This window comes from Bacillus sp. 5w2 (assembly GCF_054353775.1).
The window spans coordinates 57,672-115,342 of record NZ_JBTIWT010000013.1; the positions used below are offsets into that span (position 1 = coordinate 57,672).

Genomic DNA, 57,671 nt, shown 5'->3' on the forward strand with positions numbered 1-57,671 from the left:
AATCGTTCGTTCAATAAGTAAGTAGTAACTTAAAGTGAATTGTGCTGTAACAATAATACAAATATCACATATCATAAAAAGCTTTTCTAATAAATCTCGGTTATAAATGATCTCATATAGAAAGGCCAATGCAAAGCTAATTAAAAAAAGTAGGTAAAAAAAGTCGGACGAATCAACGAATGTATAGTAGTCCTTTAAAATTAAACGTTGATAGGCAACGACTATATCACCAATGAAATAAGATAGGGTTCCAACAGATAATATGGTCCAAAATAAACGAGGTAACCCTTCTTTCCTATTTGAAAAATAAAGTATATAACTACAAGCGATAATATCAATGAATAGGGTACTCATTCCAATTAATATTTGAAAAGGAAATGAGTATTCATACAGAAAAGGCATTGCCACGTAATGAATTGCTATAGACAACAATATAATACTTATAAGAATAGTTACATGTGTTTGTTTTTTCATTTATCTCACCCACTGTATATACATATAAATTCCTCTTTTTATTTTTTATAGTTTCTTGAAACATATATATAATTTCTATACTTATTTTGCACAGGTATAGCGAGTTGTAAAAATAGATTTTAATAATTCTCGTTTCTGTCCCCAACATATCGACATAGGAATTTGAAGTTTGTTATAATGATTAAAATAGTTGCATTATTTAGAAAAATTTAAAAATAATAATTGCTGCAACTAGGACATATTGTTTACTAAGTGAACTTGTTCTTAATTCAGGGGGGAGGGTTTCACAATGGCAAGTGTATATGAAAATAGTTATATGATCGTTTTGATTTTCTTGCTATTAGGCATATTGCTGCCGGTAGTGGCTCTTACATTAGGAAGGATGCTGCGCCCAAACAAACCAAGTGCAGCGAAAGCGACGACGTATGAGAGTGGGATTGAGCCTTTTCATGATGCGAATATTCGGTTTCATGCTCGTTATTATATTTTTGCTTTATTGTTTGTCATCTTTGATGTAGAAACTTTATTTTTATATCCATGGGCTGTTGCATATGACAAGCTCGGTTTATTTGCACTGATTGAAATGCTCATCTTTGTTGTAATGTTGCTAGTTGGATTAGCGTATGCTTGGAAAAAGAAGGTGTTACAATGGTTATAAATTTTGAGGAATTACATCCAAATGAGCGAGCGGAATTAGAACGAAATATCTTTTTTTCTACATTGGAGCAGTTAAAAGGATGGGCACGGAGCAATTCTTTATGGCCGATGACATTCGGACTAGCATGCTGTGCAATTGAAATGATGGGAGTAGGTTCATCACATTACGATTTGGATCGATTTGGGTCATTTTTTCGGACTTCACCAAGGCAATCGGACGTTATGATTGTGTCGGGAACGGTAACGAAGAAGATGGCTCCTATTGTTCGGCGTTTATACGATCAAATGCCCGAACCAAAATGGGTTATTGCGATGGGATCTTGTGCGACAGCAGGTGGCCCATATGTAAATTCATACGCTGTTGTGAAAGGTGTGGATCAAATTGTACCAGTTGATGTGTATATCCCTGGTTGCCCACCAAATCCCGCTGCTTTAATTTATGGAATTAATAAATTGAAAGAAAAAATTCGTTACGAGGCAAAGACGGGAAAGCAGGTGACGAATAAATGAGTGATCCAAACAAAGACTTAGAGGATTTGAAAAGAGAAGCAGCTAGGCGTGCGAAAGAAGAGGCGAGAAAGCGTCTTGTTGCGAAACATGATGCAGAAATAAGTAAACTTGAGGAAGAAAATCGGGAAAAAGAGAAAGCGCTACCAAAAAATGACGATATGACTGTAGAAGAAGCAAAACGACGTGCAGCCGCGGCCGCAAAAGCAAAAGCGGCAGCGCTAGCGAAGCAAAAAAGAGAAGGAATAGAAGAGATACCGGAAGAAGAAAAGGTCAAAGCGAAGGCGAAGGCAGCAGCGGCCGCAAAAGCGAAAGCCGCGGCGTTAGCGAAACAAAAAAGAGAAGGAACAGAAGAGGTACCGGAAGAAGAAAAGGCCAAAGCGAAGGCAAAGGCAGTGGCGGCTGCAAAAGCGAAAGCGGCGGCGTTAGCGAAGCAGAAGGCCTCGCAAGGTGATGGGGATTCGGGGGATGAAAAGGCGAAAGCAATTGCAGCAGCTAAGGCGAAGGCGGCTGCGGCGGCAAGGGCGAAGACAAAGGGCGCTGAAGGTAAGAAAGAAGAGGTGCCGAAGCAGGAAGAGCCATCTGTGAATCAACCGTATTTAAATCAGTATGTTGAGGTTATTAAGGGGGAAATAGGAGAGGATACATTAGTAGATTCCTATATTAATAAACTTTCAAAAGATGTGCCAACTCTTGTGGCGGAGCCCTCAAAATATTATGAAGTGATGGAATTACTGCGATTCCATGAGGGACTTGCTTTTGATTATATGTCAGAGTTACATGCGACGGATTTTGTGACACATATGGAAGTATATGTTCATTTATTTTCATATGGAAAGAAACAGTCAGTAGCGGTGAAGGTGAAGCTGGATAGGGAAGAGCCGCAAGTAGAATCGGTGACAGCGTTTTGGAAAGGCGCGGACTGGCCAGAGCGAGAAGCGTATGATTTGCTGGGCATTGTATTTAAGGGGCATCCGAATTTATCACGTATTTTAATGCCGGACGATTGGATAGGGCATCCGCTTAGGAAAGATTATGAACCGTATGATGTGGAGGTGTAGCTTATGATCCGTACGGAAGAAATGCTTTTGAATGTAGGTCCTCAGCATCCGAGTACGCATGGTGTGTTCAGGCTTGTTATTAAGATTGACGGAGAAATTATTAAAGAAGCTACACCGGTTATTGGATATTTGCATCGCGGGACTGAAAAGATTGCTGAGAGTTTACAGTATACGCAAATTATCCCTTATACAGATCGAATGGACTATTTATCAGCAATGACGAATAATTACGTCATTTGCCATGCTGTAGAGACGATGATGGGGCTTGAAATCCCTGAGCGGGCCGAATACTTGCGAGTACTTGCAATGGAGCTTGGGAGGATTGCGAGCCACCTCGTTTGGTGGGGGACAAATCTTCTTGATATAGGAGCGGTCAGCCCGTTTTTGTACGCGTTTCGTGAACGAGAGATGATTATAAATTTATTAAACGAATTATGCGGTGCTCGGCTTACTTTTAACTATATGAGAGTCGGGGGTGTAAAGTGGGATGCGCCGGACGGTTGGATTGAAAAAGTGGAAGAGTTTGTTCCGTATATGCGAGAGCAATTGGCAGGTTATCATGATCTCGTTAGCGGTAATGAGATTTTCTTAAATCGTGTAAAAGGCGTTGGTATATATAGCGCGGAAGAAGCGATTTCGTATTCTTTAAGCGGAGCGAATTTGCGGTGCACCGGAGTAAACTGGGATCTTCGCAAGGATGAACCGTACTCCATTTATGATCGTTTTGATTTCGATATTCCTGTTGGGAGTGTGGGAGATGCTTGGGATCGTTACGTTTGCCGCATGCAAGAGATTGAGGAGTCATTAAAAATTGTTGAGCAAGCTGTCCAGCAGTTCCCGAAAGACGGAGCCGTGCTGGCGAAAGTACCGAAAATCATTAAGGCGCCGAAAGGGGAAGCGTTCGTCCGTATAGAGTCGCCGCGCGGAGAGATTGGTTGCTATATTGCTAGTGACGGAAAGAAAGAGCCATACCGTTTGAAGTTTCGCAGGCCGTCTTTTTACAATTTGCAAATTTTACCGAAGTTATTAAAAGGTGAAAACATCGCCAATTTAATTACGATTTTAGGTGGAGTGGATATTGTGCTTGGGGAGGTTGATGGCTAATGATTGAGACGCTCTTACAATCACCTTCAAGCTGGACGAATTTCTTCATTTTTTTCGGATTAGCGGTGCTCCTATTATTTGCAGTCCTTGGCTTCGTTACATATGGTATTTTGGCAGAACGGAAAGTGATGGGATTTATGCAAGGGCGGATTGGACCCAATCAAGTTGGGGGCCGATTCGGTTTACTGCAAACGGTAGCTGATGTTTTAAAACTACTATTGAAGGAAGATAGTATTCCGAAAGCAGCAGATAAACCTTTGTTTATATTAGCTCCTGTCATTGCATTCGCGCCAGCGTTTATGGTGCTTGCAGTTATCCCGTTTACTGATAAATTTCAGTTTGCAGATATTGGCGTAGGCTTACTGTATTACATTGCTGTTTCTGGGATTACGACAATCGGCGTTGTAACTGGGGGATGGGCATCAAATAATAAATATTCCCTTTTAGGAGGGATGCGTGCGGCGGCGCAAATGATTTCTTATGAAATCCCACTCGTAATGAGTGTAATTGGCGTCGTTTTGTTAGCTGGTAGCCTAAATTTAAATGAAATTGTGGCAGCGCAGGAGAATGTTTGGTACATTTTCGTGCAGCCAATCGGTTTCGTCGTGTTTTTAATCGCAGCGGTAGCAGAGTTAAATAGGACGCCATTTGATTTACCAGAAGCGGAGTCGGAACTTGTTTCTGGATATCATACGGAATACTCAGGGTTTCGCTGGGCGTTTTTCATGCTTTCAGAGTACGTATATTTCTTTGGAATGGCATCTTTAATTACAGTGCTCTTTTTAGGTGGGTGGAATCCAGTAATGTTTCTTGGATTTATCCCAGGAGCTGTATGGTTTGCTTTGAAATTTAGCAGTGTAGTCTTTCTATTAATTTGGTTCCGCGTTACGTTTCCACGTATAAGAGGTGATCAGTTAATGGAGTTTGGCTGGAAAGTATTATTGCCAATTGCACTTGCAAATATTTTCTTAACGGCATTGATTAAGGAGTTATTCTTCTAATCTATGAGGGGGGTGCCAGTAAGAGATGAAAGGACTATTTAAAGGATTAAAATATACACTAAGTAATTTGAGTAAGAAGAAGGTGACGTATGATTATCCGAATCAACCGTTGCCGCTGCCAGACCGTTTTCGAGGGATTCAAAAGTTTTATCCAGAAAAGTGTATTGTTTGTAATCAGTGCTCCAATATTTGCCCGACAGACTGTATTCAGTTAACGGGGAAAAAACATCCGGATCCTACGAAAAAAGGAAAAATTATCGACACGTACGATATTAATTTTGAAATTTGTATTCTGTGTGATTTATGTACAGAAGTTTGTCCGACAGAGGCGATTGTCATGACAAATAACTTTGAACTCGCGGAATATTCACGTGATGATTTATTTAAAAATTTGCAGTGGCTTGACGAAAACGACGAAAACGTCAGGAAGGAGAATAAAGCATGAATGGCGAGTTTGTAGCATTCTTTATACTATCCTTGTCTGCAATTATTGGCGGCATTTTTATGCTGAACTTAACGAAAGTCATGCATATGATGCTAGCTCTCGTTCTGACATTTCTTAGTATCGCAGGTTTGTACTTTCTTTTATCAGCTGAATTTATAGGAGTTGCACAAATTTTACTTTACTCTGGTGCCATCACAATTATTATGATTTTTGGCATTATGTTAACGAAACATAATGCGGAGAATGAATCGCGTCTTACTCTTCGAAAATGGATTATCTTCTTTGCGGTTGTAGCATTTGGGGCGGTTATGTATTTCGCTGTTAACAATATTGATTTTGCAAATGAAAGCACACAAGGAAGTTTACCTCTCCATGAAAAAAACACACTTCAAATCGGTACACTTCTCTATTCAGAATATATTATTCCATTTGAGTTAACCTCAGTTATTTTACTTGTAGCACTTGTTGGCGCAATTATTCTTGCGAAGAAGGATGAGAAAGAGGAGGATTCCAATGAGTAGCGTTCCGGCTTCTGCGTATTTAACACTTGCGATTATTTTGTTTTGCATCGGTTTATTTGGAGCTTTAACGAAGCGAAATACAGTGATTGTATTAGTTTGTATTGAATTAATGCTTAACGCAGCCAATTTAAATTTAGTAGCGTTTAGTAAATTAGGGTTGTTCCCAAATTTAACAGGACAAATTTTTTCTTTGTTTACGATGGCTGTAGCAGCAGCGGAGGCGGCGGTAGGACTCGCTATTTTGATTGCTTTGTATCGTAATCGCACGACAGTTCATGTAGATGAAATGGATACGCTCAAAGGATAACATTGTGACCGAAAAGGGGGAAGGAAACAATGATCGATTATGCATGGCTCATACCGCTTTTCCCGCTTGTTTCGTTTTTGTTACTTATTATATTCGGGAAGAAAATTAGAGAAGGAAGCAGTGTACTTAGTATTTTCTTCGTCTTTCTCTCCTTTATATTTGCGGTACTTGTATTAATAGAACGGTTTTCGAAAGTACCAGTGAAGCATAAGTGGGTATGGCTTAGAGCTGGAGATATTGATATATCATTTGGTTTTGAAGTGACTGCATTAGGGGCTTTAATGCTGTTTATTGTTACACTTGTGAGTTTACTTGTACATGTGTATTCGAAAGGTTATATGAAAGGTGATGAAAGACTACCAACCTTTTATGCCTATTTAGGGCTCTTTACATTTGCGATGCTCGGGCTTGTTATATCGCCGAATTTATTACAGCTTTATATATTTTGGGAGTTAGTAGGACTCGGTTCATTTCTACTCATCGGTTTTTACTTCTTTAAAGAAGAAGCGAAGGCTGCTGCGAAAAAGGCTTTTATTATGACCCGTATTGGAGATGTTGGTTTATTTATTGGGATGATCTTAATTTTCTGGCATGCAGGTAGTTTTGAATATGACGCAATTTTTAGAGCGATTCATACAGGTGATCTTACCCCTACGATGATTACAATAACGGCGATATTAATTTTTATCGGGGCGATGGGAAAATCAGGTCAGTTCCCGCTTCATACGTGGTTACCAGATGCAATGGAAGGACCGACGCCTGTGTCGGCACTTATTCATGCGGCGACGATGGTAGCAGCTGGCGTATATTTAGTAGCGACGATGTTCCCGCTATTTTCAGCAAGTGCGGTAGCCATGCAAACTGTTGCGATCGTTGGAGCCTTTACCGCGATTTTTGCGGCTTCTATCGGTCTCGTACAAACGGATATAAAGAGAGTGCTTGCGTATTCTACAGTTAGCCAGCTCGGGTATATGATGCTTGCATTAGGATCTGCCGGTTATGTAGCAGGTGTTTTTCATTTAACGACACACGCCTTTTTTAAAGCGCTACTATTTTTGGCGGCAGGAAGTGTCATTCATGCAGTGCATACGCAAAACATTAATAAAATGGGCGGTTTACAGAAGAAGATGAAAGTAACTGCTGCGCTATTTTTAATCGGTACACTTGCAATTAGCGGGGTACCACTCCTTTCTGGGTTCTTTAGTAAAGATGAAATTTTAGCGGCGACCTGGATGGATGGCAATTACTTTTTATTCATATTAGCAGTAATTGCGGCGTTTTTAACAGCGTTCTACATGTTCCGGCTATATTTCCTTGTCTTTACTGGGGAAGCGAAGACGAAGGAAGATGTGCAGGAATCGCCCCGCATTATGACATATCCGATGATTGTCCTTGGCGTCCTTGCAGTCGTGGCAGGCTATATAAATACACCGTGGTTTGGAACGTTTCTCGGGGATTGGCTTACGAAAGATGTAGCTTTTAAAGTGGAAGAGGCACACGGACCAGTTTGGATTATGATTGTTGCGACGCTTGTTTCATTTGCAGGGATTGTCCTCGCATATTTCATATATGGAAAGAAATCTATTTCTAGAGATTGGGCTGGGGGTGAGGGAACACCTCTTTATAACCTTATGAAAGAAAAATATTATGTGGATGAACTATACAATATGACGGTGCTTCCTATTACGAAAGGAATCGCTCATGTGCTTCGCTTATTTGAGATGTATGTAGTCGAAGGAATTGCTGTTTTAATAGGGAGTCTAGTTAAAGGAATAAGCGGACTCGGGTCTAGACTTCAAAACGGAAATGTACAAGTGTACGGAACTGTAACAGCTGTTTCGCTTGCGGTACTCGTCATTATTTTGCTCTATACGGGAGGGGATTTACGATGAATGATTTGTTATTAACGTTCTTCATTTTTTCCCCGCTTTTAGGAATTCTCTTACTTGTATTAACACCAAAAAAAGAATCGCGTACAGTGCGAGCGCTTGGTTTATTTGGAACGGCGCTTCCATTTGGAATCGCTATTGTCCTCGCTTGTACATATGCTTCTGGACAGAGTTTGTCCCTATTTGATGAAAAAGTGAAATGGATTAAATTTGGGGATTTTGCAGCGGTGGATAAAAGATGGTTCTCCATTTATTACGAACTTGGTATTGATGGTTTATCGCTCGTTATGATGGTGCTGACGGCCCTTCTAGCGACGCTTGCAGCAATTGCAGCCTTTTCTATTAAAAAGAATTTGAAAGCATTTTATATGCTGCTACTCATGCTAGAGATAGGGATGCTAGGTGTCTTCGCTGCTCAAAATTTAATGTTGTTCTTTATCTTCTTTGAAATTACGTTGCCACCAATGTTCTTATTAATTGGGAAGTGGGGGAAATTGTCGAGTGAAAAGGCTGCTTATAGTTATTTAATATATAACGGTATTGGTTCAGCAATTTTGCTCATCGTTTTTTCGGTTTTATTTGCGAAAACAGGTACAACAAATATTACAGAGCTTAAAGAAATATTAACGAGTGTAGGTGCTGGTGGAGGAATGGCTGTCTCAAGTAGCTTACAGTTCGGTTTGTTTCTTGCCATAATGATTGCTTTTGCAATTAAACTACCCGTTTTCCCGTTACATCGCTGGATGGTCAATGTACATATCGAAGCACATCCGGCTGTAGTTATGCTTCATGCGGGTGTTTTACTGAAGATTGGAGCATACGGTATGATTCGCTTCGGACAGGGGCTATTCCCGGAATACTTTCGTGAGTTTGCAACGCTAATTGCGATTTTAGGAGTTATTAATTTATTGTACGGAGCCTTCTTAGCGCTCATCCAAACGGACTTTCGGAAAGTACTTGCTTACTCTAGTATTTCGCATATGGGCATTGTATTAATGGGCCTTGCGGCGTTAAATGCACCAGGTACACAAGGAGCACTATTCCAAGTTGTGTCTCACGGTCTAATCGCAGCCTTACTCTTCTTCTTACTCGGCGTTATAGAACAGCGTTTTGGAACGTCGGATATTACAGCGCTTGGCGGACTTGCAAAAAGTGTACCAGTACTTAGTGGATTCTTCTTAGCGGGAGGAATGGCATCGCTTGGATTGCCAGGAATGTCTGGGTTTGTTAGCGAGTTTCTTGCTTTTCTCGGTTTATTCCAAGGAGAGCCAGTCATTGCAGCGGTCGGTGTACTTGGCATCATTTTAACCGCTGTATACGTATTAAGAGCAACACTTCAAATAACATTTGGTAAGAAAGAGTGGGAAGCGAAAGCTGATATACACGGGTGGGAGTATGTTCCTATTTTGCTGCTTATCTTCTGCATTATTGCAATTGGAGTAATGCCAGAAATACTAGGGGATCCGCTTCAAAATACATTGAAAACATTGGGGGTGAAGTAGGATGGATATGAATACGTTACTTAGCTTATCGTGGCATCTCATGGTGCCAGAATTCATTATTCTCGGAGCTGCCATCCTCCTTTCCATATGTGATTTGTTTTTTAAGCTGAACCATAAATATGTAGCACTTAGTGCAATCGCAGCCGTCATATTAGCAATCGTGTCATTAATCACGCTATACGGTGAACCAGCGGGAGATATTTTAAACGGATCGTTTGTGTTAGATGGGTTTTCAAAAGGGTTTAAAACGTTGTTGTTAGGCGGAGCGGCTCTCATTTTATGCACCGCAATGAGCGATGATAAGAAGAATCCAATTGAGGATAAGGGAGAATATTATTACTTATTTTTAATGGCACTTCTTGGGGCTATGTTTATGGCTTCTAGTGTCGACTTCATTACACTTTTCGTCGGTTTAGAATTACTTTCACTTTCTTCTTATATTTTAGTAGGAATACGAAAAAAGAACCGTGCATCAAATGAGGCGGCAATGAAATATGTCATTAATGGAGGAATTGGAACGGCAATTACGCTCTTTGGAATGAGTTATTTATATGGCATTACGGGGTCGACCAATATCGTGGATATGCAAAAAGTATTTGCTGGGGAACTGGCTAGTGGTATTCAATTATTGTTAGCTCTCGCATTTCTACTATTACTCATTGGGCTCTCATTCAAAATTGCAACAGTGCCGTTTCATATGTGGGCACCTGATGTATATGAAGGGGCTGCTACACCTGTTACTGCTTTTCTCGGGACGATTTCTAAAATTGCAGGGTTCCTATTAATTACTCGGTTGTTCCTCATGGTTTTTGCAAGTATATCGGTGCAAGGAGACATGCAATCTTTATACGGACGTATGAGCATATACATTGCTGTACTAGCTAGTATTACGATGATTATCGGAAACGTAGTAGCATTAAAACAATATAATGTAAAACGTCTATTTGCCTATTCGGGAATCGCACATGCGGGATATTTACTCGTGCCACTTGTAGCATTATCACCATTTACGATGGATAGCATGTGGTTTTACATGCTTGCGTATATGCTGATGAATATAGGCGCGTTTGCAATTATCCACGGCTTAATCTTACAAAGCGACAAAGAAAATATCACCATTTTCACCGGATTATATAAACGGTCGCCATTTACAGCGATCGTGATGACCATTTTTATTTTATCGTTGGCCGGGATACCAGGAACGGCTGGTTTCATCGGGAAAATTAACATCTTTTTAGGTGCACTTCATGTAGAGCCGGCTCATTACGTACTAGCTTCTATTATGATGGGGACGACAGTCATCTCATTCGTATATTATTTCCGTATTTTACAGCAAATGTTTTTCCGGACGGGAGAAGCGGAAGAGAAAATACATTTGCCATTCAATATAAAGGTTGTTATGAGCCTTTGCGCAATTTCGATTGTAATACTAGGGATTATGCCGATGATTGGATACAATTTCTTTTATGAATATTTTCCATTAATGAAAGATTTCTTCTTCTTAGGGAACGTGGTACAATAGTGAAAATAAAAGGTGTGGAGTCCTTACTCTGCGCTTTTTATTTTGTGTGAACTACAATTGAAAATGCATATAGGTATACGTTTTTAAAGAGAAAATTACGATGTGAAATGTAAGATGCTTATTTGTATTTGAAAAAGTGTGGCTCCTACTTATTATGGTATCGTTTTTATAATATTCCGTAAGTAGTAGCTGGGTAAAAAGGGGTCGGTTTTTTGGCACATCTTTTAGGGCAACAAGCACTGATTGCCATTGTTTCGCATTTATTGTTTATTACCATTACGTGGTGGGCCTTACAAGGTATTCACATTGAGCGTTTAATGAAGCCTGGAAAGGTGATGCAGACGCGAGTATTACTCATCCTAATTACAATTGCAATTGGGACATCTGTAAGTAACTTTTTCCTTGATTATTTAGGCTATTCAAAGAGTTTAACGTATTTAGTAAAGTAAGTGTATAGAACCTCATATCTCCGTTAACAATGGGGGTAGGAGGGGATGAAATTGAAGCTTAAAGCCATTCTTATTGTTGCATTGAGTGTTGTTTTATTTTTGGTTGGATATAGAGAGATGAAACCAATCAGCGATGAAAAGAAAATGGAGAGCATGATCGCATCCTTAGAGAAAAATGATGCTAAAGTAGAGAAATGGTCATGGTTAGCGCGAGAAACAAAAACAATTTCTAATATACATACGTTTCAAAAGTTGTTAAACGATGTGAAGGACAAGGCGAATATTCAAAAGTGGGAATTAGAGCAATCTCCAGATGGATATAAAGCTACATCCTATAAAAAGTTTTCTTCTTATGAAGAACGAGTAGTAGTAACTTGGAGTAAGGAAAATACTAAAGAAAACACTTTCATTATTTTTGAAGTGAGTGGGGCGAAATGGGACCCGAAGTACATTCAGAAAACAAATAAAATTTTTAGTGAAAAACCTATAATTTACACTTGTGTTCAAGGTGTACTGAATGATAAGATTGAAGGTGTTTTGCAAAATAAAACCAATCAGGTTTTGAAAGATCTTTCAGCAAGAGCGATCGAACAGATAGAAGAAAGAGCATTTGTGTCAGTCTCCGCATACAATAAAAAGTGGGATGACGCTCTTTCAACAAATAGAGAGAAAATAAATGTGCAAATAGCAATACGTTCTACAGACAACAAAGATACAATTGTGGTTGGCACACCGATCATAACTTCTGAGTATTGAGTGAATAGATACTGAAAAAAGGACACGGAGGGGAATAATTTGGAAAAGATCATCGTCCGTGGCGGAAAGCGGTTAAACGGCACAGTGCGTGTTGAGGGCGCAAAAAATGCTGTATTACCTATAATCGCTGCAGCCCTATTAGCGAGTGATGGAAAGAATGTACTATCTGAAGTACCAGTTTTGTCTGATGTATACACAATTAATGAGGTATTACGTCATTTAAATGCTGAAGTCGTATTTGAAAATAACCAAGTAACAATCGATGCTTCTAAAGAACTAAACATTGAAGCACCATTTGAATATGTACGTAAAATGCGTGCATCTGTTCAAGTAATGGGACCATTACTTGCACGTAACGGTCGTGCTCGTATTGCACTTCCTGGTGGATGTGCAATTGGTTCACGTCCAATTGACCAACATTTAAAAGGCTTCGAAGCAATGGGAGCAAAAGTACAGGTTGGTAATGGTTTTGTTGAGGCATACGTTGAGGGAGAACTAAAAGGAGCTAAAATTTATTTAGACTTCCCAAGCGTGGGCGCGACAGAAAACATTATGTCTGCTGCTACATTAGCAAAAGGGACAACAATCCTTGAAAACGCAGCGAAAGAACCAGAAATCGTTGACTTAGCTAACTTCTTAAATGCGATGGGAGCGAAAGTACGCGGAGCTGGAACTGGAACGATTCGTATCGAAGGCGTTGATAAATTATATGGTGGAAACCACTCTATTATTCCTGACCGTATTGAAGCGGGAACATTCATGGTTGCAGCGGCAATTACTGGTGGAGACATCTTAATTGAAAATGCTGTACCTGAACATTTACGCTCAATTACAGCGAAAATGGAAGAAATGGGTGTTAAAGTTATTGAGGAAAATGAAGGTGTACGTGTTATCGGCCCAGATAAGTTAAAAGCGGTTGATATTAAAACTATGCCTCACCCAGGTTTCCCAACAGACATGCAATCACAAATGATGGCATTATTACTACAAGCTGATGGAACAAGTATGATTACAGAAACGGTATTCGAAAACCGCTTTATGCACGTTGAAGAATTCCGTCGTATGAATGCTGATATTAAAATCGAAGGTCGTTCTGTTATTATGAACGGTCCAAACAGCTTACAAGGTGCTGAAGTAGGCGCAACTGACTTACGTGCTGCTGCTGCATTAATCTTAGCTGGTTTAGTATCTGAAGGTTACACTCGTGTAACTGAGTTAAAGCATCTTGACCGTGGTTATGTAGATTTCCATAAGAAATTAGCTGCATTAGGTGCAACTATTGAACGTGTAAACGAAAAAGTAGAAGAAGTGAAAGAACAAGAAGTTTCTGATCTTCACGCTTAATTGAAATAGTCTCTATGTCTTTTGACGTAGAGGCTATTTTTTTTGGGTTATTACTGTTATAGTCAATAAATTCTATACTTATGCACGTACCAGTAAAAATATTTAGAAAATTTTTGTTTTATAGGGTTCCCCTTAAGTATGTTCTAAAAGAAAGAGTTGTTCCATAAGAATGAAGGGAGTAAAGCTTTTTGATATTGGGGGAAATAAGATGAAATTTTCAAAGCCACTTTTCATCATAGTAGCGCTTCTAATAGCGCTCGTTATCATTGTACCTGCTGCTCTTGTTATTCCGTTTGCGAAAGCAAAAGTAGGGGAAGAAGCAGCCTCTAAAACTCCTCCAGCGATAGAAAGTATACCAGCTCCAGGGAAAGTGGATACAGCGGTTCAAGTGGCTGTATATCGTGAGAAACCGAAAAAGGTAGAGACATTACCTATGGAGGAGTATGTGACCGGTGTCGTAGCTTCTGAGATGAATGCCAGTTTTGAAATAGAGGCGCTAAAAGCGCAGGCATTAGCAGCGAGAACATTTGTGGTGCAGCGTATGCTAAGCGGAGGAAAGAAAAACAATGCGGACGTGACAGATACGGTGAAAGATCAAGTGTACAAAAGCAAAGAAGAATTGAAGAAACAATGGGGCACTAACTACGAAACTAACTTGAAGAAAATTGAGGAAGCCGTTTCGAAAACCGCAGGACAAGTTTTAACGTATGATGGAAAACCAATCTCAGCATCCTTCTTCTCAACGAGTAATGGCCGGACAGAAAATGCGGCTGATTATTGGGGAAATGATTATCCGTACTTAAAGAGCGTAGATAGTCCGTGGGATCAAGCCTCTCCAAAATTTACGAGCGAGCAAACCTTTACAGTAGCTGACTTTCAAAAGCGTCTCGGTGTGAAAGTGCTAGCAGACGGAAAAGTCGGTGATATTAAAGAGCGCACAGAAGGAAAGCGTGTAAAAGATGTAGCGTTTCAAGGTAAAACATTAACCGGAAGAGATGTGCGTGACAAATTAGATTTACGCTCTTCTGACTTCACTTGGAAACAAGAGGGAGATAAGATCATTGTTACAACGAAAGGCTTCGGCCACGGCGTCGGCATGAGCCAATACGGAGCAAATGGCATGGCAGCGGAAGGTAAGAAATATACAGAAATCGTCGCCCATTATTACAAAGGCGTTGAAATAAAGACGATGAATGATTATGAAGGAAAGTTAATGGTGAAGAAGTAGGATGCAAAAGGAGCTAATTAAAATTAGCTCCTTTTGTCATTATTTGTAGAAGACAAATGAAAGTAATTGGACAAGACGGTGAAATTAAGTGGGATGGAGAAGAGATGGGAGAACTCTGTTTAAGGGGTCCATGGATTGCAGGTAGCTATTATAAAGATGAGCGTACAGAAGAATCAATGAAAGACGGTTGGCTCCATACAGGGGATATTGTGACGGTTGATTCGGAAGGATTTATTAAAATTGCTGATCGAACGAAAGACTTAATTAAAAGCGGAAGCGAATGAATTTCTTCCGTAGATTTAGAAAATGCTTTAATGTCACACGATAAAGTGTTAGAAGCATCTGTTGTGGCGGTGCCGCATGAAAAATGGCAAGAACGCCCTGTTGCTTGTGTTGTATTAAAAGAGGGACAAGCAGTAGGTAAGGAAGAGCTGTATGCTTTACTAGAAGCGGAATTTCCGAAAACATCTGTAGGGAAGTTTTTAAAGAGAGCGCTGCGTGATCAGCTTAAGACGTATATGGTAGAGCAGAAATAGAGAAGAAGGCTATCCTTTTATTTGGATAGCTTTCTTTTCATGATGCTTCATAAAATATCTAAATCTTCCATTAATTGTTTGGTATAATAAGATAAAAACATTTGGGGGAGACAGAATGGCGTTATTGGAGTTGAAACAGTTAGGGAAGACGAACCAGTTACCGGCAGTTGAACTGGAGGTTGAAAAAGGGCAATGTGTTGTTTTGCAATGTAATAACCATACAGCTAAAGTGTTGCACCGCATTATTATTGGTGAGGAAGAAGCTTCAACTGGCAACGTGCTATTTGAAGGAGGAGCAATTGGAAAGAGAAATTATTCTCGCATCGGCTTTTGTTTTTTGAAAGATGAAGCATACGAACGTTTGAAGGTAAAGGAATACTACAAGTTTTTATTAGGGCTGTATGAATCAAATATGAGTATAGAAGAAGTAGTACAATTTGTCGGCCTCTTAGATAAATTAAACGTTAAAATAGAAAAATTATCATTTTCAGAGAAACGTCGTCTTCATATCGGGCGAGTGATGATTCATAATCCGGATTTAGTTATTTTGGAAGAGCCGGAGCAAAATGTAGATACAGAGAGTACGATTATTATTCGAAAAGCGATTATGAAAATGAAAGAGCAAGGAAAGGCAATCTTTATTACGTCATCATTTCTATCGGATGCTCTTTCGTTAACAGAAGATGTATACATATTAAACAATGATGGTGTGAAAAAAGTAGAAATCGAACAAGAAGAAGTGGAAGAAATCGATGAAGAAAAAGTCGTTCAAATGATTCCGCAAATGAAGTTAGAAAGGATACCAGCGAAGGTGAATGATAAAATCATTTTACTTGATCCAATGGAGATCCATTTCATTGAAACGCAAAACGGAGTGACACATATTCATGTTCGTGAAGGGGATTTCGTATGCGTATTAACATTAAGTGAACTAGAAGCGAGATTAACAGGTTTTGGTTTCTTTAGATGTCATCGCTCGTACCTTGTAAATTTACAAAGAGTGCGAGAAGTGATTACTTGGACTCGTAACAGTTTTAGTTTAATTTTGGATGACGAAAGAAAAAGTTCAATCCCGCTTTCGAAAGGACGAATGGATGAATTAAAAGGCGTGATTGGGCTATAAAAAGTGCTCCAATAAGCTCAAAATACGATCCATTCATCGGTAAAAATACTCCTTTTATAGGTATTTTACTGCGCCTACCCTTTAATTTTCATATGATTGAGTCAAGAAAAGCGAAACAAACAAACGAAAAGCGCTAAAGCGACTTTCATCTATAAAAGAAAAAACAAAGGGGATGACGAGATGACATTAGCAATTGAAATGAAAGATGTAATGAAAAGTTTCAATGAAAAAACGGCACTTCGAAATGTAAACATTGAGGTGAAGCAAGGAGAAATTTTTGGATTCCTCGGACCGAGTGGATCTGGGAAAACAACAACAGTAAAAATTTTAACTTCTCAATTACTTCATAGTGTTGGAACGGTAAAAGTATTAGGTAAAGATATTACAGGGCCAAACAGCATCGATTACAAACGAATTGGTATTTTAACAGACAACAGCGGTTTATATGAGAGACTTAGCATTTATGATAACTTACTATTATTTTGTGACTTATACGATTGTAAAAAAGAACGAATTGATGAAGTGCTAGCGCAAGTGAATCTATTAGATGATAAAAAAACATTAGTAAAGAAACTATCAAAGGGAATGAAGCAGCGCGTTACATTAGCAAGAGCAATCCTTCATAAACCAGATATCCTCTTCTTAGATGAACCAACATCTGCACTCGATCCAATTAACGTACAAAACATTCATAAAATCTTAAAAGACTTAAATAAAGAAGGAACGACGATTTTCTTAACGACTCACAACATGGACGAAGCAGAAACGCTTTGTAACCGCATTGCTTTTCTATGTGGCGGAGAAATAGTAGCACTTGATACGCCAGAGAATCTGCGCTTACAATACGCTAAGGATCAAATAGAGGTCGTATTAAAAGATAAACAAAAAGAAGTCGTGCAAAAAGATGAATTAGGCGCAAAACGTATTTCAGAATGGATGAAAAAAGGCGAATTACTATCTATTCACTCACACGAACCAACGCTAGGCGATATCTTTATTGAAGTTACTGGGAGGGGACTATAATGACATTTTCAATGAGACGATTTTCTGCTATTTTTCGGAAAGAGGTACAGGATATTAAAGCAAATGCATCTGTGCTTGTAATGGCGGCAATGCCAATTGTATTTTCTTTTGTTTATCAACAGATGAATGGACCGAAAGAACATATAGCTAATATGGTAACTTTAATGGCTTTAACGATGATAGGCAGCTTTGTTCAAGCAGCTTTAATTGCGGAAGAAAAAGAAAAACAAACGCTACGTGTAATGATGTTATCGCCAGCATCATCGTTAGAAGTTTTACTAGGAAAAAGTGCATTAACAGGTCTTATTACATTCGTAATTTGTATTAGTAACTTTGCCATTTTAGGTGTGATTAAGGGGAATATGGTTTTAATCGTTCTATTTTTACTTGCTAGTATATTTTTCTTCCTTATGTTAGGTACGGCGATTGGGTTAATAGCTAAAACAACGGCGTCAACATCAGTAGTAGGTATGCCGATTCTATTTATTTTTCTTCTAGCTCCAATGTTAGGCGGATTTATTAAAAGTGAGTTTGTAAAAAAGGCAATCGATTTCCTTCCAACGAAACATCTTGCAGATGCAATGCCGAAACTATTGGCTGGAAAAGGTTTTTCAACTGTTAGTGGTGATTTAATAAATATTATAATTTGGTGCGTGCTTTCAATTATTCTTTGTATTGTAGTTTACAAAAAGAAACAAATGGACTAAAAACTGAGCTGAAACGCTCAGTTTTTTCTTTTTTCTATCATTTCCTCGGAAATTTTACAATTCCTATACATATTTTTACAGATTTTGTCGAAAAGTAATTAGTTATGCGTTGTATAGGATACGTGAATATTGTTCAAAATGATTGCTGAGGTGATGATGGAATGCGAGGAAGAAATAATAAAAAGTCGCAAAAGGTAGTACATTTATTTCAAAAAAGATGGGTGTTTCCGGCACTATACATTGCTTGTGCAGCGGTAATTTTAATGGTTGCGCTATGGTTCCAAGGAGCTAATCCGAAGAAGACTCCGAACCATGATCAAGCAACACCGTATACACAAACGGAAGATCCAGCAGTACCAGTAACGAAATCTTCAGAAGTAGTGAAAATGCCAGCAGCCGCGAGTGCGGAAGTAGTCGTACAGAAGAAATTCTATGAAGATGCAGCAACTGAGGCGGAACAAGAAAAAGCACTTGTCTTTTATAACAACACATATTCCCCAAATAAAGGAATTGACATTGCTGCGAAGAATGGAAAAGAATTCAATGTAGCTGCTGCTTTAAGCGGTACGGTAACGAAAGCTGAAAAAGATTCACTTCTTGGTTATGTTGTAACAGTTGATAGCGGAAATGGTGTAGCAGTTTCTTATCAAAGCTTAGGCAGTGTGAAAGTAGAAAAAGGTGCACGAGTTGCACAAGGTGAAGTATTAGGAAAATCCGGTCTAAGTGCAATGAATAAAGAAGCAGGTTCTCACGTTCACTTTGAAGTACGTAAAGACAACGTGGCTGTGAACCCTGAGCGCTACTTAAATAAGTCAGTAGCAGAAATTAAAGCTGATGCAGGTGCTGCAAAAGCAACGAATGCTTCTGGTAAAAAAGCTGATGACAAATCTCAAAAAGAAGAAAAGTCAACGAGCACGAAACCAGAAAGTAAAACAGAAGATAAGTCTCAAAAAGAAGAGAAATCAACAAGCGGTTCGACTACTGACAAAAAAGAAGAACCGAAGAAAGAAGAAAAATCAACAAATGGTTCTACAGAATCATCTAACAGTTCTTCTTCACAAGAATAAGAAAGTGAAAAAAATCAGTTCTCTAGGAGAGCTGATTTTTTTTACTTTTATATAAAAATACTCAATTTCGAGAAAAAAGTTGCAATAACAAGGAAAAATGACGAGATTCTCGAATATATATTACAAAAGGGAGGGGATACTGTGTCATTTTTATTTGTTCTGTCGACTGCTATTATTTTATTGTTTGTTTTATTTACTTTATATTATTATATTGCCGGTAAGAAAGAGGTTCCCCACCATCAATTGTTAAAAGAAGAATTGGAACGAGAAGAATGACACCTTATATACAAGGTGTCATTTTTTTCGTCAAAATAGTCACTGTTAACGTATTTCTCACAAAAAAACGTAATTTTTCTTAACTTAGTCCGCAAAAATAGTGAACATGTAGCATATATCAGTAGTGCGGGCAATACAATGGTATAAACCAAAGCAAAGAGAGTGTTTGAGGTGAGAAATCGTGAATCATTTCATTATAAATCCAAGAATGTTTAACGCTTACAAACAGCATTCACACTTACTTCTTAGTCGTATGCAGCGAGGCTCATTTCACACTTCTCACATCCAATTTAGGGAGGCGAGTGGTGTGCACGATTACATCAAAGAGAGAACTATCAAGATTGGTAAGTATATCGTGGAGACAAGAAAGACAGTGCGTGTCATTGCAAAAGAATTTGGGGTATCAAAGAGTACAGTCCATAAAGATTTAACGGAACGTCTACCAGAAATTAATCCAGAGCTCGCAAATGAAGTGAAAGAAATTCTTGATTATCATAAGTCTATTCGTCATTTAAGAGGCGGAGAAGCAACAAAGCAAAAGTATAGAAAAGAAGATGTAGAAAAGCCGGTACGTCAATAAATATGCGATTGCAAACATTCCGTTTGAATTCGGTAATATTTTTCAGAAGAATTCTTTTTGCGAATATTACGTTTCTGTTAAATTTATGATAAAATCAGAAATTAGGTGTAAAAGAATTCGGGTGTAACCTGATTTTGAATATCGAGGAGGAAAAAACGGGAATGTTTGCGCGAGATATCGGAATTGACCTAGGTACGGCTAATGTATTAATTCATGTTAAAGGTAAGGGTATTGTATTAAATGAGCCATCTGTTGTTGCTATTGATCGTAACACAGGTAAAGTATTAGCAGTAGGTGAAGAAGCAAGAAGTATGGTGGGGCGTACGCCTGGTAATATTGTAGCAATTCGTCCACTTAAAGATGGTGTAATCGCAGATTTCGAAATTACAGAAGCAATGTTAAAGTATTTCATTAACAAATTGGACGTAAAGAGCTTCTTTTCAAAACCTCGCATTTTAATTTGTTGTCCAACAAATATCACATCAGTAGAACAAAAAGCAATTCGTGAGGCTGCTGAACGTTCAGGTGGTAAAACAGTATTTTTAGAAGAAGAACCAAAAGTAGCCGCAGTTGGTGCTGGTATGGAAATCTTCCAACCAAGCGGTAACATGGTTGTTGATATTGGTGGAGGTACAACAGATATCGCTGTACTATCTATGGGTGATATTGTTACCTCTTCCTCTATCAAAATGGCTGGCGATAAGTTTGATATGGAGATCTTAAACTACGTTAAACGTAAGTATAAGCTATTAATTGGAGAACGTACTTCAGAAAATATTAAAATTAAAGTTGGTACAGTATTCCCAGGTGCACGTAGCGAAGAACTTGAAATTCGCGGACGTGACATGGTAACTGGTTTACCACGTACAATTACAGTATGCTCTGAAGAAATTACAGAAGCACTAAAAGAAGACGCAGCTGTCATTGTACAAGCTGCAAAAGGCGTACTAGAGCGCACACCACCAGAATTATCGGCGGACATCATCGACCGCGGTGTTATTCTAACAGGCGGTGGAGCTTTACTACACGGTATCGACATGCTTCTAGCAGAAGAACTAAAAGTACCAGTATTAATTGCTGAAAACCCAATGCACTGCGTTGCGGTTGGTACAGGTATTATGTTAGAGAATATCGATAAATTACCACGTCGCGCTTTGCGATAAAAAAGAATATATTATAAACAAAAAACCAGAGGGATACAATTCTTTTCTGGTTTTTTTTATTTAATAAACATAATGGAAAAATACTTACAAACCAGTAATGTTAACGCTTTCTTTATGTACGTATTACATAAAATGCATATTAATTGTAATAGTTGGTCAATAAAAAGTGTGTTATAATCGCTAGTGTGAATTTCGTGTGAACTTAATGTAAATAATTTGTAAATTAGAAGCAGATTTAAAGGGCTTTTGTTATTTTGATAATGATGCGAGAAAGGCCCTGTTAAAATTGAGCTATTTAATGATTTTGGGGGCTATTAAAATATGAGAAAAGTAATTACATATGGTACTTTCGATTTGCTACATTGGGGACATATTAATTTATTGAAGAGGGCAAAGGATTTAGGTGACTATTTAATTGTGGCGGTGTCTTCTGATGAATTTAACAAATTAAAAAATAAAAAATCCTATCATAGTTATGAGAACCGCAAAATGATTTTAGAAGCAATTCGTTATGTAGATGAGGTAATTCCAGAGTATGATTGGGAACAAAAAGTAAAAGATATTCAAGAAAACGATGTTGATGTATTTGTTATGGGGGATGATTGGAGAGGCAAGTTTGATTCTTTAAAAAACTACTGTGAGGTTGTTTACTTGCCAAGAACAATAGGTATTTCTACAAGTAAAATCAAACAAGAATTAATGCTAGTTGCTAGGTAAAATATGTTAAGGGAAATTATTGTAACACTATACCTAATTGTATTCAAAATTCTATTTAGCATAGCAAACATAGCTCCGCTTAAAAATAGGGTTACCTTTATTATGTCATATGGTGAAAACCTTATTTTTATTTATGAAGAAATGAAAAAACAAAACATAGATTGTGAGGTTGTTTTTCTATATAAATCAACTTGCAAGTATGAAGTGAAAAATTATCCAGATGTAAAGGCAGTTGCATTTGAAACGAAAAGTATTATACAAACGATTCAAGCAATATATCATTTAGCAACATCTCGGTATATTATTATTGATAATTATTTTGGATCATTATCTACGATTCGTTTTAAAAAAGATGTCCAATGTATTCAAATTTGGCATGCGGCAGGAGCATTTAAAAAGTTCGGATTGTTAGCGCCTGCCTTTAAAAAGAGAAATAAATATGCTCAACATAGATTTCTAAAGGTATATCAAAATTTCCATAAGGTTGTTGTAGGATCAGATGCGCTAGCAGAGATTTATATGCAAGCATTTGGTATGACAGAAAAAAATATCTTGAGGACAGGCATTCCACGTACTGATTTGTTTTTTAATGAAGAAAAAAAACAAAATCTTATCCCTTCATTTTGGCATAAAAATCCAGATTTAAAAAAGAAAAAAGTACTTTTATATGCCCCTACTTTTAGAGATAAGGAACTAAATGATTTTGAATTACATTTAGATATCGATGCTCTATATGAGGCTTTGAAAGACGAATATATCCTTATAATTAGGTTGCATCCTGCTATTAGGAATAATTTACAGTATAAGGAATCATATAAAGATTTTTTATATGATTATTCTTCGTATCCTAATATAAATGATTTGTTTTTAGTAACAGACATTTTAATAACAGATTACTCTTCTGTTCCATTTGAATTTTGTCTCTTAAATAAACCAATGATATTTTTTGCGTATGATTTAAAACAGTATGGAAAAAAGAGAGGTATTATTGGGGATTATATCTCAGATATCCCTGGTCCTGTTGCTTATGACTCAAGTGAGATTATTGCGGCGATACAAGGGGATGTATTGGATGCAAAAAAAATGGGGCAGTTTAAAAAGAAATGGAATCAGTATTCGCAGGGGAATTCGAGTAGGAATTTGGTAGATTATTTATTTCATCAGAAAGAAAAATGAAGTTTTTTCTAGGTTCAAAATATGTAATTAAATTTATCCCGTTCATTATCATTTTTAATTGATAGAGGGGCCATATTAAAGTATTAATTTTATAACCTTGTAGAGCGGATGAGCATAAATAGGGGGATAAATAATATGAGTATAATTAGAAGGTTAAGGAATCACAGAGTGGTAAAGCATGTGTGCAAGACAATGTCTGCTATTTGTAGTCATCTACCTTCTCGAAAAAAATTGGTCATATTTGAAAGTTTTTCTGGTAAACAATATAGTTGTAATCCGCGTGCAATATATGAGTATATGAAGCGGCAAAATTTAGATTTCCAGATGATTTGGAGTGTAAATAAAAAATATAAAGAATATTTCCAAGAGGCTAATATTCCGTATGTAAAACGTTTTTCAGTTCGCTGGTTTATTTTAATGGGGCGTGCAGAATACTGGGTTACAAATAGTCGTTTGCCATTGTGGATTTCCAAGCCTAAACATACAACGTATTTACAAACTTGGCATGGCACTCCCCTCAAGAAGTTAGCGCTGGATATGAAAGAGGTCCATATGCCTGGTACAACTACAGAAAAATACAAGAAAAATTTCATAGAAGAGGTTGAAAAGTGGGATTACTTATTGTCACCCAATGCATATTCAACAGATATTTTTGAAGGGGCATTTCGATTTCAAAAAAATGTGGTTGAAACAGGATATCCTCGGAATGATTTTTTACATGTAAGCAATAGCTTGAAAAAAAATGAGGAGCTAAGGAAAAAGTATAATTTACCTTTAAATAAAAAAATTATATTATATGCCCCAACGTGGAGAGATGATCAATTCTACAGAAAAGGCTGTTATAAACTAGATTTAAAGTTAGATTTAAGTCTTTTACAAGAAAAATTAGGTTCTAGTTATATTATTTTATTAAGAATGCATTATTTAGTGGCTGAGCAATTTGATTTGTCACCTTATAAAGGCTTTGTTCATGATTTTTCTGGACATATCGATATTAACGAATTATATGTATTGTCGGATTTGCTCATTACAGATTATTCTTCTGTCTTTTTTGATTATGCAAATTTGAAAAGGCCTATGATTTTTTATACATATGATATTGAGTCATATCGTGATATGTTAAGAGGATTTTATTTCGACCTAGAGAAGGAAGCACCTGGACCAGTGACTTTAACAACAGAAGGTGTAATAGCAGAAATTATAAGATGCGCAAATCTTGAATCGGAAGAATTGGAGAGAAAATACAATACTTTTTATCAGAAATATTGTTATTTAGAGGACGGTTTAGCCTCACAACGAGTGGTAGAAAAAGTATTTTGTAGAAAGGCACAGTAAAATGAAGGCAATTGTTACAGTATTGAAGGAACAGATAGATAATCTTTATTTGATTAAGCAGTTATCTATTTATCAGGTGAAAAGTACAAATAAAGATAATTATCTAGGCGTTATTTGGGAGTTATTAAATCCATTAATTCAAATGAGTATTTATTGGTTTGTGTTTGGATTCGCAATAAGAGGGGGAACAGGTGTTAATGGTATACCATTTGTATATTGGCTAGTATCTGGGATATCAGTATGGTTTTTTGTCAATCCTGCAACTATGCAAGCTTCTAAATCTATTTACACGAGAATAAATATGATTTCTAAGATGAACTTTCCAATGAGCATCATACCTAGTCATGTAATTATGGCTAATTTTTATCAGCATATAATATTGATAGGGATAATAACAATAATATTTTTATTATCAGGGAATGGGATTTCCATCCATTATCTCCAGCTAATATATTATATGTTTGCTACTTGGATGCTTGTTTTTTCATTTTCGTTAATTACTTCAACGCTAGCTACAATTGTTAGAGATGTACAAATGCTTGTACAGTCTTTAATGAGAATGTTGCTTTATTTGACACCTATTTTATGGACTCCAGATAGGTTACCATCTATGTTAAGAGAATTTATACTACTTAATCCACTTTGTTATGTTGTTAATGGATATCGGGATGCTTTTTTAGGTACAGGGTGGTTTTTTGAAAATATAACATATGGTTTTTATTTCTGGGGGATTGTCTTTGTTATGTTGTTAATTGGTACATCAGTACATGTGAAATTTAGAAAACATTTTGTAGATTATCTATAATGAGGTTTGTGAAAATGAATTATTCAATGAAGTTTCATAATGTAACAAAAAAATATAAAATGCACAGTAAAAGTTCGGATAAGCTAAAAGATATCTTATACCCAAAGGGGTTTGGGGAAGATTTTTATGCTTTAAGAAATTTAAGTTTTGAAGCGCAAAAAGGTGATGTAATAGGAATTATTGGTGTAAACGGGTCTGGTAAATCGACGATGTCAAATTTAATCGCAGGTATTACAGCACCTACGGCTGGAACTATTGAAACAAATGGTAAAGTAGCATTGATTGCAATAGCTGCTGGATTGAATAACAATTTGACAGGGCGGGAGAATATTGAGCTTAAATGTCTAATGATGGGGTTAAGAAAAAGTAAAATCAAGATGCTAATTCCAGAAATCATCGATTTTGCAGACATTGGTAAGTTTATTGATATGCCAGTTAAAAAGTATTCTAGTGGTATGAAATCGCGTTTGGGATTTGCAATTTCTGTGAATATAAATCCGGATATTTTAGTTATTGATGAAGCTTTGTCTGTCGGAGATCAAACATTTGCAGATAAATGTTTAAAGAGAATGAATGAATTTAAAGAACAAGGGAAAACGATTTTTTTTGTAAGCCATTCATTAGGACAGGTTAAGCAATTTTGTACAAAAGCATTGTGGCTAGAGTATGGTGAAATTAGAGATTACGGATTGATAGAAAACGTAATGCCTAAATATGAACAATTCATCAAAGAGCATAGAGCGATGAGTAAAGAGGAGCAGCATAAGTTTAAAGAAGAAGCTCAAAAAAAACAAGCTGGAGAACAACTAAAAAAGACAGAAAACGAAAAAATAGGGATTCAACTGCCGAGATATAAAAAAGTAAAATTAAATGGAACTCTAAATAAAAAAAAGAGGAAGTTAGGATTTGCATTAGTTAGTATGTTTTTATGTATGGGGATAGGAAGTACAGTTTATTTAAAAAAAGATGGCTTATTTCAATCAACCCAAATACAAGCTGTAGATAAGGCGGAAATAAAACCTAAGGAAAAAGGGAAAGAAGACAGGGAAAAATTAGATATACGATATGTAAAGGCTGCAAAGGCACGTATTAGAAGCATACCTAGCTTGGATGGCCTACAAGTAAGTACAATCGATTTTGGTACACCTTTCATTGTTAAGGATCAGAAAAAGGAAGAATTGAGTGGTATAAACTGGTTAGCTATTTTATATGAAGATGGATCAGAAGGTTGGATTAGTGAGGAAATAACGAGCAAGATTTCATTAAGTCGAACTTTACAGTACAAAGAAGTGTTAAATCAATTAAATAATGTGGCAAATGTTAATTCAAATCTAGAATTAGGTATATCTATATTAGGAGAAAAACAGCCAGATGTAGAGAATGTGTTAGGAAACCCTAATCATATAGAAAAGATTAGGGAAGGCGCGCGTAATAGTTATAAAAATATTGATATTTTGTATAACCAACAATTAAAGATGAAAGAAATAACAATTCAGAATATAAGCGTTTCTAAAACAGAACTGTTAGAGAAATTAGGACAAGCAAGTTTAGTGAGTGAAGATGAATCAATTTCTGTGTATCATACTGATAAATATGGTTTTAAATTTAAGAGTATAGATGGGATTCAATTTAATCAAGTAACAATATTTGCATACGTTTATTGAAAAATCCAAGTGAATTTTAGGATGTAAGATTATATAGTTCTGGATATCGTTCTCTATATGATTGTAGTGGATGAGTGAATATAGAATTAGGATATTTAAAATTCATTAGAATGTAAGAGAGTGTGTAGAGACAATGATAGATTTCCAAGGAAAATTAATTTTGAAAATGAGAATAAAATCATTTTTGAAAAAAAGAGGGAAATGGCAGTTTGTTATTAATGTTAAGCATACAGAAAAATGTGAGGTTCATAGTATAACTTTGAATAAGCGGCACGGAGAGAAATATTATTTAATCCCTCATACAAATAATAAACTAAATGCATTTGCAACAGATGTTTATTTTGAGATCGATTTAAATCAATTTGAATTAGAACCTTTTTTTTGGGATTTTTATATAAACATAGAACGTGAAGGAATAAAAAGCTATCGAATCAAGCATCCCAATTTTATTGTTGATAAAAAAATTAATAACCGATTACAACGTGATTATACAAAAAGAGGATACATAGTCTATCCGTATATAACTGTTAAAGGTGGATTAAGTTTACATTATCGAAAAAAGGGGGAATATGACCATATAAAATATGCATTTAAAGAAAAAATAGCTCTAATTATATTTTATATTTTTAAATCATATTGGAAACGAAAAAATATTGTATTAATTTATGAAAAATTCAGCAAAACTGCACAAGATAATTCATACTACTTTTTTAAACATTGCTATAGCAATGGAAAAATACCTAATATGTATTATGTAATTAATAAAGCATCTAATGATTATGATAATCTTATTCAATATGAAGACAGGGTTATAGAGTTTATGGGGATCAAGCATTTAATTTATCTTCTTGCTTGTCAATTTATGATTTCATCGGAATCAAAAGCACATTGTTATATATGGAAAGAAAACCGCGGGAGGTTTAAGCAAGTTATTCATTCTAAGAAACATGTTTTTTTACAACATGGAGTGTTGGGTTTGAAACGGGTAGATTCAATCTTTAAAAAGGGTAGCCCTAATGGAACAAATTTATTTTTTGTATCTTCCAATTATGAAAAGCACATTGTGAAACAACACTTTAATTATTCTGATGATGAAATTATTGTGAGTGGATTGGCAAGATGGGATTATTTGCAAAATAAAACTCAAGGAAACAAGTGTATTTTGATTGTGCCAACGTGGAGAGAGTCGTTGGATGAGGTTAATGAAGAACAATTTTTAAATAGTAATTTTTATAAGCAGTATGAAAGTATGTTAAATAACGAAAGGTTAATCGAATTGTTGGAAAAACATGGTATAACCTTGAAGTTTTGTATACATCCGAGGCTATGTAGTTTTAATTCTTATTTTAAATGTTCAAGTTCTAAAGTACAGTTTGTTACACAGAATGATGAAAAAATTAATGAGTTAATTATGCAATCTGTATTACTTGTAACGGATTATTCTAGTGTTTCTTGGGATATGTATTATTTAGAGAAGCCAATAATTTTTTTTCAATTTGATTTTATGAAAAACGGGTATCTCACGGATGAAAAAGAATTATTTGGAGATAAATGTATTAGTATAGATGAATTGATTCAGTATATTAATTTTTATGTAAGTAATGGATTTAAAGAAAAGGAAAAGTATAAAAAAATGAGGGAATATTTTTTCTCGTATGTAGATACAAATAATTCGAAAAGAATTGCAGATGGCATTCTTTCGAAAAATGATTATTTAAAAAACTGATACCCTTAAGCTTTTTAAGTGATTAATATTATATTTTATAACCTACTTTATGAATTCAAATACTTTGTTTTTGTGTGGGGAAATAGAAGCGTAATAGGAAACTGGCGCTAATAAATGAAAGGTGAGGCTAAATTGAAAGTAAAATTATTATTAGAGAATATGATAGTTAAGAAAAATAATAATGTAGAAATCGAAATTTCTGTTCAAACGGATAGAAATAAAGAAAATATTTGTGAGCAAGTGAAGGGATTATACATTCATAAAGGCAATGAAAAGGAACAATTAGTATTATCTGATATGAAAATTGAAGAAAATAAAATAATATGTATCTTACCTATTACGGAATTCTCGAAAATAATGAATTACGGGAAGTTAAAAGTCTCCTTACTATTAGATAGAGATACGATTCTTCTTCATGTATATAGTAATTTAAAACAAGATTTCTTTGTATGTCTAAAGGATAGTATTTTTCAAGTCAAGAAAAGTAATTCGTCTGAAAAACTTGCTGAGTTTAGTAGAAAAGATCATGTAAGTGTCGAGGTTACTGTAAGTAATATCTTGAAAAATAGTGATCAGGATTTTATTATAGAAGGCGATTTTTCAAAAGAATTTAAGCACAATGAAGTGTGTTTGAAGTCATTATTTTTGAAAAATAGTGTAACGAAAGAAATTAGAGGGTTAACAAAGTTAAAGACAAATATCCATGCAAATAGATATCAAGTAGTATTAAGTTTAAAAGAGAAGCCTTTATATGAAGGGGAATGGGAGCTATTTTGTGCCGGAACATTGAATGGTAATGATTTTCTGACAAAAGTGCGAAATAGACAAAAGACAGATGGATGTTATTTTTCATATAATAATCAAGTATACTATCATGTACTTTCGTATAATAATAAGCACGAGCTTGTTGCTAGTATCAAAAAAAATATAAAAAAAGTAGCATCTACAAAAATTGAAAATATTGATTTGCAGAGGAATACGTTTACTGTCGAGGGAATGGTACAGTTTAATAAGATTGTAGATCAAGGGGAATTAGTAGAACTATTATTTATCCATCGGGACACAAAGAGGGAACGATCATATCCACTTGTTATAAAAAATAATAGATTTAAAAAAAGTATTGTATTTGAAGAAGAGGATTTATCTGAAGAAAGTGGTATTTGGGATGCCTTTATTAGATTTAAGGTGCAGGGCATTAAAGATAAAATTAAACTGAATAAAGGCTATATTTTAAAGGATAAAGCAGATATTATAATTATGCCAAAGAACGTGCTTAGTAAGTCTGGTACTATAAGACGAGCGAGACCGTATGTAACGTTAGATAATAATTTAGCACTATTAATTAGGGATGAAGGTATATATTGTGATATTACTAAGGTTGACTATGAAGGCAGTAATTTAGTTATAAAAGGATATATGGATATTCCGGATGTTGATTACAACATAAAAAACATATATCTTTATGAAAAAATTTCAGGTTTAAAGATAGAATGTAAGAATAAATTTTTAAAGAGAAGAAATGGACAGTATTTTAGTACTGTATATGATTGGAATTTATTTAATACGATAAACATGGACGGAATGAACTTGAACTTTATAGTTCAAATAGAGATCGATAGTAAAATCATAGAATTTGAATTGAAGTCCAATTTAGATGATATAAAAAATAAATCAAAGATAATGATCTATCCAGCACTTAATAATAATATTAATGGATACCCAATACAAATTCAGCCGCATTATTCAAATCAGAACGAGCTATATGTTTCTGTAGGTAACTCTCTTAAAGCATGTTGCCACAAGATAGATATGAAGAAAAAACATATAGATTTAGTAATTCAACCGGTAATTCAGGAGAATTTTGTATTAAAAGATGTAAAAGTAGTATTAAGGAATAATCAGACGAATGTAGAAATCCAACAGCCCATGCAATTAAATGTTGATGGGGATTATACATGCTGTATAAATCGAGGGTTAATAAAAAGTTATGAGAATTGTAGATGGGACGTTTATTTCGCTGCTAGTGTAAATGGTAATATTGTTAAAACAAGAATAGTTGGCGAAGATTTAGAAATAGTTAATAAAAATAGTACTTTTAAATCAAATGCAGTAAAGGTAGAAAGGGATTTATACCTTTCTGTATTCTTTGATAAGAGAAGTAAGTTAATGTCACTCGAAACACGTAACCTGAGAGTAAATGAAAAAACAAGTGAAAAAGTTAAGTTTGTTTTAGCGAGAGGTATTGCTAAAATACTAAGTAAATTCAGAAAAAAACCTGTATGGCTTATTGGTGAAAATTTAGGTGAAGTGGCACAAGATAATGGATTTGCTTTTTTTGAAAACTGTATAAATAAAAATGTACCAGAAGATACTTATTATGTGAGTAAGAAAAGCAATAAAAATATGGATAATTTGTTACCGTATAAAAATAAGGTTTTAATATATGACAGTTTTAAACACCTCGTTTTATATTTTTTAAGTCAATATGTAATTGTAAGTCATGGTATTAGGGACGTTATACCGACCATTGCGCATAATAAGATGGCGAGTAATAATAAGAAGATTATTTACTTGCAACATGGGATTATTGCAATGAAAAAGTTACAATTCAATCGAAATTCTTATAATGGGATGATCAAAAAATTTGTTGTTTCTTCGGAACACGAAAAAAATATTATGATTAATGAAATGAATTTTAAAGAAAAACAAGTTATGGTTACAGGATTAGTCAGATTTGATTCATTAGTAGATAAAAGTAAAGAGAAAAAGACGAGAGAAATTCTTCTTATGCCTACGTGGAGAGAATGGGTAATTGGTTCAAGAGAAGGATTTTTAGAATCAGATTTCTTTGTTCATTATCATGGATTGCTACAAGATAAAAAATTACATGAGTTACTTGAAGCAAATAATTTAGTTCTTAAGTTTTTTCCCCATATTGAAATACAAAAAAAATATAAAGATGAATTTGAATCTTTAAATGAGAGAATAAAGATTGTTAAATTAGGTGAAGAAAGTGTAAAAGAATTAATGCAAAATAGTTCTTTAATGATTACGGATTACTCGAGTGTTGTGTTTGATTTTAATTATATGAAAAAACCTACAGTCTTTTATCATTTTGATGTAAATGAGTATTTGAAATATAGAGGATCCTATGTTGATTTAAGCAAAGACTTAGTGGGCGATATCGCTTACACAAAAAATGAAGTCATTCAGTATGTAAAAAAATATGTTGAAAATGATTTTACATATGAAATGAAATATAGTATTAATTCTAAGAAATATTATGCTCATAATGATAAACATAATTTTAATCGAATTTATAGAGAAATTAAAGAAATGAATAATTAAAGTAGAGTGAGGTGAGAGATAATGAAAATTACATTTCTTGTATATAATATTTATGGAATGGGCGGAACAGTAAGAACTGTTGCCAATACAGCTAACTATTTTGCTGCTCAAAATCATGAAGTAGAAATTATTAGTGTTAGAAGAACTAGTGCCAAGCCAATGTTTGATATTGATAAAACAATAAAAATTACACCAATTTTTGATGCGAGACGTGGGAAATTATTTGGTAGAAATACGCCTCTATATCAAAAGGTCATCAAAAAGGCTTTGATGAGAGTACCAAGTGTTTTTATAGACAAGAGTGAAGACTTGTATAAGATGTTTAATTTATTTGTTGATTTCAAGATTATTGCAGCATTGAGGAAAATTAACAAAGGGATTTTGATTACAACTATACCTTCTTTTAATATTTTAGCGACTAAGTTTGCGAGAAGGGATATAATTAAAATTGGCCAGGAACATTTATATTTCGCTGGTCATGCTCCAGAACTTCAAAAGAAAATTAAGAAACACTATAGAAAATTAGATGCTTTAACTTGTTTAACGGAATCAGAAATTAAGGATTATCAGAAGATATTAAAAGGCAGTAAAGTAGATTTATATAAGGTAGAAAATGCAACAGATATTCCGAATGAAATATCTAATTTGAATGAAAAAGTAGTTATTGCTGCTGGACGTTATGCGTATGAAAAGGGATTTGACCTTTTAATTCCAGCTTTTGCTAAGGTTATAAGAAAACACCCTGATTGGAAATTGAAAATCTTTGGATCGGGAGTAGAGGAAGATGCATTACGCCAAAAAATATTTGAAGAAAAAGCGTATAATAATATTTTTCTTATGCAGAAAACAAATAATATCATTGGAGAGATGAAAAATTCTTCCATATATGCATTAAGCTCTAGGTATGAATCATTTGGTATGGTAATTATTGAAGCAATGTCAGTTGGGGTACCATGTGTAGGATTTGAATGTACAGGCCCTAGAGAAGTTATTAAACATCAACAAGATGGTATTCTAGTAGAAGAAGGAAATATAGATAAATTAGCTAATTCATTGATGACACTAATTGAGTCTGAAACATTACGAAAAGAATATGGAAAAGCTGCAAGGAAAAATGTTGAAAAGTATACATTTAAGTTTGTTGGAAGGAAATGGGATAAAATTCTGAGGGAGCAAACAAAAAAAGAAGATACTGGTGTGGAAAGACCTATGCAACCAATCAGTTATAAAAGAGGGTAAATTTGAACGGTAATAATTAAGGGAATGTGTATTGAAAGCCTTAGGATATATAATTGTATCTGGAGAATGGCTAATTAAATTTACTGTTTGTTAAAAAAGATGGTTCTGATAGGATGCAGAACCATCTTTTTTTAGCGCTTAAGTTGTTGATCTGTATTAAATTTTTAAAAATTTAATACAGATCATGCCAAGCTACTCCATTATAACCTTGATGTTTTTTAATTTTGCTATTATACCTAATACTTCCTTCACGTGGATTTTGTACATCTCCATTACTATCTTCTAATAGGATAGAAGACACTTCTATTCCACCTGTTTTATCTGGATTTCCCATGGCTTTCACCCTTAGAAAATCAGAATCTCCGATACCTACAATAGCTGTTTTCTCGGTGTCAGTTAATTTAAACTCTTTGGAGTTATAATATGATGAACTATTAGTGAAGCTCATCCCGTTTTCAGATTTAATCGTAGATACTGCTAATTTAATTAAATTATTCAAGTTGAATTCATCAACAAACTTTACTTCATCTTTTGAATTAAACCTTAAACATGCTTTCCAGAAGGAACCATCATTTCGTGGGACAGAGAGCTGTAAAGCATAATTTCGTAGAAATGCTGTATAAACCATATTTATAGCCCTGATATTATTTTGTATAAATACTTCATGTTGTTCTAAGCCTGTTAGGTGTTCAATTTGTTTCCCAAAGCTTATTCCAGTACCACGTTCCCATTTTTTATTTACTGCAGAATAGAAAATAAAATAAGTATCATCTTTTTTCATAATACACGCACGATATATTCCACGGTTATCCCATGTGAATTCCTGTTCTGAGGGACTCAATATTTTTTTAGCTTTAGTATAGTTAATATTATTATTTGATACTGTATAGAAAAGGCTCATTGTATTTCTGTCCTGTCCTTTTGTAAAAGCAACTAATACCATTTCATATCCTTTATCTGTATGAATTACATCGAGGTGCCAGGGATACATGTTATTTTCAAATGGAATATGAATTTCTTGAAGTGGTTTCCAATTTACTCCTGACTCACTTTCGGTATAAAGAACTTTATAACCATTGCCGACAAACCATATTTTATATTTATTATCTTCAAAAATAATAGCAGGGCTTAAATAATCTTGATTCTTTCTATTATCATGAAATACCACTTCTTTTGGTGACCAATCGACACCATTGTTAGATAATTTTCTATAGATAGTAACAGTTTCAGCAGTATCGTCAACAAATCTCCAGAATACCTCAATTCTATTAAAGTGTGGATTATAAACGATATGTGTATCCGAATTATACTGTTTATCAGGAGTCCCATTTGGTTGAGGTTCTAATGGATTTTTATAGCCATTAGGTTCTACCCAGGTAATCAGATCATTACTAACTAGTAAATGCGGGTTTTCTTTAGCTTGATCTCCACCAGGATAAGGTGTGAATACCATCCAATAATAATAGCCGTTCCATTTAGACTTAAAGTGGATAACTTTTGGGTGATACGCATCAATATCACCATATGCACTTAACAGAGTTAATCTGAACTTTGCGTTAGCAGGACTTAATTTTGTTAATTCATGTTCATTAAAATCCATACGTTCTTTCAATTCTTTGAATGAATCCACTATTGTTGGAATTCTATCTTGATTCAGTTCTGGTAGAGTCGAGTTTTGTTCTATAAAGTTTGCATTTGATTCTAGAATTTTGTTCGCATTAATTATAGAAAAAATAGTTTTTTGGATACTTTTTTGACTTTCCTCGCTCAGACCTTTAAAGGCTTTTTCGATAGACTCCCAATTTTTATTTGTATTGACATCGTTATGTATCTCTACCCTATGTGACATTTATGTTGCTCCTTCTTTATATAGTGTTGGGAACTATTTAAAGTTCTATTAGTTTAGACACTATATCATAACATAAATAATTCTGAATCGATTCTATAGTTGAACTCAAGATAGTGAAATGTTTCTTTCTATTACTATAAATTTAATAAGAAAACTATAATATTTAGATTTAATTGTCAAATGAATATATATATAAATAAGGTGTATAATTGAAGTAGAATTTGAGATAAATAAAGGATGATTAATTGATGAAAACAGTAAAAAAAGCTATTATCCCAGCAGCTGGATTAGGAACTCGTTTCCTACCAGCAACTAAAGCAATGCCAAAGGAAATGTTACCAATTGTTGATAAACCAACAATTCAATACATTGTAGAAGAAGCGATTCAATCTGGAATTGAAGATATTATTATTGTAACTGGAAAAGGAAAGCGTGCTATCGAAGATCACTTTGATCATTCTTTTGAGTTGGAACAGAACTTACTAGAAAAGGGTAAGCATGAAATCCTTAAGAAGGTGCAAGAGTCTTCTAAAATTAATATCCACTATATTCGTCAAAAAGAACCGAAAGGTTTAGGTCATGCTGTATGGTGTGCTCGTAAGTTTATTGGTAATGAGCCATTCGCTGTTTTACTTGGTGATGATATTGTACAAGCTGAAACACCATGCTTACGTCAATTAATGGATCAATATGAGGCAACACAATCATCGGTAATTGGTGTTCAAACTGTTCCAGAGACGGAAACGCATCGCTATGGTATTATTGATCCACTAGCACAAAAAGGTCGTAGTTATCAAGTTAGTCAGTTTGTAGAAAAACCAGATCAAGGAACAGCACCATCTAACTTAGCAATTATGGGGCGCTATGTATTAACACCTGAGATTTTCACGTTCTTAGAGAATCAACAAACAGGAGCAGGTGGAGAGATTCAGTTGACGGATGCTATTCAGCGCTTAAATGAGATACAAAGAGTATTTGCTTATGATTTCGAAGGAAAGCGATACGACGTTGGAGAGAAGCTTGGATTCATTCAGACAACAATTGAAATGGCATTACAGCATGATGGATTAAAGAATGAATTATTAAGCTATATGGAGAAGTTATTACAAAAAGAAATGGTTAATAGTTAACTTTCAAAAAAACCATCTCGGAAATTTATTGTAAAATAAATTTCTGAGGTGGTTTTTTATAACTGTTCCATTAATTTATCTGCCACTTTTTTAGAAAGTTGCTTTGTCATTTTAGGAACAAATGGTTTTATGGCGCCGTTAAAAACAAAGGCTCCTTTACCAGTTGTTCGCAATTCTAACTGACTTGTTACTTTTGTGGTAGAAGGAGAGATTGATTCAGCATGAAAAGAGCCGCTACCAATTAATTTTTTTGTTGGAGAAGCCATCGTAAAGCTAATTTTATTTGGCATTTGCCACTCAATAATTTCAACATTTAGACTAACGTCTCGTTTAATAAATCCTAAATCACCGTGCAAACGCCAAGTCGAATGTTTGTCATCAATAACTTTATGTTTAACATAGCCTGTGACTAGTGGAGCCCAATTGTTTATATCGCTAATAAATTTCCAAATTTGATTTGGTGAAGCATTTAACTCGATAGTATGTATACCTTTTGCCATTTTTGGATTCCCTTCTAAAAATAAAGATATTTGAACGATTAGGTTAAAATCTTATATTCATTTTATTATAATATGGTTATGTAAATTCTGTTACAAGCGTTTTTTGCTTTTATTTTAATGATTTTTTATTAAAATTTATATTTCTAAATATCACATTTAAGAGAATGTAAGGAAAATAGAGAAATCCTGAGTAATATTAGGGAATTAATACGAAAAAGGTCGAAAATTAGGTTTTAATTTCTTATTTTTGTCATATATAATAAATCTTGAATACGACATTAAGGCTTAATATATTTGATATAATATGCCTTTCCCTAACTTGGGTATACACTCTTTTCAACCTCCGTGTCAGTAATAATACATATTGAAAAGAGTGTATACATTTTTTTATTTAGAAGAGAAATCTTGAAATCCTTTTTTATAATGACAAATAAGATTTAAAATGGGATAATGATAGTATAACTTCTGGTGGTATGACCAATCTTGTTTAAGGAGAGAAGTGTATGCTAGATATTCAACAAATTAAAGAAATAATTCCTCATCGCTATCCATTTCTACTAGTGGATAAAGTTTTAGAAGTAGAAGAAGGAAAGCGCGCTATTGGGATAAAGAATGTTACAGCTAATGAAGAATTTTTTAATGGGCATTTTCCAGATTATCCTGTAATGCCAGGTGTTTTAATTGTAGAGGCTTTAGCACAAGTTGGCGCTGTTGCTATGTTGAAGAAAGAAGAGAATCGTGGTCGCTTAGCATTCTTCGCAGGCATCGATAATTGCCGTTTTAAACGACAAGTCCGTCCAGGTGACCAACTTCGTTTAGAAGTTGAAATGACACGTGTACGTGGAGCGATTGGAAAAGGAAAAGCAATTGCTACTGTAGATGGTGAAATTGCTTGTGAGACAGAAATCACGTTTGCGCTTGGTGACAAAAAAGAATAAATATATTAAGATATGTGATAGACAAATAACAATACATAATTGTTGTTTGTCTATTTTTTATGATTTGTATAATAGGATTCATATGTATTGTAAGTTAGGCTTAAGAAAGAAGGTTACAATAATGAAAAAGAAAATTTTATTTTGGGTACTCGGTATTCTTGGGGTACTAATCATAGGTGGAGGAGTTTATGCCTATAATGTGTATTCTTCTGTATCTAATACATTAAAAGAAGTTCATAAACCTTTAAAACGTGATCAAAACAACAGTAACGTTGGAGAAAAAGTTAGCAAGAGTGAACCAGTGTCAATTTTATTACTAGGGGCAGACGAGCGTGGTAATGATAAAGGACGTTCAGACTCTTTAATGGTAATTACATTAAATCCTAAAAATAACTCTATGAAAACAGTAAGTATTCCTCGTGATACTTATACAGAAATTGTTGGAAAAGGTAAAAGCGATAAAATCAATCATGCTTATGCATTCGGCGGAGTGGATATGTCTGTAGCGACCGTAGAAAACTTCTTGAATGTTCCTATTAATTATTATATTGAAGTGAACATGGAAGGCTTTAAAGATATCGTTGATGCAGTCGGTGGGGTAGATGTAAATAATGATTTAGAGTTCTCTCTAGAAGGGAAGCACTTCCAAAAAGGGAATATTCATTTAACAGGTGACCAAGCTCTAGCATACACACGTATGCGTAAAGAAGACCCACGTGGTGACTTTGGACGTCAAATGCGTCAGCGTCAAGTGATGCAGGCTGTTATTAAGAAGGGTGCAAGCTTCTCTTCTTTAACAGGTTATGGAGATGTATTAGCAGCAATTCAAAAGAATGTGAAGACAAACTTAACGCAAGATCAAATGTTTGATATGCAAAAGAACTATAAAGATTGCTTGAAAAATAGTGAGGATATCCAAATCCCAGGTGATGGTCACAAGGCTGCTGACGGCATTTGGTATTACTATGTTCCAGATGCAGCAAAACAAGATTTAACGAATAAATTAAGAGCGCATCTTGAAGTAACTAAGTAATAAGTAATGACCAAACTCCTTTAGACAGAGTTCGGTTTCCCAAGTGCTAAAGGGCATGAAGTTTGGGCACAATATGTAACGGATTATTTCGTTGCTAAATAATAAAGGTACACAAAAGGTATACGAGCAATCGTATACCTTTTATAATAAGTAAGTGAGTAAGAAATCCTAATATATGTAGGAGGAAGACAATGAATTCAATTCTAATCTGCGGCGGAGCTGGTTATATCGGTTCTCACGCTGTGAAAAAATTAGTAGACGAAGGTTTATCAGTGGTAGTAGTAGATAACTTACAAACTGGTCATGAGGATGCAATTACGGAAGGTGCGAAGTTTTATAATGGAGACCTTCGTGATAAAGCATTTTTAAGAGATGTTTTTACACAAGAAAATATTGAGGCGGTTATGCATTTTGCAGCTGATTCTTTAGTTGGAGTTAGTATGGAGAAGCCTCTTCAATACTATAATAACAATGTGTACGGTGCACTTTGTTTATTAGAGGTAATGGATGAGTTTAAGGTAGATAAGTTTATTTTCTCTTCTACTGCGGCGACGTATGGTGAGGTGGATGTAGACCTTATTACTGAGGAGACGATGACAAATCCAACGAATACGTATGGAGAAACGAAGTTAGCAATCGAGAAGATGCTTCATTGGTATAGCCAAGCTTCTAATTTACGTTATAAGATTTTCAGATACTTTAACGTGGCTGGTGCAACTCCAAATGGTATTATTGGGGAAGATCACCGTCCAGAGACGCATTTAATTCCTCTTGTACTGCAAGTGGCGTTAGGTCAACGTGAGAAGATTATGATGTTTGGTGAGGATTATAATACACCAGATGGTACTTGTATCCGTGATTATATTCATGTTGAAGATTTAGTGGCAGCTCACTTCTTAGGACTTAAAGACCTACAGAACGGCGGAGAGAGTGATTTCTATAACTTAGGAAATGGTAATGGTTTCAGTGTAAAAGAAATCGTTGATGCAGTTCGTGAAGTTACAAATCATGAAATTCCAGCTGAAGTAGCACCGCGCCGTGCGGGAGATCCAGCACGTTTAGTTGCTTCTTCTCAGAAAGCGAAAGAAAAGTTAGGGTGGGATCCTCAGTATGTAAATGTGAAGACAATCATTGAGCATGCTTGGAATTGGCATCAGAAGAAACCTAATGGGTATGATAAATAGATATAATAAGTGAAAGAGAGGGTATTGTCGTTCAACATATGTTCGACAATACCCTCTCTTTTTTTATAAGATTTTTGCTATACTAAACTGTACTATAATACGGGATGGAAGGAGGAGAATAATGAAAATACTTGTAGTTGATGATGAATCGAGTATTCGTAATTTGATTCGGATGCAGTTGGAGATGGAAGGGTATGAAGTGTTGACAGCGGCTGATGGAAGAGAAGCTTTAGAGAAATGGAATGAAGGGCCGGATGTATTGATTTTGGATGTTATGCTTCCAGATACAGATGGGTATGAATTGCTTCGTTTGTTCCGTGAAAAGGATAGGGATATTCCAGTACTCATGTTAACTGCGAAGAGTCAGATGAATGATAAATTGCTTGGGTTGCAGCTTGGTGCGGATGATTATGTGACGAAGCCATTTAATTATGCAGAGCTTATTCTTCGGGTTAAGAATATGACGCGGCGCGTGAAGAAGGCAGAGGTAACGGTAAGTCATGAAGTAATCGGGGCGGGAGAGATAACGATTTGTCCTAAGGAAAGAAAGGTGCATGTTAGTGGACAAGAAATTCAGTTAACGTACCGAGAGTTTAATTTATGTCAGTTGTTTGTTTCAAATCCGCAGCGTGTATTTATGAGAGATGAGTTACTTGAGAAAGTATGGGGGTTTGAGTATATCGGAAATACGAGAGCAGTTGATATTATGGTGCAAAGGCTGCGGAAGAAGTTAGGGAAGAGCGGAGAATATATTAAGACAATTTATGGCGTTGGCTATAAACTGGATTGTTAAGTGGTGATGGTATGTCTTTAAAAAGAAATATGGTGTTTGGAATAGTTGGATTGTTAATTCCGATTTTTGTTCTTTTGTACGCAGTTGTTTATATTACGTTAGAAAAGAATATGTATCATAACGCGGCAAATTCTTTAGAAAAGTTAAGTGTAGAAGCACAAATTTATACGATGAATTATTTAGAGAAGGAAGCAGAGGTAGAGACGCTCGGTCCTAATTCACTTTTAATTGCTTCGTATTTAGCGAAGCGCATGGATGTGCGTGTACAGATGATTGGGAAGAATGGAGATGTTGTTGCAGATACGCAAAAGGGAGCACTTCTTCATCGGAATATTGATATTGAGAGTTCCTTGAAGGGAAAGAAATCTTATGTTTTTGAAGAGGGAGACCCAGCTCCAATTCTTTTGTTTTCAAGCCCAGTTTATTATGGAAACGATGTCATTGGAAGTGTTCGTTTTATAAATGAGTTAACGGGTGAGAAGGAAGTTTTAACAAATGTTGGCTGGACGTTCTTAATGACGTCTCTTTGTCTAGTAGCTGCGGGTATTTTCTTTGCGATTCGTTTGGCAAGGTCTCTTCATAAGCCGATTGATCAGTTAAGACAAATGGCACAGCGGCTTGCGAATGGAGATTATAAAAGTAAGATTGAGCTAAATGAGTATGTGGAAATTGCTCAGCTCTCAGCATCTTTTAATGCGATGGCTGATGGAATTGAACTACATATTAAGCAATTGAAAGAGGAGAAAGAGAAGCAGAAAGATTTCTTAGACCGCATTACGCATGAGCTAAAAACACCGCTAACGGCGATTATTGGCTATGTGGATTTAATTCCGAAGTTAAAGGCGAAGGAAGATGTACAGGAAAGCCTGCGTTATGTGGCTGTAGAAAGTGAGCGTTTATTATCACTTGTAGAGGAATTACTTAAGTCTTCAAAGTACGGGACGAGTACGTTTGAAGTGTCACCTACAGTTGTGGATATAAAAGAATTAGCAGAAGAAGCCGTTTCAATTGTGAAACCTCGCCTGCAGCAATTTGAAATCGAAGTGATAAATGAGTTAACGGATGTACATGTTCTTGCAGACTTTGATAAGACGAAGCAAATATTCTTAAATGTACTTGATAATACGATTAAATATAGCGATGCTACGCAAATTCGTATGAATGTAATTGTAAGTGAGCATGAGGCGAAGGTTTTTGTTCATGATGATGGTATTGGTATAGATGAAGGTGTGCTTGCAGAGTGGAATGAATCGCCAGGAGGGAAGGTACTTCCTTCTAGTTACGGGAATGGTTACGGTTTGTATATTTGTCAGGAGATTATGAATAAGCAGGGCGGAAGTATGCGAATTGAGAGTAGTGAAGAGATGGGTACTACGATATTTATTACATTTTTACTTCCGAAACGGATGGAAGACATAAAAAACTTGAAAGCGGTTAAATGATACATTTATGAAACAATTATGCGGTATTTTCGAAACAACGTTTTTTTATCTTGGAGGTAGGCAGAAATGAAAAGGCTATCATTTCAAATTCTTATGTTTGTCCTTTGTATAATCGTTTCTCTTATTTTGTTTTATGTGATGGAGAAGCAAATATATAATCGAATTACAATAGTGAATGACAAACAAACTGTTTTACAAAGAGTGAATGAATCCCTGCCTACTGAAATGAAAGTTAGGCATGAAAAGTGGGGAGAAATTGTTATAACGGATGAAGTTCGTTTGCATACGATTGTTTCATTCTTTGACCGAATTCAAATAGAACCGAGAGAAGCTAAGAATCAAGAACAAGTATTTACTGGAGAAGTAACGTACTTAAATGGACATAAACGTACTTTTGCAGTAGGTGACTTGTTCCAGTACGGGGCTGATATATACGGAAAGAATGGTACGGATCCAATGATTTCAGCATTTCAAACGTATTTGTTAAGCCTGTATTACACACCAGAACGTATTAGTGATTTTTTTGCGTCAGCACAGGATGTCATAGTACGCCAAGGTGATGTAGAACGTACGATGAATCTTACGCACATACTTGATTCGATTCGGTACGCAAAGCAAATTACAGATTACGGAGAAATACAGAAATTATTACAATCACAGAATGAACCAATTGCTTATATTACCGCTTATAAAACAGGGAAGCGTATAAAGAATGAGCGAGAAGACATTCTTACTATTTCTGTATATCCATCGTACTTTGTTGTGCAATATCTCGGTGATAATAACGGGAATGTCATGTATATGAAAAGCTCCCTCGCAAATTTATTTGTAAAGGAGAATGTGTCATGAGAAAGATAGCCTTTTTCTTCTTTTTGCTAGTAATTGGAGGAGCGATGTCTAGTTGCTCTCGAGATACAACCTCTATTAAATATAATAAAAGTGGTCTCCCTATTTTGGATGATCGTCATCTTGTTGCGTATGTAGCAGCACGCGAGGAAGTTGGTGAAGCTTTGCTTTCATCATTTTGTAAATCACGCGGCTGTACGTATGAATTTATTCGTCTTTCGACAGAAGAGCTTCTTCGGAGGGTAGAAGAGGAAGCTGGAAATCCGAAAGCGGATATTATTATTGGCGGTACGGTAGACGCGCATCAAATGATGAAGCAAAAAAATCTATCTATTCCTGTTACAAGTCAGCATGCGAACCGTATTTCAAAAACTGTTAAAGATAAAGATGGTTATTGGTACGGTTATGAAGTGGAGAAACTGGCAATTGCAATCAATAAAGAGCGGTGGAATGAAGAGATAGCGCCGCTCGGAATCCCTTATCCATCAAGGTGGCAAGATTTATTAAATCCAGTATATAAGGGAAAGATTGTTATGCCAGATCCAAATGTTTCAGGAACAGCATATACGTTTTTTCAATCGCTTATTGATACTGTAGGTGAAGAGGAAGCGAAGGCATATGTGAAGAACCTCGCAGGACAAGTTGGTGAAGTAACGGTGAATGGTTACATACCGGTAGAACTAGTTGCGAGCGGTGAGTATATGATAGGGATCAATTTCATGGGAGACCAGAGAATGCTTCAAAAACAAGGCTTTCCAATTGTAAGTATTGTACCTGAGCAAACAGGATTATCTGTTAATGCGATTTCGAAACTAAAACGTGCACCGAATGGTATTATTGCGGATTTATTTATTGATTATTGTTTATCAGAAGAAGCGGGGCACATTTTAGAAAAAGTTTCGTTTGGCGTACCAACAATGTTTGCGAAGAATGAGCAAGAAATAGAAGGACAGCCGGTTAGAAGAACAAACAAAAATATATCAAATAGCGGAATAATCGAGATATGGAATAGACAGCGTCTCTCTCAGAAGTGAGAAAAGGAGACGGAAATATATGTTTAAATGGCTCAAGCCAGCACCTGCAATTGAAAGATTACCAGCGGATATGATCGACCGTGTATATCGATTATTACGTATCCGTGTGCTAATCGGAATTTCAGTTGGATATGCTGCTTATTATTTAGTTCGTAGTAACTTTACGTTATCAAGTACGTATTTAGTAGAAGAATTTGGGTTTAGTACAGCTGAAATTGGTTTACTAGGTTCAATCATGGCAATTGTTTATGGATTTAGTAAGTTCTTTATGGGGAATTTATCAGATAAAGCTTTCGCCCAGCGCTTTATCGCAGTCGGTTTATTCTTATCAGGGCTTGTAAATATTTGTTTCGGCTTTGCATCTTCATTTGGGATGATTGTTACATTACTTGTTGTGAATGGTATTGTACAAGGTATGGGAGCACCACCTTGTAGTATCGTTATGACGAAATGGTTCTCGAAGAAAGAACGTGGTACGAAAACAGGTCTTTGGAATATTTCACATAACGTTGGTGGAATGCTTGTGCCACCACTTGTCGGAATTGGTGTAGGTATTTTCGGTGAAAATCATTGGCAAGGCGGCGTGTTTATTTTCCCAGCGATTATCGCAATGGTAATTTCCGTTCTTGTTTGGATTAATGCGAAGGATACACCAGAATCAGAAGGTCTTCCTCCAATTGATGAGTATCGTAATGACTATGAAAATCTTGAAAAAGCAGATAATGCTAACAAGATGTCACCAAAAGAAATTTTAATGAAATATGTAGTGAAAAATAAATTTGTATGGTTCTTATGTATTGCGAATGCATTTGTGTATTTAATTCGCTTCGGTGTTATTAACTGGGTTCCACTTTATTTAACGACAGTTAAAGGTTTCTCAAAAAATGAAGCGCACGCGGCATACACAATCTTTGAAGGTATGGCAATTCCAAGTTCATTAATCGTTGGTCTTTTAAGTGATAAATTATTTAAAGGAAAACGTATGCCATTATGTATCATTAGTATGGTTGGAGTTGTTATTGGTACGTTTATATATTGGCAAGCATCTAGCGTACTTGTTGTAAGTATTGCAGTTTCTATTATCGGTTGTTTAATTTATGTACCACAGTTCTTAATCGGTTTAAGTGCGATGGAATTAGTACCGAAATTTGCAGTAGGTACGACAGTTGGTATGTGTGGTCTGTTTGGTTATGTAGGCGGAAGTCTTGTAGCAAACGCAGCAATCGGTATTATTGTTGATCGTTCTGGCTGGGATGGTTGTTTCATCTTACTATTAACAGGTGCTATTTTATCAACAATCTTCTTGTTCATTGTTCAACGTGGACATGAGAGCAAAGCCCCTAAAGCGGCGTAATATTTTGTTTGAAAAGCTATCCAATTTCTATATTGGATAGCTTTTCTTATATTAATATAATCTTTCCTTAAATCTATCTTAAAAGAAAGTATGTCATATTTCTAATCATTGGAATTTTTGTTACAATATAAATGAATGTGTAAAACTTTGTAAAAAGAATGTAATAATATGTATTTAGTTTTCAGAAAGTTTTACGAAATTTTATATTAAACTATTAAGTTATAAAGGGAGAGAGAATATGTTACCAAATACGGTTCGTACTCCAAACAAGAAGAAGAAATGGATTATTATCGGGGTTATTGCACTAATTGTTATTGTGGCAGCGGTTAATATTTTTATTATGCAAGGCAAGAAGAAGGGGGCATCAACATCTGCTGATGCTGTAAGTTTCGAGAAAGTGACAGAGCGTAAGCTTAATAATACGAAGTTAATTTCTGGTCAGGTGAAGCCTGGGAATATTGAAAGTTTCTATGCGGATCCAACTAAAGGAAAAGTGAAAGATATTGCGGTAAAAGAAGGACAAGAAGTAGACAAAGGTACAAAGTTATTCTCTTATGATAATGAAGAGATTAATTTGCAAATGAAGCAAGCTGAGCTTGATCAGAAGATGGCAGATATGCGTTATGATCAAGGAAAGAAGAAGATTGATTCGTTGAAGAAAGAAATTAAGAAGGCAAAGGATAGCGGAGCTGGGAAAGAAGTAACAGATCCGATGGAAGAGCAAGTAAGCGAGTTAGAGATGGGTCAAAAGACGACTGATCTTGAAAAAGAAAAAGGGAAATTACAAAAAGAAGAATTAAGTAAAAAGCAGAAAGAGCTTACGATTTATAGTAATTTTGCTGGTGTTGTTCAAAAGTTAGATAAAGATGCGGCGCAAAGTTCATCTCAAGCGTTAGGTGGTCAAGGGAAAGCCTTCTTACAAGTGGCTTCTAAAGATCCGTTCCAAGTTCAAGGAACGTTAACTGAGCTTCAAAAGTCACAAATTCAAAAGGATCAAACATTTACTGTAACTGCGAAAGCAAATAATAAGAAGAAGTGGACAGGTAAGATTACAGAGGTAAGTGAATTCCCAACGAGTGCAGAGATGGCACAAGCGGGCGGTATGGGTGAAGCGACTCAAAATATGTCCCAATATACATATAAAGCAAGTCTTGATAGTCAAGATGGTTTATCTCCAGGTTATCACGTTTCTCTGCAAGTAAATTTAGAGAATAAGACGATGATTGCTGTTCCAACTAAGAGCATTGTAGAAAAAGGCGATGATGCATTTGTTTATGTTGAGGATAAAGGGAAGCTTCGTAAACAAAATGTGAAAAAAGGTTCTACTGATGGAGACTGGACAGAGGTTGTAGAAGGCGCAAAAGTGGGGCAAAAGGTGGTTAAAAATCCTTCCGACGACGTGTATGACGGAATGGAAGTGAAAGAGAAATGATTACGTTAAATAATATTGCTAAAACGTATTATCAAGGGAAATTGGCAGTGCCGATTTTGCACGGTATTAGTTTAACGATTCAGGGCGGCGAGTTCGTTTCGATTATGGGACCGTCTGGTTCTGGTAAATCAACGCTTATGAATATTATTGGTTGTCTAGATCGTCCAACAGAAGGCGAATATATGCTGAATGATGTGAATATCTTAACAGCAGACGAGTCAAAGCTTGCTTTAATTCGTAATGAATATATCGGTTTTGTGTTTCAGCATTTTAATTTGCTTCCACGTCTTTCGGCAGTAGAAAATGTTGAACTTCCGCTCGTATACGGCGGGGTGAAGAAGGCAGAGCGTCGCAAGCGTGCTTTAGAGGCGTTAGGTAAAGTTGGATTGGCGGACCGCGTGCATCATTTACCGAATGAATTGTCAGGTGGGCAAAAGCAGCGTGTAGCGATTGCAAGAGCGATTGCGAATAATCCAACGTTCATTATGGCCGATGAGCCGACTGGTGCGCTTGATACGAAGTCTGGTGAGCAAGTTATGGATATTTTCACGAAGCTTAATGCAGAAGGTACAACGATTGTTATGGTTACGCATGAAGAGGAAGTAGCAGCGTATTCTTCCCGCCGCATTGTACTGCGAGATGGGAAAATTACAGAAGATAGAAGGTGTGCGGTATGAGTTTACTAGATAGTATAAAAATTGCCCTATCTTCTATTTTAGCTCATAAACTGCGTTCAGCTCTTACGATGCTCGGTATTATTATCGGAGTAGGTTCGATTATTACTGTCGTTGCGATTGGGCAAGGCGGGGAAGCGATGCTGAAGTCGAAATTCGCAGGTTCTGGTGGTAATAATCTTATGCCAATTCAATTTAAAGCAGATATTAATGATGAGTTTGCTATGGGCGGATTTCAAATACCGAAGTTAACGGAAGAGGATATTTTGGAAGTAAAACAAGTGAAAGATGTTTCACACGTTATTACGACAAACCAGAATTCAGAGGTGCTTGATGTAAATGATAAAAAAGCAAATCTGAATATTATTGGTCTTGATAATGAATATTTTGCGGTTAATAAAGTAAAGGTCGTAAAGGGACGTACTTTAAGTGAATCAGATATTACTCATGCAAATAACGTTGTGATGGTTAGTACAAAGACAGAGGAAACATTATTTAAGGACGTAAACCCAGTTGGACAAATCATTGAGATGAAGGGACAGCCAATGCAAATTATTGGTGTGTATAAATCTGATAATGAGTTTATGGGATTTGAAATGGAAGAAGCGTTAATCCCCCTTACGTTATGGCCTGTTTTATACGGAACAGATGATATTCAAAATATCGCAATTCAAGCTAAAAATGTAGATGACTTAGAAGCAGCGGGGAAAAAAGCTGTTGATGTATTAAATAGTCGTAAGCCAAGTGAAATTCCAGGTAAATATGAACTGGTGAATTTAAAAGAATTCCAAGAAAATGTTTCTAAAGTAACTGGTATTATGACGATGATTATTGGTGGTATCGCTGGTATTTCATTAGTCGTTGGTGGTATTGGTGTTATGAACATCATGCTCGTATCTGTAACGGAGCGTACGCGCGAAATTGGGATACGTAAAGCACTTGGGGCAACACGTAGTAAAATTTTATTGCAATTTTTAATTGAAGCAGTCATGTTAACGCTTCTAGGTGGTTTAATCGGAATTGGTCTTGGATATGGCGGAGCATATATCGTTTCCACATTTGCGAAATGGCCACCGCTCGTTTCGTGGGAAGTTGTCGTTGGGGGCGTACTATTCTCTATGACACTTGGTATTATCTTTGGATTAATTCCAGCAAACAAAGCTGCGAAGTTAGATCCAATTGAAGCCTTACGTTATGAGTAAGTAATAGTGTAGTAGAACTACACACTACCGTTCTAGTGGGCGGTTCGTAGCCTCTATGTGAGAGGAAGTGAACCGCCCGTTAGAACGGGTTATATAAATAGAAGGAGGCGTTATAGTGGAAGCGAATTTGAATACGCAAAAAGCTGGCGGCGAGAAGCCATCATTGTTCGGAATGATTACTTCTCCTGGTTTACAGTTTGAGAGAATGAAGATGAGCGAGAAAGTTTGGGGTATGTTCTTCTTCGTTGCATTGTTGCAAGGGCTTGTAGGTAGTTTAAACGCGTATGTTACATACACATCGCCTGAGATGATGAAAATGCAAAAGGAACTAGGTGCACTTGCAGATCAGAGCTCACTCGTATCAAATGTGATTTCTGGTACGATATGGGGAGCAGTAGGTGCTATGCTAGTAACGTTCGTTATTGCGGCTATTTATAAAGTGTTTATGATGTTTTATGGGAATGATACTTCTTATAAAAAAATAGTAACAATTATTGTATATGCGAACATTGTTGTTATTATTGGTGGACTTATTAATGGTGTTATAGCTTTAATTTTAGGTGCTGGACCAACTGCGTATACAAGTTTAGGACCACTATTCGATCAAGGTTCACTTGCATATGGAATTGGTAATACGATTGAATTGTTTTATTTATGGAATTTAGTTTTAATTTGGTTAGGATTACAGATTACAGCTGGATTAAGTAAAGTGCAAGCAGCAATTCCAATTATCATTTTATTCATTATTAAAGCAGCATTTTTAGCAGCAATTGTTATGATAGTGTCAGCATTTTTACCAAATATGCCAGTGTAAATAAGGAGGCATTATAATGGAAACGAATATTAATACGCAAGATGTTAGTACGAAAAAGCCGTCGTTGTTTGGGATGATCACTTCTCCTGGTTTACAATTTGAGAGAATGAAGACAAAAAGTCCGGTTTGGGGAGCATTTATCTTATTTGTTCTACTTGGAACGGTTACAGCAGCTGCGGTATTTTATTTATCAGTGGTTAATACCCCAGAAGTGGCAAAAGAATTAAATGGCCCAGATGGGCAGATGATAAAATGGTTTGCACTTGGTGGCGGAGCACTTTTTGGTTTATTCGGAACACCTATCGGCCTCTTTATTGCAGCAGGTTTTTATAAAGTGATCATGATGTTAATGGGAAATGATACTCCCTACATGAAGATATTATCTATTTATATATACGCTAATCTTGTTTTCTACATTGGTGGATTGTTAAATGTAGGATTAGCTTTCATTTTCGATGGTAATGGAACGGATACTTATACAAGTTTATCTCCTTTATTTGAAAAAGGGACAGTTTTAAACGGCATTGCTTCTTCAATTGAAATTTTTAATATTTGGAGTTTAATTTTAACAGGATTAGGATTACATATTGTGGCAGGTTTAAGTAAGAAAAAAGCGACAATTTTAATTGTAATTTTCTTTATTCTAACAATAGGGTTAGGTTTTTTAAAGGGTTTAGCAAACAGTTTTGGCGCATAATATATTTTTATGAAAAGGTGACTCTCCCAAGAGTCACCTTTTTTATTTTTACCCTTATTTCAAATACCATTAGCAGAATTTCAAATTCTACTTCATGTAATTTCAAATTTCGGCGGTAGTATTTGAAATTACTCACAGTGAAATCGCCTCTTTATTTTTATATTGTGGAGGTACCGGCGGAATAACAAAGAGGTATACCTTTAAGAAGTGGGTACTGTGTGAAACCAGCAACTTTTACAGAGACCGTTGTTTTGTATGAAGGGATGATTGTAAATCAAATAAAGAAATTAGGTATTCGTCAAGATTATGAAGAGTATTATCAATGTGGTTTAATTGGTCTTTGGCATGCGTATGAAAGATTTGATGCGGAGAAGGGGTGTTTCCCTGCATATGCACTTGTAACGGTGCGTGGTTACATGTTAGAAAGATTGAAGAAAGAATCCACTGTGCAAGAAAAGTGTGTATGTGTAGGAGAGTATGAGGATATCTTTCATTTTGAAGATATTGAAATGAGAGCAAAGGATTTTATGAGTGTATTAGATGAGAAGGAGAAGTACATTATTTTCGAACGTTTTTTTGTAGGGAAGACGATGGGGGAGATCGCTAGCGAGATGGAAATGACTTATTATCAAGTGAGGTGGGTGTATCGGCAAGCACTTGAGAAAATGCGAAATAGCTTAAGAGGATAAATATTATCATAAGAATGGAAGGCAAGAGATATTGCTTTCCATTCTACTAATTCTGTTACGGTAGTAAATGTAATAAGAGGTTTTTAAATTGTAGTGAATCTTGCATGTTCATACGTGATAATACGTATCCAGCTTTTAATACTTGTTGTTTTAGCTTATGGGGACTGATATGTATGGTTGTAGTAGTGCCATTTGAAAAATGAATGGTAGCTTTTTTACTCTGTTTGAAAAATTCTATGTCATCTATATGATTATAAAATAGCCATATACAGTTTGGAGAAGAAGGAGATTCTGTCGGGAAAGCACAAATATATTCTCTATGATTAATTGGAATTGGAACATTTTGTTTGAATTTAAAGTTTGTTTGGACTGCATTACGTCTGCCTTGATAAGTAGAATGCACATTGGTTAGACAAGATTGCTTGATGAGTTGGAGAGCAGTTTGACAGGAGTAAAGATGGTTCCCACTACTGTCGATAATTTTAGTGCGATAATAAGGGTGCTTGTATGGTTCGAGCATCATTGTAGAATTAGAAATAATAATATCATTTTCTTCATTCATAAATTTGATTCCCCTTTTTAAAATGATAATAATTCTAAATATAATTATATACGAATTAAGTAAATTGATTGTTAATATTCTGTTTCATATTGTAAATTTTGGCTATTCGTTTACAATCAATAGATGATAGTCTTTCTAATTTGCATCGCTTGTACATATATATGAAAATAGAAAAGAGTAGGCGGTGAGATAGTATGAAGAAAAGGTATATTATTATGGCTCTAGTTGTTGTTCTTCTAGTATATTTAGCAAATAGTAACCCGAGTAAAGGAGAATATACGGACTGGGCAGCGAAGCAGTTTATGAAACGTAATGATGTAAGTAAGAAGCTAGACGAAGTTCAAAAAGAAAATGAAGAGGGTCTCCTTGGCGATTTAGCATCGGCTGGTAAGAAGTTGGCGAAAAAATATGTTGAGCCACAAGTTGGATTATTAATCGAGAATTATACAAAGCGAAATGATTATATTTTCTTCTCAGCATATACGACCGAGTTTGATATAGGTGGAGAACACTATAAATATGTATGCGTCGGTTTTTCAAAAATCTTTATTCCAATTGAAATGCCGAAGAAAAAAGACGAATCTGCAAAATGATGCAGATTCGTCTTTTTCATTTATAGAGTAATGGGAACTTCAGATACATTCCTTTCTACGAGACGGGCTCCTTTTTTTCGAGTATTTTCATTCATTGATGAAAATACAGATGAGGCAAGGATGGTATCCATTACTTGATTTACAACTAGTGCATCGATAGGTGTGATGGGTTTCTCGATAGAAAAGACAACTGTTTTTCCATCTTCTTTCGCAAAAATTAATTCTAGTACTTGCATGAGTTATTTCCTCCTTTTTATTTATCCCGCTATATGCGGGCAGCGCGATTGGTGTTGACTAATAATCGGCACCCCGCTGATTAAAGTTTCATCTTATAGACTAGAAAGATCTGATGTGCTAACAAGTTGTACAGCGTGAAGTGGTGATGCTTGTAAGGAAGCAAGAGCACGTGCTACGTTTTGTACTTGCTCTAAGTTTGCATTTGTTTTCACACGCTTAAATTGTTTGTTCTTGAAAACAGTTTTTCCGTTCTTATCTAATCCATTGTTTAAGACAAGACGTAAAGTTAAGTCCATTACGATTGTTTCGACTGCCATGTTTATCACCCCCTTTCACTTTATAAATAGGGTGCAAATGTCATGTTTTGGCGTGAAATTTATTCTTTTTTTTGGTACGCTTAAAAGACTAAGAGAGGGGTTTCGGAAGAATGAATCGTAAATGGTTATTTTGGATTCCTGTTTTACTATGGATGGGGTTGATTTTCTATTCCTCGGCACAACCATATAAAAAGCAGGATATGCGTTCGGATATTGAACAATATGTAAATGTTGAGTTTGTGAAAGAGCATTTCTCGTGGGTATCTATCGATTATGGCGGTGGTACACCTGTGAGCATTGCAAATAAAGGTGTAGGCGGATTTGTTGAGTTTTTCCTTCGTAAAGGTGCTCATTTTATGGTGTTCTTTATGCTCGGTTCATTGACGTATTACGCTTTTCATCGATCGGGTTATTCGAGAAAGCGATGCTTCATATACGCTCTCCTTTTCGTTGCGGGATATGCAACATTTGATGAAATTCATCAATGGTTTACGGGAGATCGTACACCGATGTGGCAAGATTCATTGCTGGATACGTGCGGCGGATTAACAGGGATTATAATAAGTAATTGGTTTTGGAATAGAAAAAGGAGCTAATCTTTTGAGATTAGCTCCTTTTGTTTATACACCAAGTAGTTCTTTTAACTCATCTGTAGATAATTCGGTCATCCAACTATCGCTTGTAATGACAGCGTTGTTTAGTGATTGTTTTCTCTCTAACATTTCATCAATTTTCTCTTCGAGTGTCCCCGTTGTAATGAGCTTATGAACGTGAACGAAGCGTTTTTGACCAATACGATATGCACGGTCTGTTGCTTGGTTTTCTACAGCTGGATTCCACCAACGGTCGTAGTGAATGACATGGTTGGCAGCAGTTAAGTTTAAGCCAGTTCCACCTGCTTTTAATGATAAGATGAAAATGTCATACGTTCCGTTTTGGAACTGCTCGATCATTTTGTCCCTTTCTTTCTTCGGTACACTACCGTTTAAGAAGAGGACGCGCTGACCGAATTTTTCTTCTAGCGCATGTTTCAGCATGTTCCCCATGCCAATGTATTGTGTAAAGATTAAGCAACTTTCATTTTGGTCTTTTATATTTTCAATGAGTTCCATTAGCGTGCTCGTTTTCATGGAACGTTCGATGATGTCTTTTGGTTCTGTTTCTTTTAAATAAAGAGCGGGATGGTTACAAATTTGTTTGAGCTTGTTCAGCATGAGTAATATAAATCCGCGGCGCTCAATCCCGCTTAATCCTTCTACATTTTGCAACGTATCTTGAACAAGTTGTTCATATAAGGAAGCTTGTTCACCAGTAAGTGGACAGTAAGCTTTCTGTTCTTGTTTATCTGGTAAGTTTAATGCGACTGTTTGATCTTTCTTCGTTCGGCGCAGTAAAAATGGTGAGATAAAACGTTGAACTTGTTGGATTTTTCCTTCGTCACGGTCCTTTTCGATCGGTGAGACGAAGCGGCGCTGGAATTGTCCTAAGCTACCGAGGTATCCATGATTAATGAAGTCGAAAATAGACCAAAGCTCGGCAAGTCGGTTTTCCATCGGTGTCCCGGTTAAAGCGATTTTGTGATTAGCTTGCAAGTTTCGTACTGCTTTTGACTGTTTCGTATGTGGGTTTTTAATATTTTGTGCTTCATCCAAAATAACAGCATCCCAGCATAACGTACTAAGTTCTTCTTCATCAAGCTGAGCTAATGCATAAGATGTTAATACAATATCTGCTGATTGAAGGAAGTCTTTAAATGATTCGCCTTTCGCTCGGTTACTTCCATAATGTAATTGAACACGTAAATTTGGTGCGAAACGCTCAAATTCTTTTTGCCAATTTCCAAGAACGGATGTCGGTGCCACGATTAAAGCAGGGCCTGTTTTGAGCTTGTTCTCTTTTATATATAGTAAGTAAGTGATCGTTTGAATGCTTTTTCCAAGTCCCATGTCGTCAGCTAATAATGCTCCGAATCCAAGCTTTCTTAAATATAATAACCACTCAATGCCATGTTGTTGATATGGACGGAGTGTTGCGTTTAGTGAAGAAGGGACATCTACTTTTGGAATATCTCCAATGTGTAATAGTTTTTGGAATAGCTCTTCATAATATCCATCTAGTTCGATTTCAATATCGGTAAATGGACTATCCTCTTCTACAACTTCTGTTTCAGCAGTGTTTGATAAATGTTGCTGAAGGACATCTTTCATTTCTAGTCCATACTTATCAGCACGGTTCATTAGTTTTCGTACTTCTTCAATAAAGGCTGGATCCAGTCTCATCCATTGACCATTTATATTGAATAACCGTTTGTTTTGTTCAACGAGTTCGAAAAATTCGCTTTCTGATAAATCAATGCCGTTCGTTGAAATACGCCAGTCAAAATTAACAAGCGTATTCATGCCGAAGAAAGATTGCGTTTGGGTGGCATTTTGCTTCAGTTGTACACGTAATTTTGGTTTTGTTGCTTTTAAATTTTGCCACCATGATGGTAGTAAAATCGTAATACCTGCAGCGAGTAATTCGTTACTTGCTTCTGTTAAGAAGTTCCACGCTTCTGTTTCAAAGAGTTCACTTCGGAACGTATCATCTTCTTTTAACCACGGTACGAGTTTACTGAAGCCTTCTTGTGTTTCAAGAATACGCTCTTCATAATCGTGCCATCGTTTTGGTAAAGAATCGATACTTTCATACACATATATGCGATGTGCTCCGCGCTTTGGTGTAACAACTGTCTCAAGCTTCCACATTTCAAATTCTTCTTGCGGCTCTTGTAGTCGTAGTCCGATTGTAAAGGGAAGGTCATCTTCAATGTAACCAATTTTTCTAAGCCAATCTTCTTCATGTAGTGATGCATCCAATTGTCTTTTCGTAAAGTCGTAATGTTCATAAAGTCTCTTTGCATCTTCCCATCCGTCGTTTGAACGGTTATCTTGTAATATGCTTTCATTTACCGCTGACGAGAAAAGAGATGCTAATGTGTCATCTTCAATTGGTGTATGTTGTACTTTCCAAGATGGTTGCTGAGACCAACGCTCCATATCAGGTACGAAGCTACCGCTGACGAAGGCATCCCATAATTCGTTCGCATCTTTCGTAAGTGCTGTAATAGGGCCGTTCATTTGAATATGGGAAAAGGAGTTCATTGGTTTATTAGCGATGTATTCAAATGCTTGTGCATTTGTTAGCATAACACCTTGTTTTCCTTCAAAGGTTGCTTCTTTTAGAAACGTGCCGTAGAAAGAAGTAGAGTGCCATGTAAACGCATTTCGTTTCCAACTTGTTACGGATAATGGAGTACCGCTGTCATCTTCTCCCCAAAGGAACCAACCTTGACTAACGTGCTGGAGCCTAATTGTTACTTCAGTTTGATTGATCATCGATTAATTTTCCTTTCCGTAATTCCTCTTGTAGTGCACGTAGACGTGAATGTAAGTTTGCGATGTGAATAATGAAAGCATCCCATTCATCGGTACGCTTTAATCGTTTATATAATGTACGTAATTTCTTTAAGTAACGAACTGCACGTCTATATGATTTGCGATTTCGTTCTTCAATGGCCTCTACGGCAGCAAGATGATACAGAGGAAGTGCTGCTTCTGGTGCTTCCTTTTCAATATCTTTCAGCGGCTCTTTCAACAGCTCAATTGCTTCAAATCCATGTAAGAGCTGAAGTTCTGCCCATGTACGATATTGCTTTTTCGCGAGTACGTATTGCTCATAGTTTGCGAAACTATATGGTAATAGCTCTTGCAAAATCATTTCGAGTCCAGCTTGTTCATTTGTATGGGTTGCATACGTTTCATACATGATGACAAATAAGCGAACGATATCTTTTATGAAAATCGTATTTTCGTGCTCATGTATCGTTTTCTTCACTTGTTTATACGTAAAGGAAAGCCAGTTTTTCGCACGATCCCACTTCATTGTATTTAATAGCTCTTCTAACCAATAGAAGTACAGACTTACAACAGAAGCAGGCTGTTTTTTTAGTAAATCCATTGCTAATAGGTCTTCGTCATTTAAAAAGAGTAGATGAGAAGATGCTAATGCTTTGGAAAGTGGATTGATTTTCGTATCGATTCGTTTTTCTTCTTCTTGCAGCTGCTCTTTATTGTGTAAGAGTTCACTCCATATGTGACGATAAATAAAATATCTCTCTTGCGTATAAGCGTCAGTGGAGAAGAATACTTCGTGAACGAGACGAGCTGTTTCTTGCAAAATTGATTCAGACTCTGAAGGAATCGCTTCTGATTGTAAGTCCCGAACGATGGATTCCACTTTATCTACAAATAGGCGAACGACATTAACAGGCTGGTGATAAGAATACGTTTTATTTGCTTCAAAGTTCTGAATTTCTTCTAATAATTTTTGAAAGCAATAAAGCGCTGCATGTAGCCTGAACAGCTCATGTATCGCAACGATACGTGGAGCTTTCCGCTCGAGTTTTGTATAGAAGTCTGTAAAAATACTCATAAGAAAATACATTTGTTTATAAGTAAGCCGAGCTTGTTCTTTTTTAAATGATTCATATTCGTTGTCAAAATACGATTGCCAACTTTTATAATCCGTTTCTTCAAAAGATGATGATTGCAATACTTGTCTTGCAGTTCGAATAGGAGGAAGAGAAGGTTTCGTATTATTTTTAAATAAAGTTAATACATCTCCTACTTGCCCGAAACTAGATGCTGCAGATAGTAACACAGCGAGCATATGCTCACATTGCGTTGGTGCGAAGCAATCGCAATAGCTTTCAGCGACGTTACGAATCGGGATATGGACGCTATATACGCTGCCTTCAGCATCTACAGTTCCTGATAGTGTATAACCATCAAAGTCAACGTTGTAGACAACACCACTACGATATAGGTGCCGAGCTGTAGCGACATGTTCCTGATCAGCTGTTTGCTGTGGATCTAGTCCTTGAACGAACTCATTCGCAATCATCATAATTTCATCTTTCGTAATTGAGTGTTGCAGCATAATATTCCTCCGTACACATATTTCTTTCCTTTACCATTATAAACAAAAAATGCTCAAAACAGAAAAAATGAAATTTGGATTATCATATTGTAACTATGAATGGAAAGATGTTGTAAATA

The 57,671-nt window shown here is 35.9% G+C and carries 55 protein-coding genes and 1 pseudogene (1 of these 56 only partly in view); 48 read left to right on the forward strand and 8 right to left on the reverse strand.

What is annotated here, in order from left to right; translation table 11 throughout:
• Positions 1–474 carry the 5' portion of a putative bifunctional diguanylate cyclase/phosphodiesterase gene (locus ACXY7N_RS20125; protein WP_488592576.1) on the reverse strand. It extends 2,256 nt beyond the left edge of the window, so 474 of the gene's 2,730 nt are visible here — the first part of the coding sequence; its start codon is at positions 472–474; its stop codon lies beyond the left edge, outside the window.
• A gap of 289 nt (positions 475–763) precedes the next feature.
• On the opposite strand from ACXY7N_RS20125, the gene nuoA reads away from it, so the two are divergent.
• The 31 genes and pseudogenes from nuoA (at position 764) to ACXY7N_RS20280 (ending at position 33,252) form a co-directional block, all read left to right on the forward strand.
• The gene (nuoA, locus tag ACXY7N_RS20130) at positions 764–1,132 is read left to right on the forward strand and encodes an NADH-quinone oxidoreductase subunit NuoA (RefSeq protein ID WP_000179273.1); all 369 of its coding nucleotides are present in this window, start codon (positions 764–766) and stop codon (positions 1,130–1,132) included.
• Positions 1,123–1,641: an NADH-quinone oxidoreductase subunit NuoB gene (nuoB, locus tag ACXY7N_RS20135; protein WP_000236331.1), complete on the forward strand. Its 519-nt coding sequence runs from the start codon at positions 1,123–1,125 to the stop codon at positions 1,639–1,641. Before nuoA ends, nuoB begins: the two co-directional genes overlap by 10 nt.
• The gene (locus ACXY7N_RS20140; protein WP_488592577.1) at positions 1,638–2,699 is read left to right on the forward strand and encodes an NADH-quinone oxidoreductase subunit C; all 1,062 of its coding nucleotides are present in this window, start codon (positions 1,638–1,640) and stop codon (positions 2,697–2,699) included. Before nuoB ends, ACXY7N_RS20140 begins: the two co-directional genes overlap by 4 nt.
• Before the next feature lie 3 nt (positions 2,700–2,702).
• Positions 2,703–3,803 (forward strand): NADH-quinone oxidoreductase subunit NuoD, encoded by a 1,101-nt coding sequence (gene nuoD / locus ACXY7N_RS20145; protein WP_000621434.1) that lies wholly within the window; start codon positions 2,703–2,705, stop codon positions 3,801–3,803.
• On the forward strand, positions 3,803–4,804 hold the full coding sequence (nuoH, locus tag ACXY7N_RS20150) for an NADH-quinone oxidoreductase subunit NuoH (protein WP_000573437.1): 1,002 nt from the start codon (positions 3,803–3,805) through the stop codon (positions 4,802–4,804). The genes nuoD and nuoH overlap by 1 nt, the downstream gene beginning before the upstream one ends.
• A 25-nt stretch (positions 4,805–4,829) precedes the next feature.
• Positions 4,830–5,249, forward strand: a complete 420-nt coding sequence (nuoI, locus tag ACXY7N_RS20155) for an NADH-quinone oxidoreductase subunit NuoI (protein ID WP_000677191.1) — start codon at positions 4,830–4,832, stop codon at positions 5,247–5,249.
• Positions 5,246–5,770 carry an NADH-quinone oxidoreductase subunit J gene (locus tag ACXY7N_RS20160; RefSeq protein ID WP_016136084.1) on the forward strand — a complete coding sequence of 175 codons (525 nt, stop codon included), beginning with the start codon at positions 5,246–5,248 and terminating at the stop codon, positions 5,768–5,770. Before nuoI ends, ACXY7N_RS20160 begins: the two co-directional genes overlap by 4 nt.
• Positions 5,763–6,077 carry an NADH-quinone oxidoreductase subunit NuoK gene (gene nuoK / locus ACXY7N_RS20165; protein WP_000100078.1) on the forward strand — a complete coding sequence of 105 codons (315 nt, stop codon included), beginning with the start codon at positions 5,763–5,765 and terminating at the stop codon, positions 6,075–6,077. The genes ACXY7N_RS20160 and nuoK overlap by 8 nt, the downstream gene beginning before the upstream one ends.
• 29 nt (positions 6,078–6,106) lie before the next feature.
• Positions 6,107–7,969: an NADH-quinone oxidoreductase subunit L gene (gene nuoL / locus ACXY7N_RS20170; protein ID WP_088084610.1), complete on the forward strand. Its 1,863-nt coding sequence runs from the start codon at positions 6,107–6,109 to the stop codon at positions 7,967–7,969.
• Positions 7,966–9,468 carry an NADH-quinone oxidoreductase subunit M gene (locus ACXY7N_RS20175; protein WP_088084609.1) on the forward strand — a complete coding sequence of 501 codons (1,503 nt, stop codon included), beginning with the start codon at positions 7,966–7,968 and terminating at the stop codon, positions 9,466–9,468. Before nuoL ends, ACXY7N_RS20175 begins: the two co-directional genes overlap by 4 nt.
• Positions 9,469–9,475: 7 nt before the next feature.
• Complete coding sequence (nuoN, locus tag ACXY7N_RS20180) at positions 9,476–10,990, forward strand: NADH-quinone oxidoreductase subunit NuoN (RefSeq protein ID WP_116349180.1); 1,515 nt, start codon at positions 9,476–9,478, stop codon at positions 10,988–10,990.
• A gap of 212 nt (positions 10,991–11,202) precedes the next feature.
• A complete protein-coding gene (locus ACXY7N_RS20185) occupies positions 11,203–11,439 on the forward strand; it encodes a DUF1146 family protein (protein ID WP_000940742.1) in 237 nt (78 codons plus the stop codon).
• A gap of 51 nt (positions 11,440–11,490) precedes the next feature.
• Complete coding sequence (locus ACXY7N_RS20190) at positions 11,491–12,195, forward strand: YwmB family TATA-box binding protein (protein WP_431154148.1); 705 nt, start codon at positions 11,491–11,493, stop codon at positions 12,193–12,195.
• A 39-nt stretch (positions 12,196–12,234) separates the two neighbouring features.
• Complete coding sequence (gene murA / locus ACXY7N_RS20195) at positions 12,235–13,539, forward strand: UDP-N-acetylglucosamine 1-carboxyvinyltransferase (protein WP_000411269.1); 1,305 nt, start codon at positions 12,235–12,237, stop codon at positions 13,537–13,539.
• A gap of 208 nt (positions 13,540–13,747) precedes the next feature.
• Positions 13,748–14,767 carry a stage II sporulation protein D gene (gene spoIID, locus ACXY7N_RS20200; protein ID WP_488592578.1) on the forward strand — a complete coding sequence of 340 codons (1,020 nt, stop codon included), beginning with the start codon at positions 13,748–13,750 and terminating at the stop codon, positions 14,765–14,767.
• Positions 14,768–14,820: 53 nt separating this feature from the next.
• A pseudogene (locus tag ACXY7N_RS20205) lies at positions 14,821–15,303 on the forward strand (AMP-binding enzyme); the annotation flags it as partial.
• 115 nt (positions 15,304–15,418) lie between these two features.
• Positions 15,419–16,426, forward strand: coding sequence for a LytTR family transcriptional regulator DNA-binding domain-containing protein (locus ACXY7N_RS20210; protein ID WP_098986304.1), 1,008 nt, complete (start codon positions 15,419–15,421; stop codon positions 16,424–16,426).
• 180 nt (positions 16,427–16,606) lie between these two features.
• Positions 16,607–17,449: an ABC transporter ATP-binding protein gene (locus tag ACXY7N_RS20215; RefSeq protein ID WP_016085497.1), complete on the forward strand. Its 843-nt coding sequence runs from the start codon at positions 16,607–16,609 to the stop codon at positions 17,447–17,449.
• Entirely contained in the window at positions 17,449–18,156 is a 708-nt protein-coding gene (locus tag ACXY7N_RS20220; RefSeq protein WP_016085498.1) for an ABC transporter permease, read from the forward strand. Before ACXY7N_RS20215 ends, ACXY7N_RS20220 begins: the two co-directional genes overlap by 1 nt.
• Before the next feature lie 161 nt (positions 18,157–18,317).
• The gene (gene spoIIQ / locus ACXY7N_RS20225; RefSeq protein ID WP_016136079.1) at positions 18,318–19,223 is read left to right on the forward strand and encodes a stage II sporulation protein SpoIIQ; all 906 of its coding nucleotides are present in this window, start codon (positions 18,318–18,320) and stop codon (positions 19,221–19,223) included.
• 141 nt (positions 19,224–19,364) lie between these two features.
• The gene (locus ACXY7N_RS20230) at positions 19,365–19,499 is read left to right on the forward strand and encodes an ABC transporter ATP-binding protein (protein WP_098986302.1); all 135 of its coding nucleotides are present in this window, start codon (positions 19,365–19,367) and stop codon (positions 19,497–19,499) included.
• A 307-nt stretch (positions 19,500–19,806) separates the two neighbouring features.
• Positions 19,807–20,079: a sporulation transcriptional regulator SpoIIID gene (spoIIID, locus tag ACXY7N_RS20235; protein WP_000544012.1), complete on the forward strand. Its 273-nt coding sequence runs from the start codon at positions 19,807–19,809 to the stop codon at positions 20,077–20,079.
• A gap of 161 nt (positions 20,080–20,240) precedes the next feature.
• Positions 20,241–21,242: a rod shape-determining protein gene (gene mreB, locus ACXY7N_RS20240; protein ID WP_016085501.1), complete on the forward strand. Its 1,002-nt coding sequence runs from the start codon at positions 20,241–20,243 to the stop codon at positions 21,240–21,242.
• A gap of 321 nt (positions 21,243–21,563) precedes the next feature.
• Positions 21,564–21,959: a glycerol-3-phosphate cytidylyltransferase gene (tagD, locus tag ACXY7N_RS20245; protein WP_016085502.1), complete on the forward strand. Its 396-nt coding sequence runs from the start codon at positions 21,564–21,566 to the stop codon at positions 21,957–21,959.
• A 3-nt stretch (positions 21,960–21,962) separates the two neighbouring features.
• A complete protein-coding gene (locus tag ACXY7N_RS20250; protein ID WP_016085503.1) occupies positions 21,963–23,135 on the forward strand; it encodes a CDP-glycerol glycerophosphotransferase family protein in 1,173 nt (390 codons plus the stop codon).
• A gap of 135 nt (positions 23,136–23,270) precedes the next feature.
• Complete coding sequence (locus ACXY7N_RS20255; RefSeq protein ID WP_488592579.1) at positions 23,271–24,470, forward strand: CDP-glycerol glycerophosphotransferase family protein; 1,200 nt, start codon at positions 23,271–23,273, stop codon at positions 24,468–24,470.
• A 1-nt stretch (position 24,471) separates the two neighbouring features.
• Positions 24,472–25,275: an ABC transporter permease gene (locus tag ACXY7N_RS20260; protein ID WP_016085505.1), complete on the forward strand. Its 804-nt coding sequence runs from the start codon at positions 24,472–24,474 to the stop codon at positions 25,273–25,275.
• Between the two features lie 14 nt (positions 25,276–25,289).
• Positions 25,290–26,939 (forward strand): teichoic acids export ABC transporter ATP-binding subunit TagH, encoded by a 1,650-nt coding sequence (gene tagH / locus ACXY7N_RS20265; RefSeq protein ID WP_488592580.1) that lies wholly within the window; start codon positions 25,290–25,292, stop codon positions 26,937–26,939.
• Positions 26,940–27,105: 166 nt separating this feature from the next.
• A complete protein-coding gene (locus tag ACXY7N_RS20270) occupies positions 27,106–28,665 on the forward strand; it encodes a CDP-glycerol glycerophosphotransferase family protein (RefSeq protein ID WP_229195394.1) in 1,560 nt (519 codons plus the stop codon).
• A gap of 132 nt (positions 28,666–28,797) precedes the next feature.
• Positions 28,798–32,013 (forward strand): CDP-glycerol glycerophosphotransferase family protein, encoded by a 3,216-nt coding sequence (locus ACXY7N_RS20275; protein ID WP_488592581.1) that lies wholly within the window; start codon positions 28,798–28,800, stop codon positions 32,011–32,013.
• 21 nt (positions 32,014–32,034) lie between these two features.
• Positions 32,035–33,252, forward strand: coding sequence for a glycosyltransferase family 4 protein (locus ACXY7N_RS20280; protein WP_488592582.1), 1,218 nt, complete (start codon positions 32,035–32,037; stop codon positions 33,250–33,252).
• Positions 33,253–33,424: 172 nt separating this feature from the next.
• Here the strand turns inward: ACXY7N_RS20280 and ACXY7N_RS20285 are convergent, their stop codons facing one another.
• Positions 33,425–35,101, reverse strand: coding sequence for a glycoside hydrolase family protein (locus ACXY7N_RS20285; RefSeq protein WP_016085510.1), 1,677 nt, complete (start codon positions 35,099–35,101; stop codon positions 33,425–33,427).
• A gap of 248 nt (positions 35,102–35,349) precedes the next feature.
• On the opposite strand from ACXY7N_RS20285, the gene galU reads away from it, so the two are divergent.
• A complete protein-coding gene (galU, locus tag ACXY7N_RS20290) occupies positions 35,350–36,231 on the forward strand; it encodes a UTP--glucose-1-phosphate uridylyltransferase GalU (protein WP_488592583.1) in 882 nt (293 codons plus the stop codon).
• A gap of 56 nt (positions 36,232–36,287) precedes the next feature.
• On the opposite strand, the gene ACXY7N_RS20295 is transcribed toward galU, so the two are convergent.
• Entirely contained in the window at positions 36,288–36,731 is a 444-nt protein-coding gene (locus ACXY7N_RS20295; protein WP_488592584.1) for an SRPBCC family protein, read from the reverse strand.
• Between the two features lie 503 nt (positions 36,732–37,234).
• Between ACXY7N_RS20295 and fabZ the strand changes: the two genes are divergently transcribed.
• The 14 genes from fabZ (at position 37,235) to ACXY7N_RS20365 (ending at position 50,863) form a co-directional block, all read left to right on the forward strand.
• On the forward strand, positions 37,235–37,669 hold the full coding sequence (fabZ, locus tag ACXY7N_RS20300) for a 3-hydroxyacyl-ACP dehydratase FabZ (RefSeq protein WP_000884318.1): 435 nt from the start codon (positions 37,235–37,237) through the stop codon (positions 37,667–37,669).
• Positions 37,670–37,790: 121 nt separating this feature from the next.
• The gene (tagU, locus tag ACXY7N_RS20305) at positions 37,791–38,702 is read left to right on the forward strand and encodes a polyisoprenyl-teichoic acid--peptidoglycan teichoic acid transferase TagU (protein ID WP_016085513.1); all 912 of its coding nucleotides are present in this window, start codon (positions 37,791–37,793) and stop codon (positions 38,700–38,702) included.
• A 191-nt stretch (positions 38,703–38,893) separates the two neighbouring features.
• The gene (gene galE, locus ACXY7N_RS20310; protein WP_016136061.1) at positions 38,894–39,886 is read left to right on the forward strand and encodes a UDP-glucose 4-epimerase GalE; all 993 of its coding nucleotides are present in this window, start codon (positions 38,894–38,896) and stop codon (positions 39,884–39,886) included.
• Between the two features lie 121 nt (positions 39,887–40,007).
• Positions 40,008–40,679: a response regulator transcription factor gene (locus ACXY7N_RS20315; RefSeq protein ID WP_000699564.1), complete on the forward strand. Its 672-nt coding sequence runs from the start codon at positions 40,008–40,010 to the stop codon at positions 40,677–40,679.
• An 11-nt stretch (positions 40,680–40,690) separates the two neighbouring features.
• The gene (locus ACXY7N_RS20320) at positions 40,691–42,121 is read left to right on the forward strand and encodes a HAMP domain-containing sensor histidine kinase (protein ID WP_116363609.1); all 1,431 of its coding nucleotides are present in this window, start codon (positions 40,691–40,693) and stop codon (positions 42,119–42,121) included.
• A 66-nt stretch (positions 42,122–42,187) separates the two neighbouring features.
• Entirely contained in the window at positions 42,188–42,970 is a 783-nt protein-coding gene (locus ACXY7N_RS20325) for a DUF3919 family protein (protein WP_098591679.1), read from the forward strand.
• Complete coding sequence (locus ACXY7N_RS20330; RefSeq protein ID WP_016085518.1) at positions 42,967–44,001, forward strand: ABC transporter substrate-binding protein; 1,035 nt, start codon at positions 42,967–42,969, stop codon at positions 43,999–44,001. The genes ACXY7N_RS20325 and ACXY7N_RS20330 overlap by 4 nt, the downstream gene beginning before the upstream one ends.
• A 19-nt stretch (positions 44,002–44,020) precedes the next feature.
• Entirely contained in the window at positions 44,021–45,355 is a 1,335-nt protein-coding gene (pgtP, locus tag ACXY7N_RS20335) for an MFS transporter (protein WP_116363608.1), read from the forward strand.
• Positions 45,356–45,593: 238 nt separating this feature from the next.
• Complete coding sequence (locus ACXY7N_RS20340; RefSeq protein ID WP_116363607.1) at positions 45,594–46,787, forward strand: efflux RND transporter periplasmic adaptor subunit; 1,194 nt, start codon at positions 45,594–45,596, stop codon at positions 46,785–46,787.
• Entirely contained in the window at positions 46,784–47,464 is a 681-nt protein-coding gene (locus tag ACXY7N_RS20345; RefSeq protein WP_016085521.1) for an ABC transporter ATP-binding protein, read from the forward strand. Before ACXY7N_RS20340 ends, ACXY7N_RS20345 begins: the two co-directional genes overlap by 4 nt.
• On the forward strand, positions 47,461–48,663 hold the full coding sequence (locus ACXY7N_RS20350) for an ABC transporter permease (protein ID WP_016085522.1): 1,203 nt from the start codon (positions 47,461–47,463) through the stop codon (positions 48,661–48,663). Before ACXY7N_RS20345 ends, ACXY7N_RS20350 begins: the two co-directional genes overlap by 4 nt.
• 115 nt (positions 48,664–48,778) lie before the next feature.
• The gene (gene yknW / locus ACXY7N_RS20355; RefSeq protein ID WP_098885315.1) at positions 48,779–49,477 is read left to right on the forward strand and encodes a YknW family membrane protein; all 699 of its coding nucleotides are present in this window, start codon (positions 48,779–48,781) and stop codon (positions 49,475–49,477) included.
• Positions 49,478–49,493: 16 nt separating this feature from the next.
• The gene (gene yknW, locus ACXY7N_RS20360; protein ID WP_431154138.1) at positions 49,494–50,174 is read left to right on the forward strand and encodes a YknW family membrane protein; all 681 of its coding nucleotides are present in this window, start codon (positions 49,494–49,496) and stop codon (positions 50,172–50,174) included.
• A gap of 218 nt (positions 50,175–50,392) precedes the next feature.
• The gene (locus tag ACXY7N_RS20365; protein ID WP_016085525.1) at positions 50,393–50,863 is read left to right on the forward strand and encodes a sigma-70 family RNA polymerase sigma factor; all 471 of its coding nucleotides are present in this window, start codon (positions 50,393–50,395) and stop codon (positions 50,861–50,863) included.
• 55 nt (positions 50,864–50,918) lie between these two features.
• On the opposite strand, the gene ACXY7N_RS20370 is transcribed toward ACXY7N_RS20365, so the two are convergent.
• Complete coding sequence (locus ACXY7N_RS20370; protein ID WP_088084586.1) at positions 50,919–51,425, reverse strand: competence protein ComK; 507 nt, start codon at positions 51,423–51,425, stop codon at positions 50,919–50,921.
• Between the two features lie 194 nt (positions 51,426–51,619).
• On the opposite strand from ACXY7N_RS20370, the gene ACXY7N_RS20375 reads away from it, so the two are divergent.
• Positions 51,620–52,018, forward strand: a complete 399-nt coding sequence (locus tag ACXY7N_RS20375) for a DUF4359 domain-containing protein (RefSeq protein WP_488592585.1) — start codon at positions 51,620–51,622, stop codon at positions 52,016–52,018.
• Between the two features lie 20 nt (positions 52,019–52,038).
• On the opposite strand, the gene ACXY7N_RS20380 is transcribed toward ACXY7N_RS20375, so the two are convergent.
• Both ACXY7N_RS20380 and ACXY7N_RS20385 read right to left on the reverse strand, forming a co-directional pair.
• On the reverse strand, positions 52,039–52,254 hold the full coding sequence (locus tag ACXY7N_RS20380; RefSeq protein ID WP_016085528.1) for a DUF2922 domain-containing protein: 216 nt from the start codon (positions 52,252–52,254) through the stop codon (positions 52,039–52,041).
• Between the two features lie 93 nt (positions 52,255–52,347).
• Positions 52,348–52,572, reverse strand: a complete 225-nt coding sequence (locus ACXY7N_RS20385) for a DUF1659 domain-containing protein (protein ID WP_000257706.1) — start codon at positions 52,570–52,572, stop codon at positions 52,348–52,350.
• A gap of 110 nt (positions 52,573–52,682) precedes the next feature.
• On the opposite strand from ACXY7N_RS20385, the gene ACXY7N_RS20390 reads away from it, so the two are divergent.
• Positions 52,683–53,168 carry a VanZ family protein gene (locus tag ACXY7N_RS20390; RefSeq protein ID WP_016136054.1) on the forward strand — a complete coding sequence of 162 codons (486 nt, stop codon included), beginning with the start codon at positions 52,683–52,685 and terminating at the stop codon, positions 53,166–53,168.
• 24 nt (positions 53,169–53,192) lie between these two features.
• On the opposite strand, the gene ACXY7N_RS20395 is transcribed toward ACXY7N_RS20390, so the two are convergent.
• Together ACXY7N_RS20395 and ACXY7N_RS20400 are read right to left on the reverse strand one after the other, a co-directional pair.
• Positions 53,193–55,949: a DEAD/DEAH box helicase gene (locus ACXY7N_RS20395; RefSeq protein ID WP_016136053.1), complete on the reverse strand. Its 2,757-nt coding sequence runs from the start codon at positions 55,947–55,949 to the stop codon at positions 53,193–53,195.
• Positions 55,933–57,552, reverse strand: a complete 1,620-nt coding sequence (locus ACXY7N_RS20400; protein WP_367888338.1) for an SWIM zinc finger family protein — start codon at positions 57,550–57,552, stop codon at positions 55,933–55,935. The genes ACXY7N_RS20395 and ACXY7N_RS20400 overlap by 17 nt, the downstream gene beginning before the upstream one ends.
• Between the last annotated feature and the right edge of the window lie 119 nt (positions 57,553–57,671).

What these genes read in the sequence shown, in the direction of transcription:
- nuoA (WP_000179273.1), top strand. Translation starts at nt 764, where the DNA reads ATGGCAAGTGTATATGAAAATAGTTATATGATCGTTTTGATTTTCTTG.
- nuoB (WP_000236331.1), top strand. Translation starts at nt 1,123, where the DNA reads ATGGTTATAAATTTTGAGGAATTACATCCAAATGAGCGAGCGGAATTA.
- ACXY7N_RS20140 (WP_488592577.1), top strand. Translation starts at nt 1,638, where the DNA reads ATGAGTGATCCAAACAAAGACTTAGAGGATTTGAAAAGAGAAGCAGCT.
- nuoD (WP_000621434.1), top strand. Translation starts at nt 2,703, where the DNA reads ATGATCCGTACGGAAGAAATGCTTTTGAATGTAGGTCCTCAGCATCCG.
- nuoH (WP_000573437.1), top strand. Translation starts at nt 3,803, where the DNA reads ATGATTGAGACGCTCTTACAATCACCTTCAAGCTGGACGAATTTCTTC.
- nuoI (WP_000677191.1), top strand. Translation starts at nt 4,830, where the DNA reads ATGAAAGGACTATTTAAAGGATTAAAATATACACTAAGTAATTTGAGT.
- ACXY7N_RS20160 (WP_016136084.1), top strand. Translation starts at nt 5,246, where the DNA reads ATGAATGGCGAGTTTGTAGCATTCTTTATACTATCCTTGTCTGCAATT.
- nuoK (WP_000100078.1), top strand. Translation starts at nt 5,763, where the DNA reads ATGAGTAGCGTTCCGGCTTCTGCGTATTTAACACTTGCGATTATTTTG.
- nuoL (WP_088084610.1), top strand. Translation starts at nt 6,107, where the DNA reads ATGATCGATTATGCATGGCTCATACCGCTTTTCCCGCTTGTTTCGTTT.
- ACXY7N_RS20175 (WP_088084609.1), top strand. Translation starts at nt 7,966, where the DNA reads ATGAATGATTTGTTATTAACGTTCTTCATTTTTTCCCCGCTTTTAGGA.
- nuoN (WP_116349180.1), top strand. Translation starts at nt 9,476, where the DNA reads ATGAATACGTTACTTAGCTTATCGTGGCATCTCATGGTGCCAGAATTC.
- spoIID (WP_488592578.1), top strand. Translation starts at nt 13,748, where the DNA reads ATGAAATTTTCAAAGCCACTTTTCATCATAGTAGCGCTTCTAATAGCG.
- ACXY7N_RS20210 (WP_098986304.1), top strand. Translation starts at nt 15,419, where the DNA reads ATGGCGTTATTGGAGTTGAAACAGTTAGGGAAGACGAACCAGTTACCG.
- ACXY7N_RS20215 (WP_016085497.1), top strand. Translation starts at nt 16,607, where the DNA reads ATGACATTAGCAATTGAAATGAAAGATGTAATGAAAAGTTTCAATGAA.
- ACXY7N_RS20220 (WP_016085498.1), top strand. Translation starts at nt 17,449, where the DNA reads ATGACATTTTCAATGAGACGATTTTCTGCTATTTTTCGGAAAGAGGTA.
- spoIIQ (WP_016136079.1), top strand. Translation starts at nt 18,318, where the DNA reads ATGCGAGGAAGAAATAATAAAAAGTCGCAAAAGGTAGTACATTTATTT.
- mreB (WP_016085501.1), top strand. Translation starts at nt 20,241, where the DNA reads ATGTTTGCGCGAGATATCGGAATTGACCTAGGTACGGCTAATGTATTA.
- tagD (WP_016085502.1), top strand. Translation starts at nt 21,564, where the DNA reads ATGAGAAAAGTAATTACATATGGTACTTTCGATTTGCTACATTGGGGA.
- ACXY7N_RS20250 (WP_016085503.1), top strand. Translation starts at nt 21,963, where the DNA reads ATGTTAAGGGAAATTATTGTAACACTATACCTAATTGTATTCAAAATT.
- ACXY7N_RS20255 (WP_488592579.1), top strand. Translation starts at nt 23,271, where the DNA reads ATGAGTATAATTAGAAGGTTAAGGAATCACAGAGTGGTAAAGCATGTG.
- ACXY7N_RS20260 (WP_016085505.1), top strand. Translation starts at nt 24,472, where the DNA reads ATGAAGGCAATTGTTACAGTATTGAAGGAACAGATAGATAATCTTTAT.
- tagH (WP_488592580.1), top strand. Translation starts at nt 25,290, where the DNA reads ATGAATTATTCAATGAAGTTTCATAATGTAACAAAAAAATATAAAATG.
- ACXY7N_RS20270 (WP_229195394.1), top strand. Translation starts at nt 27,106, where the DNA reads ATGAGAATAAAATCATTTTTGAAAAAAAGAGGGAAATGGCAGTTTGTT.
- ACXY7N_RS20280 (WP_488592582.1), top strand. Translation starts at nt 32,035, where the DNA reads ATGAAAATTACATTTCTTGTATATAATATTTATGGAATGGGCGGAACA.
- ACXY7N_RS20285 (WP_016085510.1), bottom strand. Translation starts at nt 35,101, where the DNA reads ATGTCACATAGGGTAGAGATACATAACGATGTCAATACAAATAAAAAT.
- galU (WP_488592583.1), top strand. Translation starts at nt 35,350, where the DNA reads ATGAAAACAGTAAAAAAAGCTATTATCCCAGCAGCTGGATTAGGAACT.
- ACXY7N_RS20295 (WP_488592584.1), bottom strand. Translation starts at nt 36,731, where the DNA reads ATGGCAAAAGGTATACATACTATCGAGTTAAATGCTTCACCAAATCAA.
- fabZ (WP_000884318.1), top strand. Translation starts at nt 37,235, where the DNA reads ATGCTAGATATTCAACAAATTAAAGAAATAATTCCTCATCGCTATCCA.
- tagU (WP_016085513.1), top strand. Translation starts at nt 37,791, where the DNA reads ATGAAAAAGAAAATTTTATTTTGGGTACTCGGTATTCTTGGGGTACTA.
- galE (WP_016136061.1), top strand. Translation starts at nt 38,894, where the DNA reads ATGAATTCAATTCTAATCTGCGGCGGAGCTGGTTATATCGGTTCTCAC.
- ACXY7N_RS20315 (WP_000699564.1), top strand. Translation starts at nt 40,008, where the DNA reads ATGAAAATACTTGTAGTTGATGATGAATCGAGTATTCGTAATTTGATT.
- ACXY7N_RS20320 (WP_116363609.1), top strand. Translation starts at nt 40,691, where the DNA reads ATGTCTTTAAAAAGAAATATGGTGTTTGGAATAGTTGGATTGTTAATT.
- ACXY7N_RS20325 (WP_098591679.1), top strand. Translation starts at nt 42,188, where the DNA reads ATGAAAAGGCTATCATTTCAAATTCTTATGTTTGTCCTTTGTATAATC.
- ACXY7N_RS20330 (WP_016085518.1), top strand. Translation starts at nt 42,967, where the DNA reads ATGAGAAAGATAGCCTTTTTCTTCTTTTTGCTAGTAATTGGAGGAGCG.
- pgtP (WP_116363608.1), top strand. Translation starts at nt 44,021, where the DNA reads ATGTTTAAATGGCTCAAGCCAGCACCTGCAATTGAAAGATTACCAGCG.
- ACXY7N_RS20340 (WP_116363607.1), top strand. Translation starts at nt 45,594, where the DNA reads ATGTTACCAAATACGGTTCGTACTCCAAACAAGAAGAAGAAATGGATT.
- ACXY7N_RS20345 (WP_016085521.1), top strand. Translation starts at nt 46,784, where the DNA reads ATGATTACGTTAAATAATATTGCTAAAACGTATTATCAAGGGAAATTG.
- ACXY7N_RS20350 (WP_016085522.1), top strand. Translation starts at nt 47,461, where the DNA reads ATGAGTTTACTAGATAGTATAAAAATTGCCCTATCTTCTATTTTAGCT.
- yknW (WP_431154138.1), top strand. Translation starts at nt 49,494, where the DNA reads ATGGAAACGAATATTAATACGCAAGATGTTAGTACGAAAAAGCCGTCG.
- ACXY7N_RS20370 (WP_088084586.1), bottom strand. Translation starts at nt 51,425, where the DNA reads ATGAATGAAGAAAATGATATTATTATTTCTAATTCTACAATGATGCTC.
- ACXY7N_RS20375 (WP_488592585.1), top strand. Translation starts at nt 51,620, where the DNA reads ATGAAGAAAAGGTATATTATTATGGCTCTAGTTGTTGTTCTTCTAGTA.
- ACXY7N_RS20380 (WP_016085528.1), bottom strand. Translation starts at nt 52,254, where the DNA reads ATGCAAGTACTAGAATTAATTTTTGCGAAAGAAGATGGAAAAACAGTT.
- ACXY7N_RS20385 (WP_000257706.1), bottom strand. Translation starts at nt 52,572, where the DNA reads ATGGCAGTCGAAACAATCGTAATGGACTTAACTTTACGTCTTGTCTTA.
- ACXY7N_RS20390 (WP_016136054.1), top strand. Translation starts at nt 52,683, where the DNA reads ATGAATCGTAAATGGTTATTTTGGATTCCTGTTTTACTATGGATGGGG.
- ACXY7N_RS20395 (WP_016136053.1), bottom strand. Translation starts at nt 55,949, where the DNA reads ATGATCAATCAAACTGAAGTAACAATTAGGCTCCAGCACGTTAGTCAA.
- ACXY7N_RS20400 (WP_367888338.1), bottom strand. Translation starts at nt 57,552, where the DNA reads ATGCTGCAACACTCAATTACGAAAGATGAAATTATGATGATTGCGAAT.